The sequence below is a fragment of the Frateuria sp. Soil773 genome, from assembly GCF_001428405.1.
In the GTDB taxonomy this organism is placed as follows: domain Bacteria; phylum Pseudomonadota; class Gammaproteobacteria; order Xanthomonadales; family Rhodanobacteraceae; genus LMSL01.
In genome coordinates this window covers 1-57,671 of record NZ_LMSL01000039.1, presented here as the reverse complement: position 1 = coordinate 57,671, position 57,671 = coordinate 1, and the positions used below count along the sequence as shown (strand labels likewise).

At 68.9% G+C, this 57,671-nt stretch carries 44 protein-coding genes and 1 tRNA gene (1 of these 45 running past the window's edge); 34 read left to right on the top strand and 11 right to left on the bottom strand.

The window, feature by feature from the left end; translation table 11 throughout:
* Both ASG87_RS12205 and ASG87_RS12200 read left to right on the top strand, forming a co-directional pair.
* Window positions 1-839 carry the 3' portion of a phosphotransferase gene (locus ASG87_RS12205; protein WP_056005329.1) on the top strand. It extends 184 nt beyond the left edge of the window, so 839 of the gene's 1,023 nt are visible here — the last part of the coding sequence; the start codon falls outside the window, past its left edge; its stop codon occupies window positions 837-839.
* Window positions 832-2,160, top strand: coding sequence for an aminotransferase class III-fold pyridoxal phosphate-dependent enzyme (locus tag ASG87_RS12200; RefSeq protein ID WP_056005326.1), 1,329 nt, complete (start codon window positions 832-834; stop codon window positions 2,158-2,160). The genes ASG87_RS12205 and ASG87_RS12200 overlap by 8 nt, the downstream gene beginning before the upstream one ends.
* A gap of 211 nt (window positions 2,161-2,371) precedes the next feature.
* Here ASG87_RS12200 and ASG87_RS12195 read toward each other — a convergent pair whose 3' ends face one another.
* Window positions 2,372-3,091 (bottom strand): FadR/GntR family transcriptional regulator, encoded by a 720-nt coding sequence (locus ASG87_RS12195; RefSeq protein WP_056005323.1) that lies wholly within the window; start codon window positions 3,089-3,091, stop codon window positions 2,372-2,374.
* A gap of 635 nt (window positions 3,092-3,726) precedes the next feature.
* Here ASG87_RS12195 and ASG87_RS12190 point away from each other — a divergent pair.
* Complete coding sequence (locus tag ASG87_RS12190; RefSeq protein WP_056005320.1) at window positions 3,727-6,282, top strand: TonB-dependent receptor; 2,556 nt, start codon at window positions 3,727-3,729, stop codon at window positions 6,280-6,282.
* Window positions 6,283-6,392: 110 nt separating this feature from the next.
* The gene (locus tag ASG87_RS12185) at window positions 6,393-8,423 is read left to right on the top strand and encodes a trehalase family glycosidase (RefSeq protein ID WP_157511063.1); all 2,031 of its coding nucleotides are present in this window, start codon (window positions 6,393-6,395) and stop codon (window positions 8,421-8,423) included.
* A gap of 42 nt (window positions 8,424-8,465) precedes the next feature.
* On the opposite strand, the gene ASG87_RS12180 is transcribed toward ASG87_RS12185, so the two are convergent.
* From ASG87_RS12180 to ASG87_RS12160, 5 genes are all read right to left on the bottom strand, one after another.
* Window positions 8,466-8,873, bottom strand: a complete 408-nt coding sequence (locus ASG87_RS12180; protein ID WP_157511062.1) for an OsmC family protein — start codon at window positions 8,871-8,873, stop codon at window positions 8,466-8,468.
* A complete protein-coding gene (locus tag ASG87_RS12175) occupies window positions 8,870-9,826 on the bottom strand; it encodes a pirin family protein (RefSeq protein ID WP_082582934.1) in 957 nt (318 codons plus the stop codon). The genes ASG87_RS12180 and ASG87_RS12175 overlap by 4 nt, the downstream gene beginning before the upstream one ends.
* A gap of 4 nt (window positions 9,827-9,830) precedes the next feature.
* Window positions 9,831-10,301: an OsmC family protein gene (locus tag ASG87_RS12170; protein WP_056005314.1), complete on the bottom strand. Its 471-nt coding sequence runs from the start codon at window positions 10,299-10,301 to the stop codon at window positions 9,831-9,833.
* A 504-nt stretch (window positions 10,302-10,805) separates the two neighbouring features.
* The gene (locus ASG87_RS12165) at window positions 10,806-11,708 is read right to left on the bottom strand and encodes a CsgG/HfaB family protein (RefSeq protein ID WP_235499655.1); all 903 of its coding nucleotides are present in this window, start codon (window positions 11,706-11,708) and stop codon (window positions 10,806-10,808) included.
* A 755-nt stretch (window positions 11,709-12,463) separates the two neighbouring features.
* Complete coding sequence (locus tag ASG87_RS12160; protein WP_056005309.1) at window positions 12,464-14,470, bottom strand: TonB-dependent receptor; 2,007 nt, start codon at window positions 14,468-14,470, stop codon at window positions 12,464-12,466.
* A gap of 332 nt (window positions 14,471-14,802) precedes the next feature.
* On the opposite strand from ASG87_RS12160, the gene ASG87_RS12155 reads away from it, so the two are divergent.
* The 5 genes from ASG87_RS12155 (at window position 14,803) to ASG87_RS12145 (ending at window position 18,926) form a co-directional block, all read left to right on the top strand.
* Entirely contained in the window at window positions 14,803-15,228 is a 426-nt protein-coding gene (locus tag ASG87_RS12155) for a heavy metal-responsive transcriptional regulator (protein ID WP_056005306.1), read from the top strand.
* On the top strand, window positions 15,225-17,834 hold the full coding sequence (locus ASG87_RS12150) for a heavy metal translocating P-type ATPase (protein WP_056005303.1): 2,610 nt from the start codon (window positions 15,225-15,227) through the stop codon (window positions 17,832-17,834). The genes ASG87_RS12155 and ASG87_RS12150 overlap by 4 nt, the downstream gene beginning before the upstream one ends.
* A gap of 97 nt (window positions 17,835-17,931) precedes the next feature.
* The gene (locus tag ASG87_RS20180; RefSeq protein ID WP_157511060.1) at window positions 17,932-18,090 is read left to right on the top strand and encodes a hypothetical protein; all 159 of its coding nucleotides are present in this window, start codon (window positions 17,932-17,934) and stop codon (window positions 18,088-18,090) included.
* 62 nt (window positions 18,091-18,152) lie between these two features.
* Window positions 18,153-18,284, top strand: coding sequence for a hypothetical protein (locus tag ASG87_RS21210; protein WP_268761811.1), 132 nt, complete (start codon window positions 18,153-18,155; stop codon window positions 18,282-18,284).
* A 126-nt stretch (window positions 18,285-18,410) separates the two neighbouring features.
* Entirely contained in the window at window positions 18,411-18,926 is a 516-nt protein-coding gene (locus tag ASG87_RS12145) for a hypothetical protein (RefSeq protein WP_056005300.1), read from the top strand.
* A gap of 141 nt (window positions 18,927-19,067) precedes the next feature.
* Here the strand turns inward: ASG87_RS12145 and ASG87_RS12140 are convergent, their stop codons facing one another.
* On the bottom strand, window positions 19,068-22,982 hold the full coding sequence (locus tag ASG87_RS12140) for a hypothetical protein (RefSeq protein WP_056005297.1): 3,915 nt from the start codon (window positions 22,980-22,982) through the stop codon (window positions 19,068-19,070).
* 154 nt (window positions 22,983-23,136) lie between these two features.
* Between ASG87_RS12140 and ASG87_RS12135 the strand changes: the two genes are divergently transcribed.
* The 10 genes from ASG87_RS12135 to ASG87_RS12095 all read left to right on the top strand — a co-directional run bounded on the left by ASG87_RS12135 (window position 23,137) and on the right by ASG87_RS12095 (window position 32,270).
* Window positions 23,137-23,550, top strand: coding sequence for a ketosteroid isomerase-related protein (locus tag ASG87_RS12135; RefSeq protein ID WP_056005294.1), 414 nt, complete (start codon window positions 23,137-23,139; stop codon window positions 23,548-23,550).
* Window positions 23,551-23,552: 2 nt separating this feature from the next.
* Window positions 23,553-24,173 (top strand): GNAT family N-acetyltransferase, encoded by a 621-nt coding sequence (locus ASG87_RS12130; RefSeq protein WP_056005292.1) that lies wholly within the window; start codon window positions 23,553-23,555, stop codon window positions 24,171-24,173.
* 5 nt (window positions 24,174-24,178) lie between these two features.
* Window positions 24,179-25,459: a bifunctional tetrahydrofolate synthase/dihydrofolate synthase gene (gene folC / locus ASG87_RS12125; RefSeq protein WP_056005289.1), complete on the top strand. Its 1,281-nt coding sequence runs from the start codon at window positions 24,179-24,181 to the stop codon at window positions 25,457-25,459.
* Between the two features lie 89 nt (window positions 25,460-25,548).
* Complete coding sequence (locus ASG87_RS12120; RefSeq protein WP_056006446.1) at window positions 25,549-26,586, top strand: SPOR domain-containing protein; 1,038 nt, start codon at window positions 25,549-25,551, stop codon at window positions 26,584-26,586.
* A gap of 42 nt (window positions 26,587-26,628) precedes the next feature.
* A complete protein-coding gene (locus ASG87_RS12115; protein WP_056005286.1) occupies window positions 26,629-27,222 on the top strand; it encodes a CvpA family protein in 594 nt (197 codons plus the stop codon).
* Window positions 27,223-27,236: 14 nt separating this feature from the next.
* Entirely contained in the window at window positions 27,237-28,712 is a 1,476-nt protein-coding gene (gene purF, locus ASG87_RS12110) for an amidophosphoribosyltransferase (protein ID WP_056005283.1), read from the top strand.
* A gap of 124 nt (window positions 28,713-28,836) precedes the next feature.
* Complete coding sequence (locus ASG87_RS12105) at window positions 28,837-29,649, top strand: ferritin-like domain-containing protein (RefSeq protein WP_056005281.1); 813 nt, start codon at window positions 28,837-28,839, stop codon at window positions 29,647-29,649.
* A gap of 678 nt (window positions 29,650-30,327) precedes the next feature.
* Window positions 30,328-30,846, top strand: a complete 519-nt coding sequence (locus tag ASG87_RS20175; protein ID WP_200949085.1) for a hypothetical protein — start codon at window positions 30,328-30,330, stop codon at window positions 30,844-30,846.
* Window positions 30,830-31,258, top strand: a complete 429-nt coding sequence (locus tag ASG87_RS12100) for a hypothetical protein (protein WP_056005279.1) — start codon at window positions 30,830-30,832, stop codon at window positions 31,256-31,258. Before ASG87_RS20175 ends, ASG87_RS12100 begins: the two co-directional genes overlap by 17 nt.
* 4 nt (window positions 31,259-31,262) lie before the next feature.
* Window positions 31,263-32,270: a transglutaminase family protein gene (locus ASG87_RS12095; RefSeq protein WP_056005276.1), complete on the top strand. Its 1,008-nt coding sequence runs from the start codon at window positions 31,263-31,265 to the stop codon at window positions 32,268-32,270.
* Between the two features lie 280 nt (window positions 32,271-32,550).
* Here ASG87_RS12095 and ASG87_RS12090 read toward each other — a convergent pair.
* Window positions 32,551-32,627 (bottom strand) — tRNA-Pro (locus ASG87_RS12090).
* A 152-nt stretch (window positions 32,628-32,779) separates the two neighbouring features.
* Between ASG87_RS12090 and hisS the strand changes: the two genes are divergently transcribed.
* Both hisS and ASG87_RS12080 read left to right on the top strand, forming a co-directional pair.
* Complete coding sequence (gene hisS / locus ASG87_RS12085; RefSeq protein WP_056005273.1) at window positions 32,780-34,171, top strand: histidine--tRNA ligase; 1,392 nt, start codon at window positions 32,780-32,782, stop codon at window positions 34,169-34,171.
* A 134-nt stretch (window positions 34,172-34,305) separates the two neighbouring features.
* Complete coding sequence (locus ASG87_RS12080) at window positions 34,306-36,201, top strand: aromatic amino acid ammonia-lyase (protein ID WP_056005269.1); 1,896 nt, start codon at window positions 34,306-34,308, stop codon at window positions 36,199-36,201.
* A 42-nt stretch (window positions 36,202-36,243) separates the two neighbouring features.
* On the opposite strand, the gene icmH is transcribed toward ASG87_RS12080, so the two are convergent.
* From icmH to tssJ, 3 genes are all read right to left on the bottom strand, one after another.
* Window positions 36,244-36,993 carry a type IVB secretion system protein IcmH/DotU gene (icmH, locus tag ASG87_RS12075; RefSeq protein ID WP_235499637.1) on the bottom strand — a complete coding sequence of 250 codons (750 nt, stop codon included), beginning with the start codon at window positions 36,991-36,993 and terminating at the stop codon, window positions 36,244-36,246.
* A gap of 17 nt (window positions 36,994-37,010) precedes the next feature.
* A complete protein-coding gene (gene tssK, locus ASG87_RS12070; RefSeq protein ID WP_056005263.1) occupies window positions 37,011-38,357 on the bottom strand; it encodes a type VI secretion system baseplate subunit TssK in 1,347 nt (448 codons plus the stop codon).
* Window positions 38,358-38,476: 119 nt separating this feature from the next.
* Window positions 38,477-39,097: a type VI secretion system lipoprotein TssJ gene (gene tssJ, locus ASG87_RS12065; RefSeq protein WP_056005260.1), complete on the bottom strand. Its 621-nt coding sequence runs from the start codon at window positions 39,095-39,097 to the stop codon at window positions 38,477-38,479.
* Window positions 39,098-39,427: 330 nt separating this feature from the next.
* Between tssJ and ASG87_RS12060 the strand changes: the two genes are divergently transcribed.
* From ASG87_RS12060 to ASG87_RS20955, 13 genes are all read left to right on the top strand, one after another.
* Entirely contained in the window at window positions 39,428-40,048 is a 621-nt protein-coding gene (locus ASG87_RS12060; RefSeq protein WP_056005257.1) for a hypothetical protein, read from the top strand.
* A 35-nt stretch (window positions 40,049-40,083) separates the two neighbouring features.
* Complete coding sequence (gene tssB / locus ASG87_RS12055) at window positions 40,084-40,590, top strand: type VI secretion system contractile sheath small subunit (protein WP_056005254.1); 507 nt, start codon at window positions 40,084-40,086, stop codon at window positions 40,588-40,590.
* Entirely contained in the window at window positions 40,587-42,071 is a 1,485-nt protein-coding gene (gene tssC, locus ASG87_RS12050) for a type VI secretion system contractile sheath large subunit (protein WP_056005251.1), read from the top strand. Before tssB ends, tssC begins: the two co-directional genes overlap by 4 nt.
* A gap of 88 nt (window positions 42,072-42,159) precedes the next feature.
* Complete coding sequence (locus tag ASG87_RS12045) at window positions 42,160-42,663, top strand: type VI secretion system tube protein Hcp (RefSeq protein WP_056005249.1); 504 nt, start codon at window positions 42,160-42,162, stop codon at window positions 42,661-42,663.
* A 130-nt stretch (window positions 42,664-42,793) separates the two neighbouring features.
* Window positions 42,794-43,276: a type VI secretion system baseplate subunit TssE gene (tssE, locus tag ASG87_RS12040; RefSeq protein WP_056006443.1), complete on the top strand. Its 483-nt coding sequence runs from the start codon at window positions 42,794-42,796 to the stop codon at window positions 43,274-43,276.
* 83 nt (window positions 43,277-43,359) lie between these two features.
* Complete coding sequence (gene tssF / locus ASG87_RS12035) at window positions 43,360-45,195, top strand: type VI secretion system baseplate subunit TssF (RefSeq protein ID WP_056005246.1); 1,836 nt, start codon at window positions 43,360-43,362, stop codon at window positions 45,193-45,195.
* The gene (gene tssG, locus ASG87_RS12030; RefSeq protein WP_056005243.1) at window positions 45,159-46,232 is read left to right on the top strand and encodes a type VI secretion system baseplate subunit TssG; all 1,074 of its coding nucleotides are present in this window, start codon (window positions 45,159-45,161) and stop codon (window positions 46,230-46,232) included. The genes tssF and tssG overlap by 37 nt, the downstream gene beginning before the upstream one ends.
* Before the next feature lie 58 nt (window positions 46,233-46,290).
* Window positions 46,291-49,026 (top strand): type VI secretion system ATPase TssH, encoded by a 2,736-nt coding sequence (gene tssH / locus ASG87_RS12025; protein ID WP_056005240.1) that lies wholly within the window; start codon window positions 46,291-46,293, stop codon window positions 49,024-49,026.
* 22 nt (window positions 49,027-49,048) lie between these two features.
* Window positions 49,049-49,399, top strand: a complete 351-nt coding sequence (locus tag ASG87_RS12020) for a hypothetical protein (protein ID WP_056005237.1) — start codon at window positions 49,049-49,051, stop codon at window positions 49,397-49,399.
* Window positions 49,400-49,497: 98 nt separating this feature from the next.
* Window positions 49,498-52,230 carry a type VI secretion system Vgr family protein gene (locus tag ASG87_RS12015; protein WP_056005234.1) on the top strand — a complete coding sequence of 911 codons (2,733 nt, stop codon included), beginning with the start codon at window positions 49,498-49,500 and terminating at the stop codon, window positions 52,228-52,230.
* A gap of 7 nt (window positions 52,231-52,237) precedes the next feature.
* The gene (locus ASG87_RS12010; protein WP_056005231.1) at window positions 52,238-53,182 is read left to right on the top strand and encodes a DUF4123 domain-containing protein; all 945 of its coding nucleotides are present in this window, start codon (window positions 52,238-52,240) and stop codon (window positions 53,180-53,182) included.
* A gap of 14 nt (window positions 53,183-53,196) precedes the next feature.
* Window positions 53,197-56,562 (top strand): T6SS effector BTH_I2691 family protein, encoded by a 3,366-nt coding sequence (locus ASG87_RS12005; protein WP_157511058.1) that lies wholly within the window; start codon window positions 53,197-53,199, stop codon window positions 56,560-56,562.
* Between the two features lie 8 nt (window positions 56,563-56,570).
* Complete coding sequence (locus ASG87_RS20955) at window positions 56,571-57,500, top strand: DUF6708 domain-containing protein (RefSeq protein ID WP_235499636.1); 930 nt, start codon at window positions 56,571-56,573, stop codon at window positions 57,498-57,500.
* The last annotated feature ends 171 nt before the right edge of the window (window positions 57,501-57,671 follow it).

Below are 57,671 nucleotides of genomic sequence, written 5' to 3'. Positions count from 1 at the left end.
GGGCGATGATGGCGCTGGCGGCGCGCGAGCCGTCCCTCGGCTGCCCGCGGGTCCAGCCCGCGGCGGACGGCGGGCACCTGCTGACGGTGCCGGTCGCCGGCCGGGACCTGCTGGTGCGCATGCTCAGCTACGTGCCGGGCGCGACCTATGCGGCATCGGTCGGCGGCCTGGCGCCGGACCGGCGCGCGGCGCTGCACGCAAGCCTGGGGCGCGCGGTGGGCCGGCTGACCCGCGGGCTGGCCGGCTTCGAGCATCCCGCCGCCGGCCGCACGCACGACTGGAACCTGATGCGGCTGCCGGCCCTCGCGGACGAGGCCGGCCACGTCGCCGGGGCGGACGTGCGCGCCGTCGTGCAGGCCGAGGCCGATGCCTTCCGCGCCGCGTTGCCGCGCTGGCGCGAGGAACTGCCGGTGGCGGTGCTGCACAACGACGCCAACGACCTGAACGTGATCGTCGCGGACGACGGCGCCGGCGGAAAGCACGTCAGCGCGGTGATCGACTTCGGCGACATGTGCACCAGCTTCCGCCTGGCCGACCTGGCGATCGCCTGCACCTACGCCATGCAGCACGAGGCCGACCCGGTCGGCTGCGCGCAGCGCATCGTCGGCGGCTACCTCGCCGAGCAGCCGCTGCTGCGCCGCGAGCTGGAAAGCCTGCACGGGTTCATCCTGGCACGGCTGTGCCAGAGCGTCCTGATGGCGACGCGCAGCCAGCGCGAGCAGCCGGACAACCCCTTCGTGCTCGTGTCGCAGCAAGGCGTGCGCCGGCTGCTGCTCGGGCTGGCCGGCGTCGAGCGCGACGCCATCGTGCGCCCCTTCCTGGAATCGAGCCATGACTGAGACTCCCGTTCCCGCCCCGCGCATCGCGCCGGAACGCAGCAACGAGGACATCCTCGCGCTGCGCCGCGAGCACCTCAACCCGACGCTCAGCGTGGCCTACCGCGAGCCGCTGAAGATCGTGCGCGGCGAAGGCGTATGGCTGTACGACCAGCACGGGCAGGCCTACCTGGACATGGTCAACAACGTGTGCCACGTGGGCCACTGCCATCCCCGCGTGGTCGCGGCGGGGCAGGCGCAGATGGCGCGGCTCAACACCAACACCCGCTACCTGCACGATAACCTCGTCGAGTACGCGCTGCGGCTCACGGCAACCCTGCCGGCGCCGCTGTCGGTGGTGTTCCTCACCAATTCCGGCACCGAGGCGAACGACCTGGCGCTGCGCCTGGCGCGGGCGCACACGCGGGCGCAGGGTGCGCTGGTGGTGGACCATGCCTACCACGGCCACTCGCCCTCGATGATCGAGCTGAGCCCGTACAAGTTCGACGGCAAGGGCGGAGCGGGGCAGAGCGCGCACGTGGCCGTGCTGCCGATGCCCGACGTCTACCGCGGCCGCTACGGCGACACGCCGGATGCCGGCCGCCGCTACGGGCAACTGGCGGCGCCGGCGATCGGGGAACTGCGCGAGCGCGGCGTGGCGCCGGCGGTGTTCTACGGCGAGTCGCTGCTCGGCTGCGGCGGGCAGATCGTGCCGCCGGACGGCTACCTGGCCGAGGTCTACGCGGCGGTGCGCGCGGCGGGCGGCGTGTGCCTGGCCGACGAGGTGCAGGTGGGCTTCGGCCGCGCGGGCGACCACTTCTGGGCGTTCGAGCGGCAGGGCGTGGTGCCCGACATCGTCACGCTGGGCAAGCCGATCGGCAACGGCCACCCCGTCGGCGCGGTGGTCACCACCCAGGAAATCGCAGCCAGCTTCGTCACCGGCATGGAGTACTTCAACACCTTCGCCGGCAACCCGGTGTCCTGCGCCATCGCGCTGGCGGTGCTGGACACGATCGAGGAAGAAGGATTGCAGGCCAACGCGCTGCGCGTGGGCGATTTCCTGATGGACGGGCTGCGCGAGCTGCAAGGGCGCTTCGAGGCGATCGGCGACGTGCGCGGCTGCGGCCTGTTCATCGGCGCGGAGTTCGTGCGCGACCGCGCCGGACGGCAGCCCGACGCGGCGCGCGCGCGTGCGGTGGTGGAGGCGATGAAGGCGCGCCACGTACTGCTCTCCACCGACGGCCCCGACGACAACGTGCTCAAGATCAAGCCGCCGGTGGTGTTCAGCCAGGCCAACGCCGAGGAATTCCTGCACAAGCTGGAGGCGGCGCTGCGCGAGGCCTGATGCGGCGCCGCGCGCAGCCCCTCGCCGCCGCCCCGCCGTCGCCTCCGCCGTCATTCCAGCGAAAGCTGGAATCCAGTGCCTTAGGGGGCATGGACTTCCGCCTGCACAGACCTGCTCCGGAAAACGCCGCGCGAAACACCGAGAGAAAGCCGCATGACCGCCGTCACCGTACACCGCCGTACGCAGCGGAACGGAGCGACGTCAGACGCGCTCAGCGCGCCTTGCGTCCGTTCCTGCGCCGCCGCTTGGCGAGGTTGGCGCGCGAATCGTCGATCATCGCCTGCATCGCCCGGCGGGCCGCCTCGGGCTGGTTGCGGCGGATCGCGTCGAGCACCTTGCGATGGTGCGGCAGCGAATACTTGAAGTCGCCGGCCGTCTGCGCCGACAGCACGAAGAACATCCCCAGCACGCTCTCGATCACCGAGAACAGCGAGGCCATCAGCTCGTTGCCGGTGGCGCGCAGCACGGCGTTGTGGAAGCGCAGGTCGGCGGCGGCCCATGCCTTGGCGTCCGGCGCCAGTTCCATCTGGCGGTAGGCGCTGTCGATCTCGGCCAGTTGCCCGTCGCTGCGGCGTTGCGCGGCGGCGGCGGCCGCCGCCGGCTCGATGACCTCGCGCATCTCCACCAGCTTCTCGATGAAGTCGTCGGTGGGCATGGTGGCGCAGCGCCAGGACAGCACATCGGCGTCGAGCTGGTTCCACGCCTCGGTGGGACGGATCCGGGTGCCGGTCTTCGGGCGGGCCTCGATCAGGCCCTTGGCCGCCAGCACCTTCAGCGCCTCGCGCAGGGCGTTGCGGCTCACCTGCATGCTTTCGGCGAGGGTGTCCTCGCGCGGCAGCACGTCGCCTGGCTTCAGCTCGCCGCCCACGATCCTCGTGCCCAGTTCGCGGACTACCTGGCCGTGCAGACTGCGTGGATCCGTCGCTTTCATGCTGGATTCTTCTCTCGCGGGAGGTGGCATCCGCCACGGGGCGTGCGGCATGCCCCGGGCGCCGCCGGTGGTGGCGGACGCCTTCGCGTGCCGCGGTGCGGCGTCCTCCGGTAACTATACAGACAGCGGCCCGGTTTCAGTTCGCGTCTTCGCCGGGAGCGGGCGGGCGTGCCGCTATGGAGCCGTGCCTCGCGCCCCTGCCTGCCGCCTTCCTTGCCGCAGCGTCGGATGTCGTTCCGGCTCGCCGGATGGTGCATCCGGCCGCGGGGGTTGTCCGGCGTGCCTCGCGTTGCCGCGCCCCGATTCCCGCCCATGCGGGCTGCCTGCGTTCCATGCCGATGGCCGGCTCGCCGTCGCCATGGGCGGTGCGATGGCCGACCGCGCCATTGCCGATGCCCGGCCCGGGTCCGTTACTTTTGACGTATTGTACTATTGTAGTACAAATAGAAAAATCTGCGTTAGGATGCAGGGCATGCCCGGGGAAGCGCGGCATGCGACCAGGAGCGGCGCCGGCCGGACGCCGGACAGCGATGTCGGACAACCGAGGTTGGTCAATCCCGGGCAGCGCGCCGTCGCGCCTGCCCGAAGCCACGAAGAACGCAACCGTTCACACGTTCCGGGGAGGAACTCTCGAAATGAATGCTTGGAAGAAGCTCGACCGGCGGGCCCTGGCCACCGCCATCGGCGCCGTGCTGGTGGCCGGCGCGCTGCATGCCCAGGACGCGCCTTCGCAGGACCCCGCGCCGCCGCCCCAGACGAAGCCGGCGGCCGAACAGCGGCAGCATCCGTCGTCCGCGGAGAAGACCGCGCAGACCCTTGACCAGGTGGTGGTCACCGGCAACTCGGCGGCCGGCGGCATCCGCAAGATCGACGCCAGCTATTCGATCACCACGGCGACGCTGCAGCAGATCAAGGAACTGAACCCGGTCAGCGTGGCCGACCTGCTGAAGGTGTCGCCGGGCATCTACCCGGAATCCTCCGGCGGCCAGACCGGCGCCAACATCGAGGTGGCCGGCTTCCCGTCGGACAGCGGCGCCCCGTTCGTCACCATGCAGCTCAACGGCTCGCCGCTGTTCCCGAAATGGGACTACTTCACCGACGCGATGGTCCGCCTGGACGACACCATCGACCGCCTCGAAGCGGTGCAGGGCGGCACCTCGGTGCTGTACGGCAACGGCCAGCCGGGCCTGATCGCCAACTTCATCCTGCGCGAGGGCAGCAGCACGCCCACCGGCGACATCGGCGTCACCTACGGCTCGGAAGGCATGGTGCGCCTCGACGGCTTCTACGGCTTCCCCATCGGCGGCAAGGACAGCGGCTGGTACGGCAGCATCGGCGGCTTCTGGCGCAAGTCAGACGGCGTGCGCGACCCCGAGTTCGCGGCCGACAAGGGCGGCCAGCTCACCGCCACGCTGAGCCACGACCTCGACCATGGCTCGGTGATGTTCTACGCGCGCGCGCTGAAGGACAAGAACCAGTTCGTCACCGACACGCCGATCCTCAACCCCGGCCCCGGCAAGTTCTCCAAGTACCCGGGCTTCGACCCGCTGACCGGCACCTTCGGCAGCAACGCCAACCGCCGCCAGTTCTTCGAGCTGGCGCCGTGCTTCACCGCGGGCTGCTCGCCGGCCGGGCACCGCATCGACATGGCCAACGGCCAGGGCGGCGACGTGCACATGCTGGGCGGCAACCTGGACCTGGATTTCGACAGCGGCTGGTCGCTCTCCGACAAGCTGCTGTTCGTGGCCGGCAACATGGACACCACCGCCTTCTTCAGCACCGGCGACAACCCGACCACGCTGGGCAACTTCATCGACGACGCGGCCGATTCGTTCGGCCTGCCCGCGGGCATGACGGCCACGGCGACCTACCGCGACGGCCGCCCGGCGGACATGAACGAGAACGTCACCGTCCAGAACCCCGAATACATCCACAAGAAGATCCAGTCGATCAGCAACGAATTCCGCCTGAGCAAGGAGCTGTTCGAGGGCAACCGGCTCACCTTCGGCAACTACACGGCGGTGTACTCCGAGGAGCACTCGGAGGAGGCCGGCCTGAACATGCTGCTGCAGGCCCGCAACAATCCCGACCCGATCGTGGTGACCCTGTCCGACGGCACCCGCCGCTACGCCATCACCGACGGCCAGGGCCTGTACTGGAACAGCCAGCCGCAGTCGTGGATGGCGTTCAACGAGCACTGGCATGCGACCACCACCGCGTTCTACCTGGCCGACGAGTGGAACATCGGCAAGTGGCGCCTGGACGGCGGCGTGCGCGTGCACCACGACAAGATCGACGGCTGGCGCCAGAACACCGCCTCGGGCGACCTCGACGCCAATCCGGACACGGTCTACAACAACAACGCCAGGTACCTGATCGACAGCTACCGGCGCCCCTCCAGCTCGCGCACGGCGCCGTCCTGGACGATCGGCGCGAACTACACGATCAACGACAACATGAGCGCCTACGCGCGCGTCAACCGCGGCGTGTTCCTGCCCAGCTTCGACGACGTGGCGAGCCTGCCGGACGCGCCGATCGAGAAGATCAACAACATGGAGGTGGGCTTCAAGTACCAGGCGCCCTGGATCTTCGCCGACGTCAGCGCCTACCGCCGGCTGTTCCACGGCGTGCCGTACTCGATCAACCTGCCCACCGGCCGGGTCGACCTGGTCTACGGCTCGGTGACCAAGGGCCTCAACGCGGCGGTGACGGTCAAGCCGTTCGAGAACTTCTCGGTCGCGCTGAGCGGCAACTACATGGACGGCCACTACTCCGACTACGCCGACTGCGTACCCTACGTGGCCCAGGACGGCAGCGACCAGTGCACCAGCATCAACGGCATGACGCTGGACCGCCAGCCGAAGGTGCAGTACCGCCTCACGCCGGCCTACCTGATCCCCACCGGCTGGGGCAGCGTGAAGCTCTGGGTCACCTACGAGCACGTCGGCAACCGCTACGGCGACCAGATCGAGCAGCAGCCGCTGGGGCAATACCACGACATCAGCATCGGCGCGATCGCCAACGTCGGCAAGCACTGGGTGCTGACCCTGCGCGGCAGCAACATCACCAACGAGATCGGCATCACCGAGGGCAACGCGCGCCTGTTCGGCTTCGCCAGCAGCGGCGGGGTGATCCTCGCACGCTCGATCGAGGGGCGGGAGTACAACTTCCAGGCCAAGTACCAGTTCTGACCGGCCGCGTTGGTGGCGCTGCCGCCTTTCGCTAACCTGCATGGCGCCAGCCGTTCCGCCGGCCGGCGCCATGCGGCGGACGACGCGCCGCAAGCACACAGGAGCCCGATGTGATCCAGCTTTCCACGAAACGCCGAATCGCGGTGGCGCTTGTCGCCGCGCTGGCCCTGGCGGGCGGCGCGACGCCCGCCTACGCCGCGCCCGCGACCGGCGGCGACGTCCCGCGCCATCTCGACGTGCTGGACCTGCACGGCGCCGCGAAGGATGCGCGCGACCGCAGCTTCAACATCTTCTTCGACGCGGGCGCCTGGCACGGCTATAGCCTGCCGCCGGCCAGCGACGCGTCCACGGGCTTTGCCGGCCCGTTCGTGCACAGCCTCAAGGGCGGGCAATGGACCGGCGACCGCTTCGCCCGGCTCGCGCTGCGCGAGGCCGGCCGCGACCTGGCGCTGGCGCCGGACGCAAGCCATGCCGGCCCGGGCTACCTGGTGCGCAGCTATACGGCGCCGGGGCTGGCGGTGCGCCAGACGCTGTTCTTCCCGGACTCGTGGCGCGCGCTGGTGAAGATCGAACTCACCGCCACGGCCGGCCGCTCGCTGGAGCTGGCGGTCGAGGGCAGCGTGCTGCCCACGCAGGGCGCCCGGCTCGACGCCGCCGGCGGCACGGTGACGCAGCGCTTCGACGGCTCGGAGTCGCAATTGCTCACCACGCTGCTGGCGGGCGCGGACGCGGCGCGCGCCTCGCGTGCCGGCAGCGGCTATCGCATCGCGCTGGACCGGCCGCTGCGGCTCGAACCCGGCCGGACGGCCACGCTGTTCGTCGCGCAGGCGCTGCGCTACGACGCGCGCTCGGAGGTGCCGCCCGGGACCGATCCGGAGGCGGCCTGGAAGGCCAACCGCGCCCGCTGGGCCGGCTACCTGAAGTACGCCGACGCGCAGCATCTGGCCGGCGTGCCGGACGCAACGGCGCGGCACGTGGCGCTGAAGGCGGTCGAGACCTTGCTGGGCAACTGGCGTGCGGCGCGCGGCGACCTGCGCCACGACGGCGTGGTGCCGTCGTACTCCAATCCCGACTTCAACGGCTTCTGGGCGTGGGATTCGTGGAAGCACGCCGCCGCGCTGGCGCATTTCGCGCCGGACCTGGCGCGCGACCAGATGCGCACCATGTTCGACTACCAGGGCGCCGACGGCATGGTTCCCGACTGCGTCTTCCTGGACAAGGCGGACGACAACTGGCGCGACACCAAGCCGCCGCTGGCGACCTGGGCGACGCTGGAGATCTACCGTGCCACCGGCGACAAGGCCTTCCTCGCCGAGATGTACGACAAGCTGGTGCGCTATCACCGCTGGTGGTTCCAGGCGCGCGACCACGACGGCAACGGCCTGGCCGAGTTCGGCTCAACCGACGGCACCCGGATCGCCGCGGCCTGGGAAAGCGGCATGGACAACGCGGTCCGCTTCGACGCGGCGAAGATGCTGGAGAACGGCAAGGGCGCGTGGTCGCTGGACCAGGAATCGGTCGACCTCAACGCCTACCTGTACCGCGAGAAGGCCGACCTGGCCGAGATCGCCGGCGTGCTCGGCAAGGCGCAGGACCGGGCCATGTGGCGCAAGGAGGCCGACACGCTGGGGCGGGCGATCGGCGCGCGGATGTTCGACGCCGCGGCAGGCTATTTCTTCGATGCCCGGCTGGGCAGCCGCGAGCTGGTGCGCGTCTACGGGCCGGAAGGCTGGACGCCCCTGTGGGCCGGCCTGGCGGATGCCGCCCAGGCGCGCGGCGTGACGCGCGTGATGCTGGACCCCGACCGCTTCGCCACCACCATGCCGTTTCCCACGCTGGCCAGGAACGATCCCCGCTTCTCGCCGGTGAAGGGCTACTGGCGCGGCCCGGTGTGGATGGACCAGGCGTATTTCGGCGTGGCGGCGCTGCGCCGCTACGGCTACGCCAGGGAGGCCGACGCCATGGCCAGCCGGCTGGTGCTGAACGCGCAAGGATTGGCGGCGCAGGCGCCGATGTACGAGAACTACGATCCGCTGACCGGCCGCGGCTACCAGTCGCGCAACTTCAGTTGGTCCGCCGCCAGCTACCTGTTGCTGATGCAGCCGCAGGGCGCGGCGCGTTCGCCGCGGGCGGCGGAGTAGCCGATGCCCGGCCCGCGCCGGTCGTGCCGGCCGCGGCGCCGATCAGCCGGCGCCCGCGCGCCGCGTGGCGATGGTCATCCCGTTTTGCAGGGCCAGGGTGACCGGCGTCCGCGCCGCGATGTCGAGCAGGCGCGTCCATTGCTCGTCGTCCAGCACGGCTCCAGCACGCAGGGTGCGCTGGACGCGCGTGTTGCCGTCGATGTCGCGCTGGAGTTCAAGACCGACCGTCAGCTCGCCCAGTTCCCAGCGTTTTTTCTCGGCATACATCCGCAGTGTGATCGCGGTACAGGCACCCAGCCCGGCCAGGACATAGTCGAAAGGAGCGGGGCCGGCGTTCAGGCCGCCCTGCGCGAACGGTTCGTCGGCGACCAGCGCATGCGCGCCGGTGCGGATGTCGTGGCGGTAATGCGGGCCGGCGGAGCGGACCTCGGCGCGAGCGATGGTCTTCACCGGCGGGCTCCGCGCAGGTGCAGCCCGGCGACGTCCGGCGCCACCAGCCGCGGCGACGGGCTGCCATGGACTTCGCCGAAACGGCGGCGCTCGTTCCAGGCCAGCGTGGCTTCCTCCATCTCCTCCGGGCGGCGCGCCACGAAGTTCCACCACAGCAGGATCTCCTCGCCGAACGGCTCGCCGCCGACCAGCACCAGCCGGCAGGCCGCGTCGCATTCCACCTGCAGGTGCCGACGGCCGGTGCCGAGGTAGAGCAGGGTGTCCGGCGCCAGCGACTCGCCTTCCACGCGGGCCTCGCCGGCCAGCACGAGCACGGCATGCTCGAAGCCGGGTTCGAGCGGCAGGCGCGTACTGGCGCGGCCGGCGGCGGCCAGGTCGAGGCCGACCAGCGGCGAGAAGACCTCGGCCGGCGAACGCTGGCCGAAGGCCGTGCCGGCCAGCACGGTGACCCGGAAGCCGCCTTCGTGGATCACCGGCAGGTCCGGGTAGTGCTCGAACGACGGCTCGCGGTGGCGCTCCGCCTCGGGCAGTGCGATCCACAACTGCACCGCATGCAGGCGCCCGGCTTCGGGCGAGGCTTCGTCCTCGGCGTGGGCGATGCCGCGGCCGGCGGTCATCAGGTTGACCTGGCCGGGGCGGATCACCTGCTCGAAGCCGAGGCTGTCGCGGTGCATGATCTGGCCCTCGATCATCCAGGTGAAGGTCTGCAGGCCGATGTGCGGATGCGGCCCCACGCGCAGGCCCTGGCCGGCCGCATAGTCGATCGGGCCGGCGTGGTCCAGGAAGCACCACGCGCCGACCATGCGGCGCTGGCGGTTCGGCAGGGCGCGGTGGATCGGCAGCAGGCCGACCTCGGCGCCGCGCGTCTCGATGCGCTCCAATACGGGATGGCCGGGGCAGGGCTGGCCGTCGTGGGAATCCGACGGCGCGGACTGGGGTGCGGTGTTGGTCATGGGATCACCCTTGGTTGTGGATGCACGGGCGCTGGAAGCTTGCGTGGACGGACGCGGCCTGGGGATCGAGCAGGGCCGTGGCGATGTGGATCTCGCCGCTCAGCATCTTGTGGATCGGGCAGGCGTTGGCCACTGCCAGCAGGCGCTCGCGCTGCGCGGCGGTCAGCGTACCGTGCAACGCCACCTGCCGCTGGATGTCGTTGTGGCCGTCGGCCGGCGCGCCGTCCGGGTTGAGGCGCAGGGCCACCTGCACATCCTCCAGTGGCCAGCCCTTGCGCTGGGCGTACATCTTCAGCGTGATCGCGGTGCAGGCACCGAGGCTGGAGAGCAGCAGCCCGGTGGGCGTGGGGCCGGCATCCGCGCCCTGGAGTCCGCGCGGCTCGTCGCCGAGCCAGTGGTGGCCGCGGCCATCGGCGAGGGCGGTGGTGTACGGCGTGGCGCCGGTCGCGGCGATGACGGTGCTGTCGGAGGCCATGGGCGGTTCATGCACAGGGAGGTGCCGCCGAAGATAGCGGCCGGCGGCGTGCAGCGGAAATGAAGCGCCCACGGCGGAGCCTATGCAGGCATTGCCGCACGCTGGGGCGGCCGCTCGCAATCGTGGCCCCGACGATTGCCGGGCACAGGAAGCGGGCACGCGGCGGCTCGTGCCGGGCGCCGGGCCGGTCCTCACGAAGCGGTGTTTCGACGGGATCGCCGGGATGCCATGGACGGGCGAAATGCGGCCGTCGCTCGCGTGGCCTGCGGCGGGATGGGGATGGCGGGCGCGTCGACGGCATGCGGTTCCGGGTCGTCCCGGCGACCGGAAGAGAGGGCATGCCTGCGAAATCCGCGATCCGGCCGGCGTCGACGCCTTCGGCCGGATCACGGTCCTTCCTGATCGGGCCCGCCGCCACGGCCGGCCGTGGCGGGTCCAGGCCCCGGGCGGGTCTTGCCGTGGGGCGCGGGCGGGCGTCCTGCTACCCGGGGCGGCGCGCGCCGCCTACTTGGACAGTTCCAGCAGGGCCGAGGAGACCCAGCCCTTGTTGCCAAGCTCGTCTTCCACTTCCCACATCACGCCCTTCTTGTTGCCGGTGGGGTAGAGCATCATGCCCGGATCGAGCGTGCGCACGGCCGCGCCGCCGGTGGCGGTCGCCAGGAGGCGGCCCGGCTTGAGCATGGTCACCGCCTGCTGCGCGTTCGACTGGGCGGCGTTGGACGACAGCGAGCCCAGTTGCCCGACCAGCTTGTTGTAGGCCTGCAGGTAGGCCATGGTGATCACCTGGCCGATCTCGGTGTTGGCGTAGCCGCCCACGCCCGCGCCGCCGAAGCCGCTGGAGCCCCACAGCGCACCGCTGCCGGCGAAGCTGATGTCGTTCTTCTTGGCGCTGCCGTCGGCCATGGCGACCTGCTCGGACGAACGCACGTCGGTCAGGGTGAGGACCACGTCGGCGGTCTTGCTGGAGAAGCCGACGTTGCCCGCGAGGCGGCCGATCTTGCTGCTGCCCAGCAGGCCGCCGAGCACGCTGCCTACCGAGCCGCCGTTGGCGTCGCGGTTGCTGGAAACCAGGTCGGGCACCAGCACGTAGTCGGCGGCCTTGATCTGCCCCTTGCCGAGGTTGGAGCGGGCGCGCAGTTCGCCGCTCGACGCCAGGCTGCGCTCGCGCATCGCCATGTCCATGCCGGCGCTGCGGTCGACCAGCGTGAAGCAGCCGGACTTGGCCACGAACACCTTGATCAGCTTGGTGGGCGAGGGGAGCTGGCGCTCGCTCCACCAGTCCACGCCGCGCTCCGGCTCTTCGACGGCCAGCGTGCCGATCCTGGTGGCGCAGGTGGGAATCTGCGTCATCTGTTCGGCGCGCTGGTCCTGCGCACTCGAGGCGTGCGCAGAGAGCGAAACCGCCATCGTCAACGCCAGACTCCATGCGCTGCCCTTCATGGCAACCTTCTTGCGAGGATCCATCTGTTCCTTCCTGTGTGATTTGCGAGCGACTCGCTTGCCGGCCGGACGGCAGGCCCCCTGGAAATCGGGAAGCGTTCCCGATTCGGCGGCATCCTCGCAAGAGAGTGACGAAAGTGTCAATTGCAGGCCCGATGCGGGATCGAGCGGGTTTCGCGCAAGGATTTTTGTCCGCCTCGGCCACGCATCCAGGGCAGATGGCAGCGCATGGCCGGCGTGCCGTTGCGAGTCGAAGACGGCGCGGAGATTTCCCGGTTCCGGAAGCGGCCACGACGAAGCCGGCGGTATTGCGCGACGCCGTCGGCAGAGGGCATGCGCATGACGGAGAGCATCCGTGACTGACCGGCTGCGCTGGAACCTGTGGGCGCAATCCGTGCGTGCGGGCACGTGTTGGTTGCCGGGTCGCGCGCCACCATGTGACGGCGAGGGCGCGCAGTTCCGGCGCTTTCATTCGGGACCACGATCGCTGCCTTGCGCGAATCCTCACGCCGGCGCATCCCCTGAGGGTGGGATGCCGGGAGCGGGCGGTGCGGCCATCGGCGGCGATGCCTGGGGATACCGGCGGCTGCTCCGCACAGGGCGCCGTGGCGACGGGACCGCCGTTTTCTCTCGGTTTCGCCGGGAGGGCGGCGATCGATTGCAGCGACGGGCAACGAGGCGCCGGGCACGCGCCGGCCGGCGCGTGCCCGGGCCGGCCGGCGTCAGAAATACGCGCGCAGGCCCACCGAGATGTTCCGGCCGGGCAAGGGTGCGACATCCTTGAACAGGGATGTCGCCGGCCGGGCCGTCTGGTTGGTCAGGTTGTTGCCGTCGAGGAAAGCCTCCCACTGGCTGCGGGCATCGTCGTGGAAGGTCCACGCGAAGTGCGCGTTGACCAGCGTATAGCCGGCCGTATCGGTTTCGAACTCGGCCGTCTTGTCCTGCTTGAAGTAGCGCACGGCGCCGAGGCTCGCCCGCAGGTCGCCGGCGCTCCAGTTGACTTGCGCGCCAAGGCGTCCGGCCGGGATGCGCGGCACGTTGCCGCCGCCGTCGGCAAGCGTGGCGCGGACGGTATCGCCGAATACGCGCAGGTCCCAGTTGCCGTGGGTGTCCTTGGCGAGGTGGAAGGTGGCCTCCGCCTCGGCGCCGCGGAACTTGGCGTCGTTCTGCGACCAGATGCGCACGGGCAGGTCGTCGTCGATCTCGCCGGTGTCGGCGAGGTAGATGAAATTCCTGTAGCGGTTGTAGTAGACGGCGACCTTGCCTTCGACGGCATCGCCATGGAAGTGCAGGCCCAGCTCGGCCTGGTTGGAGGCTTCCTTGTCGAGGTTGGCGTTGCCGACCTCGAAGGTGGCGGACGCCTCGTGCGGGCCGTTGGCGAAGAGTTCCTCTTCGGCCGGCGCGCGTTCGGCATGGTCGAGGTTGAGGCTGACATGCCAGTGTTCGGCGAACCGCCAGGCGGCGCCCGCGGAAAAGCTGTTGGGCGAGAAGTCGCGCTTGTTGCCGTTCTCCGGCTCGCTGCTCTGCTTGTCGCGGCGGGCGCCAAGCTCGATCTTGACCGGGCCGAAATCGCGCTGCTCGGTCAGGAACACGCCGACGTTCTTGGTGGTCGTCGCGGGCACGAAGGTCTCCTCGCCCACCGCGGAGAACTTCCTGTGCTCGGTCTGCACGCCGATGGCGCCTTCCCAGCCGGCAACGGGTCGGTGCGAGACGATCAGGCGGCCCTGGTTGCCGTCGGTGCTGAAGGTGGTTCCAGGCTCCGCGCCTTCGTACTCGACGTGCTGGTAGGCGTTGTGGCCGAGGTTGAACTCGATCTTCGAGACGCCGGAGAACGGATCGACCAGGCCGCCTTTGAGGTTGTAGTTGGTCTGCGCCATCTTGATGGTGACCGGGTCTTCGCCCTCGGCCGGATCGCCCGGTTCGGCGGGGCTGCCGTAGTTGTCCATGAAGCGCGCGACCGACATGCCCAGGTAGCCCCAACTGCCGAGCAGCGAGGCGCCGACGGCGCCGGCGGTGGTCTTGACCTGGCTGTTGGCGAGCGTGCCGCCGGGAATGTCGTAGCTGCCGTTGTCGCGATGCATGCCGTCGACGTGGAGCGCGAAAGCGTCGTTGCCGCCGTCGACGCGGAACATGCCGGTCTTGCCTTCGGAGACGCTGTCGTAGCGCGCCTCGGCGCGGCCCGCGAAGCCGTTGTCCGGCGCCTTCTCGGGGATGCGCCCGTCGACGACGTTCACCACGCCGCCGATGGCGCCGGAACCGTAGAGCAGGGTGGAGGGGCCTTTCAGCACCTCGATCTGGTCGGCAAGGAACGGTTCCAGGGTTACCGCGTGGTCCTGGCTCACGTTGGAGACGTCCTGCGAGGCGAGGCCGTTCTCCAGTACCGAAACGCGCGGGCCGTCGAGGCCGCGGATCACCGGGCGGCCGACCGCGGTGCCCAGCGCCGTGGTCTGCACGCCGGGGATGTTCGATACGGTTTCGCCAAGGGAGACGCCCTTGGCGTCGTCCAGTTGCGCGCCGGCCAGCACGGCTACCGGGTGCACGATCCGGTCGACGCTCTGGCCCAGCGGCACGGCGGTGACGACGACGCGATCGAGATCCTGCACGGCCTTGTTCTTCGCCGTCGTGTCGGGCGCCGCGGCATCGTCGGATGAGGGCGGGGCCGCAGCCAGGCTGGGCAGGGTGGTTCCGAGAAGGGAGGCCATGGCGATGGCGAGAAGGGTGTTGCGCATTGGATGGGGTCCCCAGAAGGCCGCGGGATTGCAGCAAGTTCTTTCGATGTAATGTTATATCGTAACAATAAATGGCCGAGCCTGTGCAATTAGTCATGCCCGCCCGCCGGCAGGTCCTTCGGAGAGCAGGTGCCGGCGCACGCGCCGTGGATGACGTTGCATTGAGCGGAATGGCGTAGAAAATTGCGGAACGACACCGGCAGATCTTTCGGGTGCGCGCTTCACGGGGGGACTGGTTCGAGGACGAAGGTGACGGACGGGCACGGCTGCTCCCTTGGAGAAATTGGGAGTGCTTGACTCTGGACCTTGATCAAAGGTCTAGACTTTGGGGCATGAACACACAAAACGCTTCGCTCACCATCGGTGCCGTCGCCAAGCGCGTCGGCGTGGCTATCGACACGATCCGCTATTACGAGCGCGAGGGGCTGCTGCCCGAGCCGCTGCGGCGGGCCTCGGGCTACCGCAGCTACGGCGAGGGCACGGTGGCGCAATTGCGCTTCATCCGGCGCGCCAAGGACCTGGGTTTCACGCTGGAGGAGATCCGCGACCTGCTGGCGCTGTCGGCCGACCGGCGGCGCGGGGTGAAGGCGGTGAAGCAGCGGGCCGAGCAGCGTCTTGAGGCGATCGAGGTGCGGATCGCCGAACTGCAGCGCGTGCGCGACGGGCTGGCCCAGTTGATCGCCTCGTGTCCCGGGCACGGCGCTCCCGAGCAATGCCCGATCCTGCGCGCGCTGACCGACGAGGAGGCGCAGCCATGAGCGCACAGGGCGCATGCTGCGCCGCCAGCGGCAGGCCGGGAGACGGCATGGCGGTCGATCCGGTCTGCGGCATGGCGGTGGATCCCGCCAAGGGCGCGCACCGGTCGGAGCATGCGGGGCAGGTGTTCCATTTCTGCTGTGGCGGCTGCAAATCCAGGTTCGATGCCGCGCCGGACGACTATCCGGCTTCCGGCCGCCGGCAGGACGAGGCCGGCGGCTGCCGTTCGGCGCCTGCGGCGCGCGCGCACGACGGAGCGCACGCGCATGCGGACCACGGTCATGCCCACGGACACCACGGCCACGACCATGGACGCCACGGCCATGCCGGCAAGGCGAAGGACCCGGTCTGCGGCATGGACGTCGATCCGCTCACCGCGAAGCACCATGCCGAGTACGACGGCGTGGCCTACCACTTCTGTTCGGCCGGCTGCCGCGGGAAGTTCGTGGCCGCGCCGGAGCGCTATCTCGGCGAACGCCCGGTCGAGGCGGCGATCCCCGGCACGATCTATACCTGCCCGATGCATCCGGAGGTACGGCAGGAAGGCCCCGGCGACTGCCCGAAGTGCGGCATGGCGCTGGAGCCGATGATGCCAAGCGCCGACGAGGACGACGGCGGCGAGCTGCGCGCGATGACGCGACGCTTCCGGTTGCTTGCCGCGATGACCCTGCCGGTGTTCGTGCTGGCGATGGGGCCGCACCTGTTCGGCTGGCACTGGCCGATGCCGTGGGACCGCATTTCCGGCTGGGTCGAGGCGTTGCTGTCCAGCGCGGTGGTGCTGTGGGGCGGCGCGCCGTTCTTCGCGCGCGGCTGGCGTTCGCTGAAACCCTGGCAGCCGAACATGTACACGCTGATCGCGCTGGGCACCGGCGTCGCCTGGGCCTACAGCGTGGCGGCCTTCCTGCTGCCCGGCATCTTCCCGGCCGGCCTGCGCGACGCGCATGGGCGCGTGGGGGTGTATTTCGAATCGGCGGCGGTGATCGTCACCCTGGTCACGCTGGGCGATTTCCTGGAGCTGCGTGCACGCCGCCGTACCGGCGCGGCGCTGAAGGCGCTGCTGGGGCTGGCGCCGAAGATCGCGCACCGGCTGGCCGCCGACGGCGGCGAGGCCGACGTGCCGCTGGACGAGGTCCGCCCCGGCGACGTGCTGCGCGTGCGCCCCGGCGAGAAGGTGCCGGTGGACGGCGCGGTATTGTCCGGCGAAAGCCACGTCGACGAATCGATGCTCACCGGCGAGCCGATGCCGGTGCCCAAGGCCGAGGGCGATCCGCTCACCGGCGGCACGCTGAACCTGGACGGCGCGCTGAGCATGCGCGCGGAAAGGATCGGCGCGGACACCCTGCTGTCGCAGATCGTCGCCCTGGTGGCGCGGGCGCAGCGCAGCCGGGCGCCGCTGCAGCGCGTGGCCGACCGCGTGGCGGCCTGGTTCGTGCCGGCGGTGGTGGCCTGCGCCGTCCTCGCGTTCGCCGGCTGGGCCTGGTTCGGGCCGGACCCGAGGCTGACGCATGCGCTGATCGCGGCGGTGTCGGTGCTGATCATCGCCTGTCCCTGCGCGCTGGGGCTGGCCACGCCGATCTCGATCATGGTGGCCAGCGGGCGCGGCGCGCGGCACGGCCTGCTGTTCAAGGATGCCGGGGCGATCGAGGCGCTGCGCGGGATCGACACGCTGGTGCTGGACAAGACCGGCACCCTGACCGAAGGCCGGCCGGCGCTGACGGAGCTGCTGCCGCTCGGCGACGTGCCGCGCGAGCGCCTGCTGCGCCTGGCCGCCGCGCTGGAACGGCCCAGCGAGCACCCGCTGGCGCGGGCGATCGTGCAGGCCGCCGGGGAGCGGCTGCCGGCGGTGGACGATTTCCGCAGCCTGACCGGCCGCGGCGTATCGGGCCGCGTCGAGGGCAGCGTGGTCGCGCTCGGCAACGAGCGGCTGTTGCGGGAACTTGGCATCGCGCCGGGCGAGGACGCGGCGGCGAAGGCCGGGCAATTGCGCCAGGACGGTGCCACCGTGATGCACCTGGCGGTGGACGGCGTGCTGGCCGGCCTGGTCGCGGTCGCCGACCGGGTCAAGCCGGATACGCCGGAGGCGCTCGCGGCGCTGCACCGCGAGGGGCTGCGCATCGTCATGCTCACCGGCGACAACGCCGTCACCGCCAGGGCGGTGGCGCGCGAGCTGGGCATCGACGAAGTGCACGCCGACGTGTCGCCGGCCGACAAGGCGGCGGTGGTGAAACGGCTCAAGGCCGAGGGGCGGCGGGTGGCGATGGCCGGCGACGGCATCAACGATGCACCGGCGCTGGCCGCGGCCGACGTGGGCATCGCGATGGGCCACGGCACCGACGTGGCGATGGAGAGCGCGCAACTGACCCTGGTGAAGGGCGAGCTGACCGCGCTGGTGCGCGCCCGCGCGCTGTCGCGGGCCACCGTGCGCAACATCCACCAGAACCTGTTCTTCGCATTCGCCTACAACGCGGTCGGCGTGCCGCTGGCGGCCGGCGTGCTGTACCCGCTGCTCGGCATCACGCTGTCGCCGATGGTGGCCGCGCTGGCGATGAGCCTGTCGTCGGTGTCGGTGGTGAGCAACGCGCTCAGGCTGCGCCGCGTGCCGCTGTGACGGCTGTCATCCGCGATCGCTGACGCCTGCTCCTGCCGCGCGCAAGGCGTTTTCCCGACGATACCTCCCGCACCGATGCGGTGCGGGAGGATTTCGCATGAACAGCGACAGCGCCGCCGGCAACATCCTGGAACGCCATCCGCTGCCTGGCCGGCTCGCCGCACTGCCGACCGGTCCTGCCATGCGGAAATTGTGCCGGGATTTGTTCGTCATGGCTCCGGCGCCGCATTTCAGCGGCCTCCACCCGTTCGGCTGAGCCCATGCCGCCACGCTGCGGCGTGGCGGTGCATCCGTAAAACCTGCACACCGGAGAACGCCATGAACTACCTGACCGTCGACAAGCACCCGCTCGACAAGTACCTGCCGCTGCTGCTGGCGGCCTTCGCCACCGCATCGACGCTGTTCGGCCTGGGCTGGGTGCTGGACGCCAGCCTCCACCTGCCGTTCTGAAGAAGAGGGTGTGCCGCGCGCGGCGTTCGCACGCATTTCACCGCGGCGTCTCAACATGCGCGGTCCGCCCCGGGCAGGTGCGCAAGGCTGGCTATACTGCACCTTTGGATACTGTGCGGAGGCAACGTGACCAGGCAGCTCGTGATCGTTCTCGACAACCCGCCGCTGGAACACGATCGCTGGGCCGACGAGGTGTTCGCCCAGGCCCGGTTCGCACCGATCAGCAACGCCGAGGTCGCGGCGCGGATGGGCCAGGATGCGGCCACGCGCGAAGTCCTGCTGCAGCACGCCGACGACCCGATGGCCGATGCCGAGGTGCTGGCGCCGTACTACCGCCGCGCCTTCGAGCAGCTCTACGGCGACGTGCAGCGCGCGGGTGTGTTCGGCACCGCGTGGCTGGTCTACGCAGGCGAAGTCGACGCCTGCGTGATCGACTGGTCCGAGGTCGAGCGGCTGGCCGGCGCGCCCGGCGTGCCGGCGGACGACGGCGAGCAGTTCCGCCGGCGCAGCAAGGATTTCGTGCACGAGCGTACGCGCAAGTACCTCAAGCCGGGCCGGCTGCTCGAACTGGAGCCGGGCCTGTCGCACGAGGAAAAGGTGAGCCGGACGTTGGCTTTCCTCAAGCAGTTGGGGTTGTGCTGACCCGGGGTGCCCGGATCGCCCGCCCGGGCGGTCCGCCCGGATAGCCGCATGCCTTCGCCGCCACTGCGGAAGCGGGGCGCCGAAGGCGAGCGGCGCGGGCCCGGAAGGCCCCGGGCCGGCGAGGCCCGGAACCGGTAGCGTTCACGCCATGCCGGTGAACTGCTGGCCGAAGTCCTGCATGTCGCCGACGAAGCCGGCCACGTCGTTCACCGCCTGCGCCACGCCGAGCACGGTGCGCAGCGGGCCGGTGAAGGCGCTCACGCCCGGGATCAGGCCGGCGCCGTTGATCACCAGGTTGGCGGTGTCCAGCGCGATGCTGAGGCCGTCCTTGTGGTCGCTGATGTCGCCGATGAGGTCCTTGCCGGCACCCACCACGCCCACCAGCGGGCCGATGAACGGGATCGACTTGAAGCCGGCGCCGGCGACCGCGGTGGCGATCTTCTCTTCCAGCTTGGTCTTGACCTTGTCCGGCATGCACTCGACGAACTGCTTGAACAGCCCGCCCACGGCTTCCAGCCCCTCCTTGCCGAACGGCAGGTCGACGCCCGCCACGCTGAAGTGATCGCCCGCGCCGAGCAGGGTGGTGAACGACTTGCCCAGTTCGCTGATCGCGCCGCTCACGTCGCCGCCGGCGAGTTTCTCCACCGCGGCGAAGATGTGCGGCAGCGAGCCGGACTTGACGATCGCCGCATTGAGATCCGGATTGCTGAAGAACTTGCCGACCGTGCCGGGCAGGTGCTTCAGCGTGTCGAGGAAGCCGACCGCCAGGTCGGGCGCTTCCTTGGTGATCGTCTCGCCAACGTTCGCCAGCGCCTTGACGAAGGCCACCGGGTCGCCCTTGCCGAACGCGTCGAAGGCCTGGCCCAGCGCATCGGCCACCTGCGGGTTGGACAGGGCCTCCAGGCTGCCCTTGAGCAGTTCCTTCAGCTCCGGCTTGATCTTGAACTTGTCGGCGATCGCGTCGATCAGCTTGTTGCGCGTGCCGTCGGGGAGGTCCTTGATGGCGGCGCCGAGGCTCTTGATCGCGTCGCCGATGTTGCCGACCTTGATCGCGTCGGCCAGGTCGACGCAATCGGCCATCGCCGGGCCGAGCTGGGCGATGTCGTCGGCGCTGACGATGCCCAGCGGCTTCAGCCGCGCCATCAGGTCCGGATCCTTGGCCAGTACCCGGCCGACCTGGGCCATCACGGTGGCGTTGTTGCCGATGCCGCGCAGGCCATCGCTCACCTTGCCTTCGAGCAACTGGCCCAGCGAGCCGCGCAGCGACGGGTCGCCGATCAGCGTCTTCACCAGGTCGTGGTCGGTGAGGATCGAGCGCAGCAGGCGGGTCTTGGGGTTGTCCGCGTCGAGCTTGCCGGCGGCGGCGTTGATCGCCTTGGTGACCAGTTCGGGCGCGGCGTCCACCGCCTGGCCCAGTTCCTTGAGCGCGTCGAGCCAGTGCGTCTGGCTGGCGTCGGCGACCGCGGCGATGACGTGCGGCAGGGCGGCGCCGGCGTCCTTGAGGTCGTCGGTGGTGAGGCCGAGCGAGCCGAGCTTGTCCTTCACCCCCTGGGGCATCTGGTCGACCAGCTTGTTGCCGACCTTCTTGAGCAGATCCGGCGCGGCGGCGCCCGCGGCGCCGAAGGCCTTGATCGCGTCGTCCCACTTGCCGTTGGAGAGCGCGACGGCGGCGTCGAACAGGTGCGGCGAGGCGTCGCCGGCCTGCCTGAACTCCTCCGGGGTGAGGCCGATCCTGTCGAGCAGCTTGCCGACCTGCGGGTCCTGGCTGACCACGTCGAGCACCGAGCCGCGGATCGCGTCGTTGTGCAGCAGCTTGCCGACGCCTTCGACGGTCTTGCCGTCGAGCAACTGGCCGATCGCGTCGTGCAGGTCGGCGTTGGTCGCCAGTTCCTTCACCACGGCGTCGTCGCCGAGCAGCTTCTTCACCAGGCCGAAGTTTTCCGGCAACTGCGCGCCGAGCTTCTTGATCGCGGCCTGGGCCAGCGTCGGTGCGGCCTCGCCGGCGTCGAGCAGGGCATTGATGGCGCCTTTCCAGTCCTTGTTCGCGATGGCCTGCGCGGCCTCGACGAAGTGCGGCAGCGCGGCGGCGCCTTCCTTGAGCTGGTCGCGGGTGATGCCGAGGCTTTGCAGCTTTTCCTGCGTACTTGCGGGAAGCTTGTCGTAGATCTTGCCGCCGACCTTGGCGAGCAGGTCCGGTGCGGCCTTGCCTACCTCGCCGAAGGCCTTCAGCGCGGCGTCCACGTCGGGCGGGTTGGCCGACAGTGCGATCGCCGCGTCGAGCAGGTGCGGCGTGGCGGCGCCTGCCTGCCTGAACTCTTCCGGGGTGAGGCCGGCCTTGTCCAGCGCCTTGGCGACGGCAGGGTCCTTGCCGACCACGTCCAGCACGGCGTCGCGCACGGTGTCGTTGTGCAGCAGCTTGCTCGCGCCTTCCAGCGTCTTGCCGTCGAGCAACTGGTCGATCGCGTCGTGCAGGTCGGTATTGCCGGCCAGCTCCTTGCTCACCGTGTCGTCGGCGAGCAACTGCTTGACCAGGTCGCACTTGCCCGGCGGGATCTGCGCGCCGAGCTTCTGCAGCGCCGCCTGGGTGAGCTTCGGCGCGGCTTCGCCGGCCTTAAACAGGGCATCGATGGCGCCTTTCCAGTCCTTGTTCGCGATGGCCTGCGCGGCCTCGACGAAATGCGGCAGCGCGGCGGCGCCCTCCTTGAGCTGGTCGCGGGTGATGCCGAGGCCTTGCAGCTTTTCCTGCGTGCCCGCGGGCAGCTTGTCGTAGATCTTGCCGCCGACCTTGGCGAGCAGGTCCGGCGCGGCCTTGCCGACCTCGCCGAAGGCCTTCAGCGCGGCGTTCACGTCGGGCGGGTTGGCGGACATCGCGGTGGCGGCATCCAGCAGGTGGGGAATGGCGTCGCCGGCCTGCTTCAGGTCGTTGGCATCGAGGCCGATGCTGTCGATCTTCCCCTTGAAAGCGGGATTCTTCATCGCGGCGTCGATCACCGCGTCGCGCAGGTCCTTGTTGCCGCCCAGCGCGCCGAGGCCGGCGCCGACATCGCCGTTGATGAAGTCCTTCAGCGCATCCGGACTGGACTTGGCCAGTTGTTCGGCGACCTTGTCGTCGCCCAGGACGCTCTTGACCGGCTCCGGCAGATGCTCCGCCGCGGCCTTGAGGCCCTTGGCGACCAGTTCCGGCGCCTGCTTGCCGGCATCGGCCAGCGCCAGCGCGGCCCCGGGCCAGTCGCTCTTGCCGGCGAGGGTGGCAGCGTTCAGCAGGGACGGCGCGGCGTCGGCGGCCTGCTTGAGGTCGGCGGCGCCGAGGCCGAGCTTGTCGAGGTTGCCCTTGATGCCGGGGTCTTTCACCGCGGCGTCGATCAGCGCGTCGCGCAGCGGCTTGTTGTCGCCCAGGCCCTTGAGGGCGCCGGCCAGGTCGCCTTTCACCAGCTTGTCGATCGTGCCGGGGGCGGCGTCGATCAACTGCTTGGCGACGTTTTCGTCGGTGAGGATGGTCTTGGCCGGGCCGCTCAACCCTTCGGCGACATGGGTGAAGGCCTTAGTCGCCAGCGGGCTGCCGGCCTTGGCCGCGGCCTGGAGGTCCTGCAACGCCTTGCCGGTATCGTTGTCCGCCAGCGCCTGCGCGGCTTCGACCAGTTTCGGCGTGGCCGCTTCCGAAGCGTTGCTGATGTCCTCGGGCGTGAGGCCGAGCTTGTCCAGCCCGCTCTTGAGCTTGGGGTTGCCTGCAAGGTGGGCCACCTTGTAGTCGGCCTGCAGCTTGGCGCTGCCGTAGGTGCTGACGGCGTGCTCGATGTCGTCCTGGCCGAACACCGGCTCCAGTTGCACCAGTTGCGGCGCTTCCAGCTTCTTCGCCAGGTCGTTCGCCAGCCGCTGGCGGTCGGCCAGCGGCATCTGCCGCACCTCGCCCTTCAGCGCCTGCTGCTGTTGCGGGGTCATCTGCCCGACCATGGCGCGTGCCTGCGCGGGCGGCGCCTCGCGCAAGGTGGTGGTGGTCGGCGCCGGCGGCTTGGGCGGCTCGGGGCGGAAACCATAGTCGGGGATCATCGGGCGCATGAGGGGACTCGGCATCGGACGGAGCAATGATTCCGGATAGTCTCCGGGCGCGGCGGGGGCGCCAACTGGGGGCGACCCTAGGTTGGCCCGGCCGGGCGCGGCTGCTGTTGCAGCGCGGCAATGCTTTAAGCTGCGCGCCTGGCACCACCGCGGAATGGCACGCATGCACGAAACACAGGCCCTGATCGAGCGCTACTACGCCGCCTTCAACCGCGGCGACTGGGGCGCGATGCTCGACTGCCTCGCCGCGGACGTCGCGCACGACGTCAACCAGGGCGGCCGCGAAACCGGGCGCGCGGCGTTCGGCGCCTTCCTTGCGCGCATGCAGGCCAGCTATCGCGAGCAGTTGCGCGACGTCGTGGTGATGGTCGGCGCCGACGGTCGCCGCGCCGCCGCCGAATACGTGGTGCACGGCGAATACCTGGCCGACGACGAAGGACTGCCGCCGGCGCGGGGGCAGCGCTACGTGCTGCCCGGCGGCGCATTCTTCGAGCTGCGCGACGGGCTCATCGCGCGGGTCAGCAACTACTACAACCTCAACGACTGGATCGCCCAGGTCGGCGGCTAGCCATGGCGGTACGCATCGAGACATGCACCGGCGCGCAGGTCGCCGCGCACCTGGACGACCTGGCGCGGCTGCGCATCGCGGTGTTCCGCGACTATCCCTACCTGTACGACGGCGACGCGGCGTACGAGCGCGACTACCTGGCGACCTACGCGCGCTCGCCCGGCAGCGTGTTCGTGCTGGCGCGGGACGGCGACACGGTGGTGGGCGCGGCCACCGGGATACCGCTGGCAGAGGAGGGCGAGGCGTTCCGCCGGCCGTTCCTCGCCCGGGGCTGCCTGCTTGCCGAGGTGTATTACTTCGGCGAATCGGTGCTGCTGCCGGCCTACCGGGGACAGGGCATCGGGCACCGCTTCTTCGACGGGCGCGAGGCGCAGGCGCGCCGGCTCGGCTGCCGCCTGGCCGCGTTCTGCGCGGTGGAGCGCGCCGACGACGATCCGCGCCGGCCGGCGGACTACCGGCCCCACGATGCGTTCTGGCGCAAGCGCGGCTACCGGCGGCAGGAGGCCATGTTCTGCACGCTGGACTGGAAGGAGCGCGGCGACGATGCCGCCTCCGGCCATCGCCTGCGCTTCTGGCTGCGCCGGCTCGACGGCCGCGGCGACGCCGTTTCCACATCGAGGTGAACCCAGTGACGCGCAATCTCGCCGAATGGCTGGCCTACCAGGAACGCGTCAACGTGCGCAGCATCGAGCTGGGGCTCAACCGCGTCGGCGAGGTCTGGCGCCGCATGGGCGCGCCGGCGCCGGCGCGCCGGACGATCGCCGTGGGCGGCACCAACGGCAAGGGCTCCACCGCCGGCATGCTGGAGGCGACGCTGCGCGCGGCCGGCCTGCGCGTGGGCTGCTACACCTCGCCGCACCTCTTGCGCTACAACGAGCGCATCCGCATCGACGGCGTCGACGCGGGCGATGCCGAGCTGGTCGGCGCGTTCGAGCGCATCGAGGCCGCGCGCGGTTCGATCCCGCTGACCTATTTCGAGTTCGGCACGCTGGCCGCGCTCGACCTGTTCGCCCGCGCCGGCCTCGACGCGGCTGTGCTGGAAGTGGGGCTGGGCGGGCGGCTGGACGCGGTGAACCTCGTCGATGCCGACGTGGCGGTGGTCACCACGGTGGACCTGGACCATATGGACTGGCTGGGCCCCGACCGCGACAGCATCGGCCGCGAGAAGGCCGGCATCGCGCGGCGCGGCCGGCCGGCGATCGTCGGCGAGCCCGATCCGCCGCAGGGGCTGCTCGACGCCCTGGCCGGCAGCGGGGCGCTGGTCGAGCGGGCCGGCCGCGATTTCCATGCCGGACGGCAGGCGCGCGGCTGGCGCTGGAGCCACCGCGACGGCACGGCGCTGGAGCTGCCCGACCCGGCGCTGCGCGCGCCGGTGCAGTACGCGAACGCCGCCGCGGCGCTCGCCGCGCTGCATGCGCTGGACCGGCTGGACGGGCACGTCGGCACGGCGAGCCTGCTCGCGTCGGCGGCCGCCGGCCTGCGCGCGGTGCGCGTGCCGGCACGCCTGCAGGTGCTGGACGGTACGCCGCCGCTGATCGTCGACGTCGGCCACAACCCGCAGGCGGCGCGCGCCCTGGCCGAATGGCTGGACGCGCAGCCGGGCGGCCCGGTCCATGCGGTCTACGGCGCCCTGTCCGACAAGGACGTGGCCGGCGTGATCGGCGCGCTGGGCCACCGCATCGCGCACTGGCACCTGGCCGGCCTCGCGCAGGACACGCCGCGCGGGATGGATGCCGGCGCGCTGGCGCAGGTCCTGCGCGAGGCGTTGCCGCAGGCCGGTTTCGACGTGCACCCCGATGTGGCCCATGCGCTGGCCGCGGCGCGTGCGGCGGCCGGGGGCGATGCGCGCATCCTCGCCTTCGGCTCGTTTTTCGTGGCCGCCGCCGTACTCGCGGCATACGCCCGATGAACCGTTCGCCGCGGCGGGGCCATGGGCTCCGCTGCGGGCAGGTATAATCCCGCCGTTACGCGTCGCGCCCGTCGCTTTTGGAGCCCGTCTTGAAAACACGCCTGCTGGGAGCTGCCGTTCTTGTTGCCTTGGCGGTCCTGTTCGTACCGATGTTCTTCTCCAGCAGCCCGCCGGCCGCCGGCGGCGACCAGACGGTCAGCCTGGAGATCCCGCCGGCGCCCGACCGCGACCTGCAGACCAAGACGATGAGCCTGACGCCGGAAGGCGCCAGCCCCTCCGCCACCGCGCCGGCCATTCCCGCGAACACGACCAGCGTGAGCGTGCCGGCAGCGAATCCCGCCGCGTCCAGCGACCAGTTGGCCACGGTGAACATCGGCTCGCGCCGCCCGCGCGACGTGGAGACCGATCCGGCCGCGGGCCGCGCGCCGGAGCCGACCACGGTGGCCCGGCCGTCGGCCAGCCAGCCGCTGATTCCTGCCCAGGCGCCGGCAACGGCCGCCGCGACCAAGCCGGCGGCGAGCGCGCCGGCTTCGCGTCCGCCCGCCGCGTCGGCGCCGGCCGATCCGGGCACGGCCGCGCGCGGCTCCTATTCGCTCAACCTCAGCGCCTACGCTTCCGGCGCCAGCGCGCAAAGCCTGATGCAGCGCGTGCGCGCGCTCGGCTACCCGGTGTCGAGCCGGCCGATCAGCCAGGCCGGCAAGTCGCTGACCCTGGTCAGCGCGGGTCCGTTCGAGACCCGCGCCGCGGCCGAGGCGGCGCGCCTGAGGATCACCCAGACGATTCCCGGCGCGCCGGCGCGGCTGGAAAGCGGCGCCAGCACGGTCAAGGGCGATGCGCCGGCCAGGCCCGCGGCCAGTGCCGCGGCGGCGACGGGCAAGCCGGCCGCGCGCGCCGGCGGCTACGCCGTGCAGGTGGCGGCGGTGGGCAGCCAGGCCGATGCGAACGCGCTGCGCGACAAACTGCGCGCCAGCGGCTTCGACGGCTTCGTCGATTCGGTCAATGCCGGCGGGCGCCAGCTGTGGCGCGTGCGCGCCGGCCCGCAGACGCAGCGCGCGGACGCCGAGCGGGTGCGCGACCAGATCAAGGCGAAGCTCGGCATCGCCGGCAACGTGGTGGGCGTGCCCTGAGACCATGAACAGGCTCCCCGAGCCTGACAGGCCTGCGAACGGATGAACTGGACCGACTACATCATCATCGGCGTGCTGGGGCTGTCGGTCTTGATCGGGCTGTGGCGCGGCCTCATCTCCGAGGTGCTGGCCCTGGCGGTATGGGTGGCCGCGTTCTGGGTGGCGTGGACGTTCGGGCCGGCGGTAGCGGGCTATTTCGAACACAGCATCACGCTGCCTTCGGCGCGGATCATCGTCGGCTACGGCCTGTGCTTCCTGGTGGTGGTGATCGGCGGGGCACTGCTGCGCTTCGTGGTCGGCAAGCTGGTGGAAGGCACCGGGCTGTCCGGCACGGACCGCTTGCTGGGCATGCTGTTCGGCTTCGCGCGCGGCGTCCTGCTGGTGACCCTGATGGTGTTCCTACTCGGCTTCACCGCGTTCACCCGCGACCCGTGGTGGCAGGAGTCGAAGCTGCTGCCGCAGTTCAAGGGCGTGGCAGCGTGGCTGGGCGAGCACGTGCCGGACAGCGTGCGCCGCTACCTGCGCACGCCGGAGGCGCTGGAACGCCTTCCCACCTTGCCGGGCGCCGCACCTGCGCCCGCCCACAGCACTTTCGCGGCGCCCGCGCCGGCAACCACCGCGGCAACGACTTTCTAAAGCAGGCAATCATCATGTGCGGAATCATCGGCATCGTCGGTACCACCGAAGTGGCATCGGCCCTTTATGACGGCTTGACCGTGCTGCAGCACCGCGGCCAGGACGCCGCCGGCATCGTCACCGTCGACGGCGCCCACCTGCGCCTGCACAAGGGCAACGGCCTGGTGCGCGACGTGTTCGGCCAGTCCTCGATGAGCCGCCTGCGCGGGCGCATCGGCATCGGCCACTGCCGCTATCCCACGGCCGGCTCGGAGGGCGCCGAGGAAGCGCAGCCGTTCTACGTGAACTCGCCCTACGGCATCGCCTTCGCGCACAACGGCAACATGGTCAACACCGAGACCCTGCGCCGGGAGATGTACGAGGACGACCGCCGCCACATCAACACCGACTCGGATTCCGAGGTGCTGCTCAACGTGCTCGCGCACGAGCTGCAGATCCAGGGCCGCATGGCGCTGACGCCGGACCACATCTTCAAGGCCGTGGCCGGCGTGCACGCGCGCGCGCGCGGCGGCTACGCCTGCCTCGCGCTGATCCAGGGCTTCGGCCTGCTCGCGTTCCGCGACCCCAACGGCATCCGTCCGCTGGTGCTGGGCGAGCGGGTGACCGCCGAGGGGCGCGAGTACGCGGTGGCCTCGGAGTCGGTGGCGTTCGACGTGCTGGGCTTCAAGCGCGTGCGCGACGTGGCCCCGGGCGAGGCGGTGTTCATCACCGACGATGGCCAGTTGCACGCGCGCCATTGCGCCGAAGGCGCGGTGCACGCGCCGTGCATCTTCGAGTACGTCTACCTGGCGCGCCCCGATTCGATGATCGAGAACGTGTCGGTGTACAAGGCGCGCCTGCGCATGGGCCAGAAGCTGGCCGAGAAGATCCTGCGCGAGCGGCCGGACCACGGCATCGACGCGGTGATCCCGATCCCCGACACCGCCCGCACCGCCGCCAGCGCGCTGGCCGAGGCGCTGGGCGTGCCGTTCCGCGAGGGCTTCGTGAAGAACCGCTACGTCGGCCGCACCTTCATCATGCCGGGGCAGGGCGACCGGGTGAAATCGGTGCGCCGCAAGCTCAACGCGATCGACCTGGAGTTCCGCAAGAAGAACGTGCTGCTGGTGGACGACTCGATCGTGCGCGGCACCACCTCGAAGCAGATCATCCAGATGGCCCGCGACGCCGGCGCGAAGAACGTGTTCTTCGCCTCCGCCGCGCCGCCGGTGCGCTATCCGAACGTGTACGGCATCGACATGCCGTCGGCCGGCGAGCTGGTCGCCGCCGGCAAGACCGAGCAGGAAGTGCAGCAGATGCTCGGTGCCGACTGGCTGATCTACCAGGACCTGCCCGACCTGATCCGCGCCGTGCAGGACGGCAACGACGACCTGAAGCAGTTCGACACTTCGTGCTTTTCCGGCGAATACGTCACCGGCCTCGACCAGCGCTACCTGGAGCAGATCGAACTCTTGCGCTCGGACGACGCCAAGGCCGCGCGCCGCAGCGCGTGACGGGCGTCGCGCCCCGCGTGCGGGGAAGGCGGGGCGGGTTCCCGTCGCCGGCGGGCTTCGTGCCCGGCCGGCGCAGGCTTTTTCCAGTCGGCGATGCGGGGAGGCGCCCTTGCCGTTCGCATCCATGACCGACCTGCACGCTGCCGCCAAGCGTTGCCTCGACGCCAGCGACCCGGCGGAAAAGCTGCGGCTCACCCAGGCCGCCTGGCAGGCGCTGCTGGCCGGCGAACTGCGGCCCGGGCCGGATTCGCCGGCGCCGCTGCCGATCGGCGAGCCGGGGCGCCCGGAACGGCCGCGGCTGGTGTCCGCGCGGCAGGTGCCGCAGCGCGGCCTGGGCAGCGACGAGGGCCGCGCCGCGCTGGTGCATGCGGTGGCGCACATCGAGTTCAACGCGATCAACCTGGCCTGGGACGCGGTGTACCGCTTCCGCGGCAAGCCGCAGGCGTACTACCTCGACTGGGCCCGTTGCGCCAATGACGAGGCGCGGCATTTCGCCCTGCTGTCCGCGCGGCTCGCCGAGCTGGGCCATGCCTACGGCGATTTCGACGCGCACAACGGCCTGTGGGAAATGGCTGCGAAGACCGCGCACGACGACACGGCGCGCATGGCGCTGGTGCCGCGCGTGCTGGAGGCGCGCGGGCTGGACGTGACGCCGGGGATGATCGAGCGCCTGCGCAGCGTGGGCGACCACCGCACGGTGGCCGTCCTCGAGGTGATCCTGCGCGAGGAGGTCGCTCACGTCGCCGCCGGCACCCGCTGGTACCGCCACTGCTGCGAGCGCGACGGCCTCGATCCGATCGACACGTTCTTCGATCTGTTGCGCGACTACATGGGCGCCGGCCTGCGCGGCCCGTTCAACCGCCCGGCGCGGATCGAGGCAGGCTTTGTCGAGCGCGAGCTCGACCGGCTCGCGGCGCTGGCGCAGCCAGTTTCGTAGAAGCCGGCCTGCGCACGGTTTCCGCCGGGCACAAAAAAGCCGGCGCTGGGCCGGCTTTTTCATCGAATTTTGGTCGGGGAGACAGGATTCGAACCTGCGACTTCTACGTCCCGAACGTCAAAAACAACATAGCTGCCATGCACTTGGGAAGGCTCAGGGGAACCGCGCAGCGCAGCCGCGTGGGGAGCAGGCCGCACAGGCGGCCGAATCCCCGCAGGCCCGCACACGGGCGCCGTTACCGGCGAGCGTCGCGTAGCGGCGGGAGGCGGTGTATCGGCGCAGGGGCGCTGCGCGTAGCGCGGTGCCCCTGTCTGCGGTACCGAGAATCGGTGATTCGGATACCGGCTTAACTCCCGTCCTCGACCATGTCGACATTAGGGCGCACAGGAAGATGGAAGCCCTTCATTGCGCACCTTTTTGTCGGGTGTAAACTCATTTAACGGGGACCAGGAGGAAGTGCCATGGGGAAGGGAGCATGGGCCGGCCTTTGCATCGCGGCGGCCATGAGCGTCAGCACATTTTTTAACGCCAGATCCGAAAGCGCCGAAACCCGGCGATGTCTTCGGGTTTAATCGATACGCTTACGCCAACAACAACCCCGTTACGAACCTTGATCCGGATGGGCGGGATTGCACGACTTCCAGCCGGGTGACCACCTGCTTCACAGCCGTTTATCGGGTGTCCTTTGCCGCCCAACCTGGGTTCAAGGATTTCACCACCAGCTCGCCGAACTACCACTTTTACAGTGTTCCGGTTGCCACACCGGGCATGACGTTGGCCCAGGATCAGAACTTCCTGGTGCGGAGTCCAACGCCCGGCCTGTCGAACGGAGCCTCGCCGCAAGGCACACCCAACGACGCCACGCCCGTCATCGGGAACATGATTCCGAAGTCCATAAGCCCGGTCATGTCGTTTCAGCTCACTAATCAGGTGGATGGCAAGCCGGTGGTGGTGAACGTCACCGAGCCCGGCCATCCGCTGCAGTCCGGCATCGTGGTGCGTGAAGCCACGCAAGCCAGTGATGGCAGCACCTCTATTCAGAGTTGGGGAGAGGGCACCGCCTCCCTGCAAAACCCTGGCTCGTTGTTCGGCAAGGAGATTGACAACGTCTGGCAACACGAAGGCCCGCCATCGGCGCCCAATCCCACCGGTTGCAGCAGCGCTGCAGGACCGATGAACAATGTCTGCAGCCACTAAGCCCTCCGTGCGCCTCTGGGTGGGGTTCCTGCTGGCTCCCCTGATCCCCGGGTTGCTGTTCTTGCTGCTCTCGCTGCTCAGCAATCCCGGCGAAGGCTTGTGGGCGCTGAAACTCTCCGCCATGGTCGGCTACCCGGCCATGCTAGTGCTGGGTGTACCGGCGCACCTGTTGCTGACCAAGCGCCGATGGACCAGCGGATGGAGCTACACGCTGGCCGGGATCGCGATTGGCGCGATTGTGGCGGCCGTCCTGTTCGGCAGCGTGGCGCTTCACAATGTCAGCTTCATCCCCGATCCCAATAAGTCCTTGGGACCTTCGGCTATTATTTTCGTCGTCGCAGCCCTGCTGGGCGCATTGGCCGCCTGGGTCTTCTGGCTGATCGCACGTCCCAACCGTGAACCCAGCGCGTAGCGTCATGCGCTGGGGCTGGGTGGTTGTGTTCCTGGCGATCAGCCCGTGGACTTGGGCCCAGCAGCCCCCGGGTGCCATTGAGGTACCCAACGATCCGATTGTGCGGATCATCGAGCAGTTGGCTGACCCGGCAGATGGCCGCATCGATTATGCGAAGGTGCAGACCGCCATAGAGCGCGCGGCCAATCCGAAGTTCGACGCCAAGGCTTTCAACGCAGATCTCGATCACTGGGCCAATCTGGTCAAGGCCCGGGTGCCGAAGGGTGCGCCGCCCACGGAAGTGATGACCGCGCTGGGGCAAGTGATCTACACGCCCGGTCCCTGGAACGACAACCACCCGTTTTCTTACGACCTAGACGATCCGATGGGGTCGATCTATCAGAACAAGCTGGTGTCCACTTACCTGCGCACGCGCAAGGGCAACTGTGTGTCGATGCCCACGTTGCTCATCATCCTGGGACAAAAGCTTGGCCTGACCATGACGCTGAGCGAGGCCCCCCAGCATGAATTCGCACGGCTGCAGGACGTCAACGGGCGGTGGTTCAACATCGAAGCTACGTCGCCCGGTTCGCCGCCCGATTCAAAATACATCGACGAAATGCACATCACGCCGCAGCAGATTCAGAGCGGGATCTACATGCGGACGACCACCCCACGAGAGACGGTGGCCGCGATGCTCGAACCACTGGAAGCTGTCTACGTCCACACCCGGTCACCCGGGGCGTTGCTCGGTCTGGCTGTACTGGTGGAGAGGATGGATCTAAGAAATGCAGACGGCTATGTGAATGAGGCCAACGCCTTTTTCCTTACGCTAGCCCACCGCTATCTCGTGCACCACCTCACGCCCGAAGTCTTGCCGCCGGCACAGCGCGCCGATTTCAACGCGCTCTATGACGCCAGCACGCGGATCATGAACCGCGTGGAGGCGATGGGCTGGGCCCCGTCGACGAAAACAGGCGACAAGGAGTATCTGGAGCGCGTGCAGCGCTACAAGGCCGCGCACGGTGGTTGACCCTTCAAGAATGAGGCGGCCGCGGCCGAATCCCGCAGGCCCGCACACGGGCGTCGACGTATCGGCGCAGGATCACCGCGCGTAGCGCGATGCTCTGTCTGCGGTGAAGGATGCTGAAATCTTGGGTCGCTGCGCGCCCGGCCAAATTTCGGCCGAACATGCAGACACGCCACAGATACGCCCGAGATATGCCCCGGCCAATTTCCGGCCAAAAGGCGCGAAAAAGGCCCGCTTTTGAAGGCGGGCCTTTCATCGCCAAGCGTTGTAACTGCTTGAATCTTGGTCGGGGAGACAGGATTCGAACCTGCGACTTCTACGTCCCGAACGTAGCGCTCTACCAGGCTGAGCTACACCCCGTGGGAGCCGCGTATCTTAATGGCGACCCTCGGCCTTGGCAACAGGTTCGAAGCGTTTTCGATCGACCGCCCGCGCCGGGGCGGGCGGCACCCATCTGCTAACCTATGCGGCTGCCGTCGAACGGCCTTCTCCACCCGTTAGCAGAGGATTCCATGGCGCTTACCCCGGCCCGCACCATGCCCGGCGTGCTCGAGCTGTTGCCGCTCGACCAGATCGCGTTCCAGCGCATGCTCGACGTGATCCGCCGCAACTATGAGCGCTTCGGCTTCCTGCCGGTCGAGACGCCGGTGATCGAGTATTCCGACGTGCTGCTGACCAAGACCGGCGGCGAGACCGAGCGCCAGGTGTATTTCGTGCAGTCCACCGGTGCTCTCAACGCCGCGGGCAAGGAAGATGCCGGCGTGCCCGAGCTGGCGCTGCGCTTCGACCTCACCGTGCCGCTGGCGCGCTACGTGGCCGAGCACGAGCACGACCTGAGCTTCCCGTTCCGGCGCTACCAGATGCAGCGCGTGTACCGCGGCGAGCGCGCCCAGCGTGGCCGCTTCCGCGAGTTCTACCAGTGCGACATCGATGTGATCGGCAAGGACGCCCTGTCGGTGCGCTACGACGCCGAGATCCCGGCGGTGATCTACAGCGTGTTCCGCGAGCTGGACATCGGCGCCTTCACCATCCAGCTCAACAACCGCAAGCTGATGCGCGGCTACTTCGAAAGCTTAGGGATAGTCGACGGCGAGCAGCAGATGCTGGTGCTGCGCGAAGTGGACAAGCTGGACAAGCGCGGCGCCGACTACGTGCGCGACACCCTCACCGGCGACGCCTTCGGGCTTAGCGCCGAGGTGGCGCAGAAGATCCTGGCCTTCGTGCAGGTGCGTTCCCGCTCGCTGGCGGACGCGTTCGCCCAGCTCGACGCGCTGGGGCCGGGGCCGGAAGCGCTGGAGCAGGGCCGCGCCGAGCTGAAGGAGGTGCTCGGCCTGATCCACGCGTTCGGCGTGCCCGAGAGCCACTACGCGCTGAACCTGTCGATCGCGCGCGGCCTGGACTACTACACCGGCACGGTCTACGAGACCACGCTCAACGATCACCCGCAGATCGGCTCGATCTGCTCCGGCGGCCGCTACGAGAACCTCGCCAGCCAGTACACCAAGTCGAAGCTGCCCGGCGTGGGCATCTCGATCGGCCTCACGCGGCTGTACTGGCAGTTGCGCGACGCCGGCCTGGTCGGGACGGCGCAGAGCACGGTCGACGTGCTGGTGACCCAGATGGACGCGGCGCAGTTGCCGGCCTATCTGGCGCTGGCGAGCGAGCTGCGCGGCGCCGGCATCGCCACCGAGGTGGTGCTGGAGGGCGGCAAGCTCGGCAAGCAGTTCAAGTACGCCGACCGCGCCGGCATCCGCTTCGTGGTCGTGCTCGGCGAGGACGAACTGGCCAAGGGCGTGGTGACGGTGAAGGACCTGCGCCGCGAGGACCAGTTCGAGGTCGCGCGCAGCGAACTGATCAAGACCCTGCGGGTGGAGCTGGAGCAGGCCGCCGCCATGGGCAGGTGATGCTTCTCCTCTCCGGCCGGCCGCAGGCCGCCGCCGGGGAGGGAATGGGGCGACGGCCAGGATTCCGGCCGCCGCCGGCACGATCATTCCGCGCGGCCGGATCCGCCGTCGCCGCGCAATCCAACGAGGCTTCCGTGAACAATTCCGATCCCATCGTGCTCAACGGCACCAGCCTGACCCGCGCCCAACTCGTCGCCGTCGCGCGCCACGGCGCGCAGGTGACGCTGGATGCGGGCCAACTGGAGCATGTCCGGCGCGCCGCCGATTTCCTCGCCGACAAGGTGAGCTGCGGCGAGCCCACCTATGGCGTCACCACCGGCTTCGGCAGCAACGCCGACAAGCTGCTGGGCGCGCACCGGGTGCGCGACGAGCTGCCGGGCAGCCGCGTGCAGGCGCCGGAAGGCACGCTCATGGAGGAACTGCAGCACAACCTGATCACCACCCATGCCGTGTGCGTGGGCAAGCCGTTCGGCGCGGACGTGGTGCGCGCGATGCTGCTGATCCGCGTCAACACGCTGATGCGCGGCCACTCGGGCATCCGCGTGGCGACGCTGGAGGCGCTCACCGCGATGCTCAACCGCGGCGTGGTGCCGGTGGTGCCGGAGAAGGGATCGGTCGGCGCGAGCGGTGATCTCGCACCGCTGTCGCACCTGGCGATCGTGCTGCTCGGCGGCGGCGAGGCGTTCTACCAGGGCGAGCGCCTTGCCGGCGCCGAGGCGCTGCGCCGGGCCGGCCTGCAGCCGGTGCGGCTGTCGTTCAAGGAGGGCCTGGCGCTCAACAACGGCACGGCACAGATGCTGGCCACCGCCGCGCTTGCGCTGGACTCGCTGGAATACCTGCTGGGCGCGGCCGACCTCGCGGCGGCGATGACGCTGGACGCCTTCGCCGGGCGCAGCGGCGCGCTGCGCCCGGAAGTGCACGCGCTGCGCCCGCATCCGGGCCAGGTCGACGGCGCCGCCCACGTGCGCAGCCTGCTGGACGGCTCCACCCTGGTGGACATTCCCTACCACCTGGTGCCGCGCTTCAAGCCGTGGAGCGCCGAGGCCTGGGACACGCCGGAAGACCAGGCGCTCAGCTTCGACATCGGCTGGGACTGGGTGCCGGCGAACCAGCGGCACGGCCGCGAGGCGTTCTACAGCCGCTTCCTGCCGTTCAAGGGCGGCAAGAAGCACCAGCCGCAGGACGCCTACTGCCTGCGCTGCATGCCGCAGGTGCACGGCGCGGTGCGCGACGCCTGGGCGCAGGCCTGCCGCGTGATCGACATCGAGCTGAACTCGGTCACCGACAACCCGCTGATCTTCCCCGACGCGGAGAACCCGCAGTTCATCGAGGACCAGGTGATCTCCGCTGGCCATTTCCACGGCATGCCGCTGGCGCTGGCGATGAGCTACGTGAAGGCCGCGATCCCGGTGCTGGCGTCGATCTCCGAGCGGCGCCTCAACAAGCTGGTCGACCCGGCCACCAACGACGGCCTGCCGGCCTTCCTCACCGGCAACGAGGACGGCACCGATTCCGGCTTCATGATCGTGCAGTACACCGCCGCGGCGCTGGTCAACGACCTCGCCACCCGCGCGCACCCGGCCAGCGTGTACTCGGTGCCGACCAGCGCGAACGCCGAGGACCACGTCTCGATGGGTGCCAACGAGGCGCGCCACGTGCTGGAGATGATGGAAGACCTCGGTCACGTGATCGCGCTGGAGCTGTATACCGCGGCGCAGGCGCTGGACTATCGCCGGGAAATGCTCAATGCCGCGCGCCGCCTCGCCGCCCGCGGGGACTGGCAACGGCTTGCGGCGAAGGTGGCCAACGCGCCGCGCGAAGACCATCCGCATTACGCGCAGTTCGTCGAGGAAGTGCAGCGCCTGATGGCTGCGCTGGCCGAAGGCGAGGATTTCCATCCGGGCGCGTCGGTGCGGGCGGCGCATGCGGCGCTGCGCGAGCACATCGCGTTCATGCACCGCGACCGCGCCATGGACGGCGACGTGCGCACCGCGTGCGGGCTGCTGCAGCGGCGCGTGCTGTCGGTGTGAGGTTGCGCCGTCCCCGCCGCGGCAGGCGGGGACGGCAGCGGATCAGGGCAGGGTGATGGTGAGGCTCGCGGTGCGTGCGGGCAACTGCACCAGATCGTGGTATTGCGCCAGTTTCTGCCCGGTTTCCCGGTCGAGCATGCCGTTCATCGCGGCGTAGCCGCCGAGGCCGACTGCGGCCAGCACGGCGGCCGGCGCCCACAGCGGCACCTGGCGGCGCAGCGCGTGGCTGATCCGGTCCGGCGGCGCCCAGTGCGGGGCGAAGCTGGCGCGGTGCCCCTTCAGGAAGACGATCTCGTCGCCGAGCCGGGCGGTCAGGTAGCCGAGCTTCTCGGTGCCTTCGATGCGGTACTTGCCCTCGAAGCCGATCAGCAGGCAGAAGTAGCACACCTCCAGCGACTGCAGGCGTGCCGCGCCCTGCGCGCGCAGTTGTTCGAGGCGGGTGAAGAAGTTCTCGCCGGCGAGATGGTCGCCGAACAGCGAAAGCTGCAGCGGGTTGCGCTCCCAGCTTTCGCGGAAGCTGCAGCCGGGCGTGGCGAGGATGGCCTCGTCGATCGAGGCGCAGAACGCGTACTTGGCCGCATAGACGTCCTCCGACGGGATGCCCAGCCGCATCGCGTTGCGTTCCGTCGAGGCGAGGAACTGCCGCACGGCGTCGGCGAACGGCTGCTCCGCGGCGGGCATCTGGCCGCGCTTGACCAGCAGCAGCATGTAGAAGCCGTCCGACATCAGGTCGAGCAGGCTGCGCGGCGCGTCGGCCGGCTCGTCGCCGGCGGCGCCGGTGTTTTCGACCATGGCTTTCTGCGACTTGATCATGCGGTGAGCGCCATCAGTTCGAGCTTGAGTTCGGGAATGCCGGCCGGCACGTAGATCATCAGGGACTGCGCCTTGAGCATGCGCTCGTACAGCGGGCCGCGCGGCTCGATCGCGAAGTACAGGTTGCCCGGGCGAACCGGGATCGCCGCCGGCACCTGCGCGGCATGGGTGAGCTTGACCCCGGGCAGGGCGGAGAGCACCGCTTTCTCGACGTCGTCCGGCGCGCCGAGCTTGAAGCGCACCGGCACGATGCTGGCAAGCTCGGTGCCCGGCATGTCCGCGCTGACGCCGAGGAACAGCGTGGATTTCTCGTCGATGCGCTGCGAATCGAGGCGGCCGAGGTGGTACGACGGCCGCACCTCGCTCAGCGCGATGCCGAAGTAGCGCGCCGAGATCACCGTGTCGGTCAGCTCGCGGATGATCTGGAACAGCCGCGCGAACGCCGGGCCGGGATCGGCATGGGTGTACGCCGGCAGGTCGGCCAGCGTGTAGGCCTTGGAGAAGGTCAGCAGCGCACCGGCCACCCGCAGCAGTTCCTGGTGCAGGCGTTCCGGGTGCAGGCCCGGATGGTGGTAGAGGTGCGACAGGCTGGCGAACGCGCTGCTGGCGGTGTGCAGCAGCCAGAACGAGGCGATGTCGCCGGAGCGGAATTCGATGATGTGTTGCGACGGCTCGCGGTGCAGGCCGTACAGCGCGTTGACCTTGGCCTGCAGCGCGTCGAGCAGGCGGCGCAGTTGCAGGAACAGCGCGGGCGCGGCGCGCAGGCTGACCGCGGGCGGCACATAGTGCGGATCGAGCTCGAAGGTGCCGGTGCCGTTGCGGCGGATCCGCGCCAGCGGCAGCGAGACGTAGGCGTCGCGCGACTGCTCTTCGGTCAGCAGGCGCACGGATTTCTTCAGGTAGGCCAGTTCGGCCTCGGCGGCGTCGGTGAACAGGTCGGGCGTCTGCGTGTTGACCTGGGCGAAGCGCGTGGCGGCGCCGGCGTCGGCGCCGTCCCCGCAGTTGCCGCCGTATTCCTTGAGCAGGGGCAGGGCGAGGTGGATGGTGAGTTCCTGCGTGCCGGCGGGCAGGCCTTCCAGCGAGAGCGGGGCGGGCAGGTCGTCGGACTCGGGCGCCGAGTAGATTTCCCCGTCGGGGAAGATCGCCGACGCCTGCAGCAGGCGCACCGTGCCCATCGCCAGGCTCTGGCCGTCCAGCCGCACCTGGCGCACGCCCCAGCCGTAGGGGTGCAGCGACTGGCTGATCTCGCGCAGGCGCGACTCGTGGTATGCGTCCTGTCGCTGGAAGTGCTGGGGACGCAGGAACAGGCCTTCGCCCCAGAAGACCTTCGCCGTATGACTCATGGAGCCTCGCTTCAATCCGTTGAGTGCCCTGGCGCGAACGGCTGCAAGTTCCCGTTCCGTGGGCAGGTTCTGGTCGGCAAGCTTACCGCGTGATTCGGTCGGAGGCGATGATGCCCGTCTCAGTGCGCCATGTCGGGGCAGCGCGCCGAGGCCAGCGAGCCGGGGTCGTCCGCAAGGTCGGTCACCAGCTTGCCGGCAGTGGAAGACAGCGCGCACGCATGCGCGCCCAGCGTGATGCCGGCCGGCATCGATGCCTTCACGTCATAGGCATAGCGCCAGCGCTGCGCGGCCGGCGCCCGGAACAGCGCCACGACGCCCAGGTAGGGCGCGTCGTTGGGCAATGCCTCGACGATGTCGTAGTGCTGCGAGGGCAGCACCAGCATCTCGTGCGAGTCGACCAGGTCCTGGCCCAGCGCGGCGCGTTCCTTGTCGGTGTCCAGGAAGCTGTCGAAGGGGGTCTGCTCGAAGCGCTGCAGCGAGCGCAACTGATAGACCTTCACCACCAGCGCCAGCGGCTTCTTGCCGCTCCCGGCATTGAGGTTGCCGCCGGCGAAGACGTGCAGGGGCAACCGGGTCTTGGCGGGCGCCTCGGCCGGCGCCTCCTGCTTGCCCAGGCCGATCGCCGACATGGCCTTGTCCATCGTCTTGCCGGCGCTGGCGCAGCCGGCGAGCAGCGTCGCCAGCATGAGCGGAAGCAGGGTGGTGGCTCGCAGGGTTGGAATGGCCGTCCGTTGCGTCATGTCGTTCGAGTGCTCTTCCTGAGTTGGGCGAATTCGCCGATCTGCGTAGGAAACCCGTGCGCGTCGGAGTCGGAACTTTACCGCAGGGCCCGTCGAAACCGCAGCCTGCGACGGCGGAAAGCCCGGTTGCGCGCGGTGTGGATGCCTCATGGGCGACCCGTTTCCGATTTTGTGACGCAGGTCCGCGTGAAGAAAGCGTGCAGTACGTCGGCGTATGCCTCGGGTTGCAAGTTTCACGACTCTACTATAGAAAGTGGCGCAGAACCGGGCACTTGAGCGGATGTGCTGCGAAGGCTCGCCGGTTCAGGGAACGAGATAGGGAGATGTCTCTTGAAGTCGCAGGCACTACTGCTGGGCATGCTGCTCAGCGCATTCGTGGTTTCGGGATGCTCGCGCAACACCAAGCGCGACCAACCTCCGGCGCTCACCTACGATCAACTCATGCAGCAGGCGGACACCAACCTGCGCACGCAGAACGTTGACGGTGCGCGCCTGTTCTACACCAAGGCAGCCGCGGCCGACCCGACGCGCAAGGAACCCTGGTTCCGGCTCGCCCAACTCGATTTCAACCAGCAGAACTACGGCGGCGCCATCCTCTCCGCGCAGGAAGTGCTGCAGCGCGACGCCGCCGACGTCGATGCGGAAAGCATCCTGACCGTCGCCGGCCTGCGCGTAGCGGTGGACGCGCTGGGCCGCCTGCACGACGAGGACAACCTGCAGGGACCGGCGCACCAGGAAGCGGAGAAGCTCGCCGAGAAGCTGCGCGAGACCCTGGGCGAGGAAGTGCTCGTCCCCAAAAAGGCCGTGCGCACGCCGCCGAAGCGCCGGATCGCGCGGGCACCCGTCACGCCGGCGGCGGCTCCCGCGGCCGGCGCCGACAAGCCTGCCTCGGAAGCGGCACCCGCCGCGCCGGTCAGCAACGATCCTTTCTCGGGCCTGCCCGGCCGTTGATCCCCTAACACCAGCTATCGTCGGAGACGCAACCCATGGCCAAGAAGGAAAGCGTGCAGAAGCGCCTGCAGAAAGTGCGCCCGCCGCGCGTTCAGCTCACCTACGAAGTGGAAAAGGGTGACGCCATCGAACAGAAGGAGTTGCCATTCGTGGTCGGCGTCCTGGGCGATTTCTCCGGCCAGCCCGAGACGCCGCTGCCGCGCCTGCGCGACCGCAAGTTCGTCAACGTCGACCTGGACAACTTCGACGACGTGATGGAGGGCATGAGCCCGCGCGCGTCCTACCGCGTCCGCAACACCATCGGCGGCAGCGGCGAATACGGCGTCGAGCTGAAGTTCAAGTCGATCGAGGACTTCCGCCCCGAGGCGGTCGTGCAGCAGGTAGAGCCGCTGCGCAAGCTGCTGGAGGCGCGCAGCAAGCTGGCCGACCTGCGCAACAAGCTGGCCGGCAACGAGAAGCTGGAGGACATCCTCAACGACGTCCTCAACAACACCGAAATGCTGAAGAAGATCGGCGAAGAATCCGGACAGGAGCAGGTATGAACACCGAGGCCAGCAGCGCCCGCGCCGCCGAATCCGGGCTGGTCGAGACCGGTCTGCTCGACAACATCATCGAGCAGAGCAAGGTCGCCAAGTCCAATACCGAGCACCAGCGCGCCAAGGACATCATCGCCGAGCTCGCCCGCGAGGTGCTGCAGGGTACGGTGGTGGTCTCGGACAACCTCAACCGCACGCTCGACGCGCGCGTGGCCGAGCTGGACCACATGATTTCCGAGCAGCTCAGCGCGGTGATGCACGCACCCGAGTTCCAGCAGCTCGAGTCGAGCTGGCGCGGGCTCCATTACCTGTGCCAGCAGACCTCGACCGGTACGATGATGAAGATCAAGGTCCTCAATGCGTCGAAGAAGGACCTGAACCGCGACTTCCGCTCGGCGCTGGACTTCGACCAGAGCACCCTGTTCAAGAAGGTGTACGAGGAAGAGTTCGGCACCTTCGGCGGCGCCCCGTTCGGCGCCCTGCTGGGCGACTATGCGATCGGCCGCCAGGCCGAGGATCTCTACTTCGTCGAGCAGATGTCGCACGTGGCGGCCGCGGCGCATGCGCCGTTCATCTCGGCCGCGTCTCCCGAACTACTGGGCCTGGAGACCTTCGCCGACCTGGGCAAGCCGCGCGACCTGGCCAAGGTGTTCGATACCGTCGAATACGCCAAGTGGAAGTCGCTGCGCGATTCCGAGGACGGCCGCTACGTCGGCATGACCCTGCCGCGCTTCCTGGGGCGCCTGCCGTACAACCCCAAGGACGGCACCACGGTCGAAGGTTTCAACTACGTCGAGGACGTGGACGGCACCGACCACAGCAAGTACCTGTGGTGCAACACGGCCTACGCCTTCGGCGCGCGCCTGACGCATGCCTTCGAGGACTTCGGCTGGTGCGCGGCGATCCGCGGTGTCGAAGGCGGCGGCCTGGTCGAGGACCTGCCCACCCACACCTTCAAGACCGACGACGGCGAGGTGGCGCTGAAGTGCCCCACCGAGATCGCCATCACCGACCGTCGCGAGAAGGAGCTCAGCGACCTGGGCTTCATCCCGCTGGTGCATTGCAAGAACACCGACTACGCCGCGTTCTTCGGCGCCCAGTCGATCCAGAAGGCCAAGAAGTACAACACCGATTCTGCCAACGCGAACGCAATGTTGTCCGCCCAACTTCAGTACATTTTCGCCGTGTCCCGGGTGGCGCACTACCTCAAGGCGATGATGCGCGACAAGATCGGCAGCTTCGCTTCGAGCAGCAGCGTCGAGTCCTTCCTCAACAGTTGGATCACCCAGTACGTATTGCTCGACGACAACGCCACGCAGGAGGCCAAGGCGCAGTATCCGCTGCGCGAAGCCTCCATCCAGGTGACGGACGTGCCGGGACGCCCCGGGGCCTTCCGCGCGGTGGCGTTCCTGCGGCCGCACTACCAGCTCGACGAACTTTCGGTGTCGTTGCGGCTTGTAGCCGAGTTGCCGGCGTCGGCGAAGTAGTCGATCAATCCGCTGGCGGCCCCGCCGCCACCGGTTGCTCGCGGCGGTGCTATGCACTCTTGTTGTTCCCACCATCAAGGATGAAGACATGAAAGACATCTACATCAAATTCGGCAAGCCCGACATCAAGGGTGAGTCCCTCGACAAGGATCACAAGGATTGGATCGAAATCAGCTCGTGGAGCCACCTGATCCGGCAGCCGCGTTCGGCGACCGCCTCCACGGCCGGCGGCCATACGGCCGAGCGTTGCGAACACGGTGAAATGGTGTTCGAGAAGGACATCGACGTGGTCAGCCCGCAGTTGTTCCAGGCGTGCTCGGGCGGCACCACGTTCAGCGACGTCACCATCGAGTTCATGCGTGCCGACGGCGACGGCAAGCGCGTGAAGTACCTCGAGATCCAGCTGCAGAACGCGATCATCGCCAGTGTCGCGCCGAGCGTGGTGGGCGAGGGCCTGCCGACCGAGACCTTCACGCTGAAGTACGCCGCCGTGCAGTGGCGCTACACCCAGCAGAAGATCGGCGGCGGCCAGGGCGGCAGCTCGCAGGGCGCCTGGAGCCTGACCAAGAACGACAAGACCTTCTCGGTCTGACCGTTACGGCATGGTCGAGCCGCCGCGATCCCTATCGCGGCGGCTTCGTGCCGGTCGATCGGATGCATTGCTTGATGCCGTGCCGGAGCTTCCCGGCATGCGCGTAACCGGGCCGTGATTGGGAATGGTCATGAAGGGATTCGAGCCCGGGCTGCTTGAGAAACTGTTCGACGATGCCCCCCGCGACCCGGGGCAGGGCATGTTCAAGCGGCTTTCGCTGGAGGAGTTCAAGGAATCGGTGGCGCGCGACGTCGAGGCCCTGCTCAACAGCCGTTTCGTGATGGACGAAGAGGCCTTGCGCGATTATCCGCATTGCCAGCGTTCGCTGGCCACGTACGGGCTCAGCGATTTTTCCGGCCGGAGCCTGGCCAGTTCGCCCGACCGCGCCTTCATCTGCCGCTCGCTGGAACTGGCCATCGCCCGGCACGAGCCGCGCCTGACCCAGGTGCGCGTCTCGCTCGATCCGGAACAGCGCTCCACCGGCGCGTTGCGCTTCTCGATCAGCGCGATGCTGGTGGTCCATCCTTCGCGCGAACCGGTGAGCTTCGATGCGCTGTTGCAGCCGACCACGCTGCAGTATTCGGTGAGCCGGGCGCGGCGGGTCGCGGCATGATCGCCGGCGCTTTCCCCGCCAGGAGGACGTCCGCATCGCGCGGGCGGAATGCGGCGGCCCCGGCGCTCCCGGGGCGATAGGCCATGGAAGACCTGCTCCCCTATTACGAACGCGAACTGGCCTTCCTGCGCCGGTATTCGCGCGATTTCGCGGACAAGTACCCCAAGATCGCCGGGCGCCTGCTGCTGACCGGCGACGTCAGCGAGGACCCGCACGTCGAACGGCTGATCGAATCGTTCGCGCTGATGGGCGCCCGCATCTCCAAGAAGATCGAGGACGACTACCCGGAGTTCACCGAGGCGCTGCTGGAGGTGCTCTATCCGCACTACCTGCGGCCCTTTCCGTCGTGCTCGATCGCCCGCTTCGACGCGGGCAGCGCGGCCTCGCAACTGTCGGCGCCGGTGGTGGTGAAGCGCGGCACCGAGCTGCTGTCGCGGCCGGTCCGCGGCGTGCCGTGCCGGTTCCGCACCACCTACGACGTCGTCCTGTCGCCGCTGCAACTGACGTCGGCGCGGTTCAACTCGATCGTCCAGGCGCCGCGGTCGGTGCGCCTGCCGCCGCAGGCCGGCGCGCAGATCTCGATCGGGTTCAACCTGGCGTCCACGCACGAGTCGGTCGCGGCGTTCGAACTGGAGACGCTGCGCCTGTTCACCGACGGCGAGCCGTCGTTCTGCGCCGCCTTGCGCGACGTGCTCGCCATGCACGTGCTCAAGGCCTACGTCGAGCCCGCCGGGCGCGACCAGTGGCTGCCATTGGATGCCAATCCGCTGGCACCGGCCGGCTTCGGCGAAGACGAGTCGCTGATCGACTATCCGGCCCGCTCGCACCCGGCCTACCGCCTGCTCACCGAGTTCTTCGCGTTCCCGGAGAAGTTCGGCTTCTTCGACCTGGACCTGCGGCGCATCGGCGCGCTGGGCGGTCGCCAGTTCACCGTGCACCTCGTGCTCAAGGACGTCGCCGCCGATTCGGCCCATGCGCGGCTGCTCGAGGGCCTGTCCGCTGCGAACCTGCCCACCGGCTGCACGCCGATCGTCAACCTGTTCGCCCAGCATGGCGAGCCCATCCGCGTGTCGCACGCGGCCGTTTCCTATCCGGTGGTCGCCGATTCCCGCCGCGCCTTCGCCTACGAAGTGCACGCGATCGAATCGGTGGCGCGCGTGCAGCAGACCGCGCAGGGCGAGACGATCACGGAATTCCGCCCGTTCTATTCGCTGCGGCATGGCGAGAGCCAGGAACGCCACGAACACTACTGGGTGGCACGGCGCGACGAACTGGTCGCCAGGCAGAGCCCGGGCTACGAGTTGGAGCTGAGCATCGTGGACGCCCAGTTCGACCCGGTGACGCCGCGCACCGACGTGCTAAGCATCGACCTCGTCTGCAGCAACCGCGACCTGCCCGAGCAGCTCGCCTACGGCGTGCCCGGCGGCGACCTGGTGCTGGAGGGAGGCGGCGTGGCGCGCAGCATCGCGATGCTGCGCAAGCCCACGCCGTCGGTGCGCTTCGAGCGCGGCCGCGGCGCCCAGTGGCGGCTCATCTCGCACCTGTCGCTGAACCACCTGTCGCTGGTCGAGGGTGGCATCGCCCCCCTGCGCGAGATGCTCAAGCTGTACGACCTGCAGCGTTCCGCGATCTCGTCGCGGCAGATCGAGGGCATGCTCGACCTCGTCCAGCGCAGCGTGACGGCGTGGCTGCCCGGCAAGCACTTCGCCAGCGTCGCGCGCGGAACAGAAGTGCGCCTCACCGTCGACGAGGAAAGCTTCGTCGGCACCGGCATCAGCATCTTCGCGCACGTGATGGATGCCTTCTTCGGCCTGTATGTGAACGCCAACAGCTTCACCCAGCTCGTCCTGCTCTCCCACCGCAGCGGAGAGGAACTGATCCGATGTCCAGCACGCAACGGCGACTCGATCCTGGCGTAGCGCAGCGGCTGCAGGAATCGCCGCATCGCTTCCAGTTCTTCCAGGCCGTCAGGGTGCTGGAGCACGTCTTTGCGCGCCAGGGCGTGCGCGTGGCCGACGTGGTGCCGCGCCACCTGAGCTTCCGCAACACCTTGTCGCTGGCGTTCCCGGCGAGCGAGATCGAGCAGTTGCGGGTCCACGCCGGGCAGGGCGAAGCGGGCGAGGGCGCCGATGCGGAGCCCGGCGCCTGGCGCTCGGTGGAGATCACCCCTTCCTTCATCGGCATGCTGGGCGTGGCCGGGGCGCTGCCGCTGGGCTACAGCGAGCGCATCGGCGAGCGCGAGGTGTTCCATCGGGACCGCGCGGCGCGCGCCTTCATGGACATCTTCAGCAACCGCGCGGTGGCATTGTTCTACGCCGCGTGGAAGAAATACCGGCTGGCCCTGCAGTACGAACTGGACCGCAAGGAGCGCTTCCTGCCGCTGACCCTGTCGCTGGCGGGACTGGGCCTGCGTTCCATGCGCTCGCGCCTGTCCGAGGGAAACGGCGCGGTGCTCGACCAGGCGCTGGCGTTCTATTGCGCCGGCGTGCGCCAGCGGCCGCTGTCCGCGGCCTTCCTGCAGCGCATCCTGGCCGAATACTTCGACGCGCCCGTGCGGATCGAGCAGTTTGCCGGCGCCTGGTACGCGGTGCCCCCGCAGCAGTTGAGCCGGCTGGGCGGCAGCAATGCGGTGCTGGGCAGGACCGCGCTGGCCGGCGAGCGCGTATGGCAGCGCGACCTGCGCCTGCGCCTGCACGTCGGGCCATTGCCCAGGGCGCAGTTCGAGGATTTCCTGCCCGGCGGCAGCGCGGCGGCCGCGTTGGCCAAGTGGCTGACCCTGCTCGGCGGCGGCGCGCTGGAGTACGAGATCGTGCCGATCCTGCGCGCGCGCGACGTATGCGGCGCCGTGCTGTCCGAGGCGTCGGCCGGCCGGCTCGGCTGGGACGCCTTCGTGTGCACGCGGCCGGCCACGGCCGACCGCGCCGACGCGAGCTATGCGGTGAAGACATTGCAATGAACCGGGCGCGACGGCGCCCACCGACACACCGAACCGGCGAGGACGGTTAAGGAAGACCATGAGCAATTCGTTGAAGACACTGATCTCCAAGCTCGACGACACCTGCCGCCGCGCCGCCGAGCGGGCGGCGAGCCTGTGCATGGCGCGCGGCCACTACGAGGTGGACCTGGAGCACCTGTTCCTGGCCCTGCTGGAGCAGTCGCAGAGCGATTTCGTGGTGATCGCGCGCCGCAGCGGCATCAGCCTGGAGAAGTTGCAGACCGACCTGGAGCAGGAAATCGGCCGCTTCCGCAACGGCAACACGCGCACGCCGGTGTTTTCCGCCCACCTGCCGACCCTGCTCGAACACGCCTGGCTGATCGCCTCGCTGGATTCGCACACCACGCGCATCCGCAGCGGCCACCTGCTCACTGCATTGCTTACCCATCCCGAGCTGTCGCAACTGGCCTATCGCGGCTCGGCGCTGTTCGCCCGGTTCAGGCAGGACGAGTTGAAGCACGACCTGGCTCGGCTGACCGAGGGTTCGGCGGAGGCGGGCGAAAGCGTGCGTTTCGCCGACGCGCCTGCCGTCGCGGAGCGGCCGGAGGAAGGCGCGGCCGAGTCCCAGGCCGGCCTGGGCAAGACGCCCGCGCTGGACCAGTTCACCAGCAACCTCACCCAGCGCGCCCGCGACGGCAAGCTCGATCCGGTGATCGGCCGCGATACCGAGATCCGCCAGGCCATCGACATCCTGATGCGCCGCCGCCAGAACAACCCGATCCTCACCGGCGAGGCCGGCGTCGGCAAGACCGCCGTGGTCGAAGGGCTCGCGCTGAAGATCGCCGAGGGCGACGTGCCGCCGCCGTTGCAGGGCGTCGAGCTGCATACGCTGGACATGGGCTTGCTGCAGGCCGGCGCCAGCGTGAAGGGCGAGTTCGAGAACCGCCTGAAGAACGTGATCGACGAGGTCAAGAAGAGTCCCAAGCCGATCATCCTGTTCATCGACGAGGCGCACACGATGATCGGCGCAGGCGGCTCGGCCGGCCAGAACGACGCCGCCAACCTGCTCAAGCCGGCGCTCGCGCGCGGCGAGCTGCGCACCATCGCGGCGACCACCTGGGGCGAATACAAGAAGTACTTCGAGAAGGACGCGGCGCTCGCGCGGCGCTTCCAGGTGGTGAAGGTGGAGGAGCCCGGCGAGTCGCTCGCCGCCGCCATGCTGCGCGGCATGGTGCCGTTGATGGAGAAGCACTTCAACGTGCGCGTGCTCGACGAGGCGGTGACCGAGGCGGTGCGCCTGTCGCACCGCTACATCAGCGGGCGCCAACTGCCGGACAAGGGCGTCAGCGTGCTCGACACGGCCTGCGCGCGCGTGGCGCTGGGCCAGACCGCCACGCCGGCGCCGATCGACGACGCGCGCAAGCAACTGGACCGGCTGGGGGCGGAGATCGCCGCGCTGGAACGCGAGGAGGCCGCGGGACACGCGCACGACGCGCGGCTCGATGCGCTGCGCGCGGAGCGCGGCGCGGTCGAGGCTTCGCTCAAGGCCGACGAGCAGCGCTGGGAGGCCGAGCGCGCCGCGGTCGAGAAGATCAAGGCACTGCGCGCCAGGCTCGAAGCTTCGGTCGCGCAAGCCGCCGAGGGCAAGCCCGCCGAGCCGGAGGCTGCTGCGGCCAAGCCGGCAAAGCCCGCCAAGGGCAAGGCCAAACCGGCTGCGACCAGCCCCGAGAAGCGGCAACTGCAGCAGCTCTACGACGAGCTTGCCGCGTTGCAGGGCGATGCGCCGCTGATCCCCATCCAGGTCGACGGCATCGTCGTCGCCGGGATCGTCGCGGCGTGGACCGGCATCCCGCTGGGCAAGATGGTCAAGGACGAGATCCGCACGGTGCGCAACCTGCGCCCGGCGCTGGAGCAGCGCGTGATCGGCCAGGACCACGCGCTGGAGGCGATCGCCCAGCGCGTGCGCACCGCCCGCGCCAACCTGGAGGACCCGAACAAGCCCAAGGGCGTGTTCCTGTTCGTCGGCCCGTCCGGCGTCGGCAAGACCGAGACGGCGCTGGCGCTGGCGGACATCCTCTACGGCGGCGAGCGCAAGCTGATCACCATCAACATGAGCGAGTACCAGGAGGCGCACACCGTGTCCGGACTGAAAGGCTCGCCGCCGGGCTACGTCGGCTACGGCGAGGGCGGCGTGCTCACCGAGGCGGTGCGCCGCAGCCCGTACTCGGTGGTGCTGCTGGACGAGGTGGAGAAGGCGCATCCGGACGTGCTGGAGCTGTTCTTCCAGGTCTTCGACAAGGGCGTGATGGACGACGCCGAGGGCCGCGAGATCGATTTCCGCAACACGCTCATCATCCTCACCAGCAACGTCGGCTCGCAGACGATCATGCAGGCCTGCCTCAACAAGCCGGCGGAGGAACTGCCCGACGCCGAGGCCCTGTCCGAGCAGCTTCGCCCGGCGCTGTACAAGGCCTTCAAGCCGGCCTTCCTGGGCCGCATGAAGGTGATTCCGTACTACCCGATGAGCGACGACGTGCTCGAACGCATCATCCGGCTCAAGCTCGATCGCATCGGGCAGCGCGTCAAGGCCAACCACCAGGCCGAATTCGCCTACGACGGCGCCCTGGTGGAGGCGGTGCTGGCCCGCTGCACCGAGGTCGATTCGGGCGCGCGCAACGTCGACCACATCCTCAACGGCAGCCTGTTGCCCGAGGTGGCCGACAGCGTGCTCGCGCGCATGGCGGAAGGCGGCGCGATCGAGAAGATCAAGGTAGGCGCCGGCAAGGACGGCGCCTTCAAGTACAAGATCACCTGATCCCACCCCAAGGAGAAACCGCATGAACAGCAATGCCAGGGAAGCAGTCCTCAAGCGTGCGGCGCCGGGCTGGTACGGCCAGTTCCAGCCGCAGCTCGTCGCCGAGCGCGGCTGGGCCAAGCTGAGCCCGGACGTCGTCGTCGGCCTGCTCGAAGGGGCCTCGCACAACGCCCACCACCGCGCGCGCCTGCTGCTCGGCGAGATGCAGTCGCAGAGCTGGCGCATCCTCGCGACCGTGCACTCCGGCGGCAAGGGCGACGAGGCGAGGGCGGCGGACACCGTGCCGCGCATCACCCTGCAGGTGGGCAACCGCAAATACCACCTGCGCTGCAAGGCCGCGCCGCAGCTCCACGTGGTCGCCATCACCGCCTGAGCGCGCGCGTCGCGACCCTGCCCCGGGCAGGGCCGCGACGGCGCCGCGTGACCCGCCCCTCCATTCTCTTCTCTGCGTCGTACCACCGGATCGGATCCATGGCAGTGATAACGGACATCCTGCAATCCTTGTTGGGCAGCGGCCTGCGGCAGGCCGACCGCCTGCTGCGCCTGCATACCGCGCTGGGGGCCGATGTCCTCGTCGCGGAAGCGTTCGAGGGCTGGGAGGCGCTCGACGGCGGCGGCTTCCTCTTCGAACTGAGCGCGCTGTCGAGCGACGCCTTCCTGCCGCTGGCCAAGCTGGTCGGCACGCCGGTGCTGCTGGAACTGCTCACCGCCGATTCGCGGCACGACCTGCGTCCGTTCCACGGCCACGTCACCGCGGCCGAGCGCGTCGGCAGCAACGGCGGGCTGGCGCGCTACCGGCTGGTCGTCGAGCCGTGGCTCGCGCTGTTGCGCGAACGCCAGGACAGCTACGCCTTCCACGACCTGACCGTGGTGGAGATCGTCGAGCAGGTCTTCGGCCACTATGCGCAGGGACAGGTCGTGCCCGCCTGGCGCTGGGACCTGGCCGACCGCGGCATCTACCTCAAGCGCAGCCTCACCACGCAGTACCAGGAGAGCGACTTCGACTTCGTGTCGCGCCTGCTGGCGGAGGAGGGCATCTTCTACCGCTTCGAGCACAAGGGCGATACGTCGTCGGCCGGCCTGGGCTCGCATACCCTGGTGCTGGCCGACAGCAACGAAAGCTTCCTGCCGCAGCAGGCGCGGGTGATCCGCTTCCAGCGTGCCGACGCCACCGAGGGCGAGGACAGCATCCAGCAATGGCATGCGGTCAGGCGCTGGCAGACCGGCAGCGTCGCGCGCGCGAGCTGGGACTACCGCACCCTGTCGATGCGCCCGGGCAACGCCCAGGCCGACGGCCCGGCGGTGGATGCCGAGGACGACGACACCGCCGGGCCGTATGCCTGGCCCACCCGCGCCGTGGGCGAGCGGCGCAGCCGGCAGCACCTGGATGCGCTGCACGTCTGCTCGCTGCAGGGCGAGGGCGAAGGCACCGACCGGCGGCTCGCGCCGGGCCTGCGCTTCGCGCTCAGCGGCCATGCCGGCGTGGCGGAGGGGGAAGCGTTCGCCTGCCTGCGCGTGCAGCACCACGCGCGCAACAACGTCGGCGCCGACGTGCACGGCGCCGTCGAGCAACTGCTGGGCAGCGCCTTCGACGCCTTCGCCGCGGCGCCGCCGGACAAGCCGGGAGACCGCGACGAGGCGCTCTACCGCAACCGCTTCCTGGCCCTGCCGATCGCCCAGACCTACCGGCCGCAGACCGACGACGGCCATGGCCGACGGTTGCATCCGCGGCCCACCGCCTCGGGCGCGCAGACCGCGATCGTGGTCGGCAACGGCGACCCGATCCACACCGACCGCGACCATCGCATCAAGGTGCAGTTCCACTGGCAGCGCGGCGGCAATGCCGCCAGCCGCCAGGAGCACCCGCGCGGCGAGGCCAACGCGCCGGCCGATACCACCGCCGGCACCTGGGTGCGCGTGGCCACGCCGCTGGCCGGCAGCAACTGGGGCAGCGCCTTCGTGCCGCGGGTGGGGCAGGAGGTGTGGGTCGAGTTCCTGGAAGGCGACATCGACCGCCCGGTGGTCGTCGGCGCCGTCTACAACGGCCAGGGCAACGCCGATGCGCCGCACAACGCGCAGGCCGGCGGGCCGTCAGGCAGCACCGGCAATGCCGCGGCCTGGTTCGCCGGCAACGGGCACGCCGCCGTACTCAGCGGAATCAAGACGCAGGATCTGTCGCAGAGCCAGTCCGGCAGCGGCGGCTATCGCCAGTTGCAGTTCGACGACAGCAAGGGCCAGTCGCGCGCGCAGCTCTACACCACCGACCGCGAGAGCGCGCTGAACCTGGGTCACCTGAAGCAGGCGACCGACAACCAGCGCCAGGCCGACCGCGGTTTCGGCGTGGAGCTCACCACCCAGGCGATGGGAGCGCTGCGCGGCGGTCGCGGCCTGCTGTTGAGCACGGCCGATGGCGCGAACCAGATGGATGCAAGCGCGCCGGCAAGCGATCTCGCGCAAAGCCAGCAACTGGTCCAGGGGCTGGCCGACGTCGCCCAGAAGCAGCAGGCCGGGCTCGACCAGGAGCCGGCGCCCGACAAGCTGCCGGCAACCGACGCGCTCGCCCGGCTGCAGGATGCGCTCGCCGCCACCCATGGCGGCCAGCCCGCCGGGCAGGGCGTGGGCGGCGGCGAGGGCGAGGCCGTCGGCTGGAGCGACCCGGCCCTGGTGCTGCACGGCAAGGACGGGCTGGCCAGCGTGACCCCGCAGCATCACGTATGGGTGGCCGGCACCACCGCCACGCTGAGCGCCGGCCAGGACCTCAACCTCACCACCCAGGGCAAGGCCAGCGTGGTCGCCGCCAACGGCATCGCCCTCTACGCCCAGGGCAGCGAGCCGCCGGGCAGCCGCCCCGTCAAGAACACCGGCATCGCCCTGCACGCCGCCAGCGGCACGGTCAGCGTCCAGGCGCAGAAGGACAAGGCCGGCTTCGCCGCCGAACAGGCCGTCACCCTTGCCAGCACCCAGGCCCATGCCCTGGTACAGGCCAGCAAGCACGTGCTGCTCACCGCCAAGGGCGCCTATATCCGGCTCCAGGGCGGCGACATCGAGATCGGCGCACCGGGCAAGGTGGAGTTCAAGGCGGCGAGGAAGGAGCTGACCGGGCCGCAGTCGGCGAGCGCGCAGGCGAGCGTGCCGGGCAGTGCGCTGAAGGCGTGCCCCAAGAAGATGGCCGCAGGCGCGGCGCGCGGCGCATCGGCGATCTAGGGCGCGCATGGCCTTTTCGCTCGAAAACACGGCGAGCCTGCTGAGCGGGCATCTGCAGGAAGACGAACGGCTGCGTGCCTACATCCTGATCGATCCGATCCTGCGCGAGCCGCTCGATGCGTCGTTGCTGGAAGCGGAGCGGTGCGAGGTCACCCCGGTGCCCTTGAACCATCCGGGCCTGGACGAGGGGCAGCGCCCCTGCCTGGTTCATTGGCGGCCGCAGGCCGTGCACGTCCTGGCCGACAGCCTGCGCGTCGCGCACGACGAGCAAGCGGATGCGGAACTGGAAGCGTCTGAGGGCTTCGCGTTGGGAGGCTGGCTGCTTTCGTCGGAGGACGCCGCCGTCGTGGCCAGCCATCTGGCGCGGGTCATGCGGCTGCCCCGACCGGGCCATCGGCGGCGTTATTTCAGGTGGGCGGACCGCCGAGTCATGGAATGGATGTGGGGCGGACTGTCCGGCGAGCAGCGCGCCCGGCTGCTGGGTCCCATTGAGCAATGGTGGTCGCTGGACCGGCGCGGGACGCTGGTCTGTCACGCAGCCGGGCAGATAACGGAACAGCCGGCACAGGCGCTGACCCTGGGGCAAGCGCAGTGGGAGCGGGCCGACCAAGGCGAGCTCGTGCAGGCCCTTGTCCGGGGCTGGATGAGCTTCGAGCCGGAGCTGCCCGAGGACTACCTGCAGAGGGCCGGCGATGCGGTATTCCAGGCATTGAGGCTCGGCCTGTCGGACGCGAAGGATGTCGTCCTGTTGGGCGCGTACACGCTGCAGATCCACCCCTGGCTGTGCGCGCATCCGAAAGTCGCGGGGCTGGTCGCCACCGCCGCGAGGGAGCGCGCCGATCTCAGCGGGCTGCTCGATACGGTGACCGATCCCGAGTGGGATGCGATACGGTCGGAATTGCAGGCAACAGGCCTGCGGAACGCCGGCGGCCTGGACGCCGCGGTGAGCTGAAGACGGAGAAGACCATGGCAGACGGAACGGCAGGAAAGTACGCCAGCAACGCGAACCGGGCGGCATCGGGTGCCCCGCAATGCGCGGCCGGTGGATGCGATGCGTGCATCAAGGCAGGGTTGCCGGTGCTCCTGGTGAGGCCGGGCCTGGCCGAAGCCTCCTTCGCGGCGCGCCACCACGCCGCCACCGCACCCCTGCTGCCCGGCGTGGCGGATCCCGGGCTCAGCCACTCGGGCTACATCATGCGCACCCTGCGGAAAGGGTACGTGTATGCGTACTACGAAACGCCGCATACGCCGCAGATCAAGTCGCAGAGCGGCTGGCAGGTGTTCGAGGTGGACGACGGCGGCTACCTGACCCCGAAGTCGCTCGCCACGGCGCCGACCCTGGAAACGAAAGGGTTCAGTTGCAAGCGCACCGACGGCTACGCGGCGGCCATGCTGTTCGTCATACCCGACGCCAAGCACACCGGGCGCGTGTGGGTGGGTTTCAGCGACCACCCCTGGAGCAAGAAGGTCCGCGACGGCTATGCCGCGAGCGAGTCGTTGCGCAACCAGCGCATGGCATGCATCAACGCTCCCGACGGTTCGTGCCAGCGCTCCCTGCCGTTGACGGTGGAAAAACTGCACGCGGCCGTTGCCGACTACGTGCCGGACGTTCCCGCGTCCGCTTTCGCGGGCAACCCGTTCCAGCGTCGCGTGGCGAACGAGGACCATGGCCTGCTTTCGCAGGGCATGAGCCTGATCGCCAGGCTGCTTCCCTTGGCATCGGTGCGCAAGGAATCGGCGCAGGACGTATGGCAGCAGGCCAAGGCCATCGCCGACCGGTCTGGCGGGGCCGTCGATGTCGGAAAGGCCAGGATCGTCAGCGTGCCCGACGCGGTGGGCGTCACCCACGAGGCTGCGCAGCTGCGCATCACGTTGTGCAACGACGCCGCCAACTGGCTGGCCCGGCAGACCGACGGCTACTGGCGCCTGCAGACCGCGCTGACCATCGACGGCCTGCTCAAGCTCATGGACGCGCGCGGCCAGCAGAGCAAGTCGAACGTCTCCGGCAGCAAATACGCCGGGCTGCAGGGCAAGCTGGTCAGCACCAAGGAATTCGAGGCCATGAAGAAAAGCGGCCAGTTGCCCGCCGAGGCGGAGCTGGCCGACCACTACACGCCTTCCCCCTACGGCGCCGTCAAGAGCTACGGCGTCGGCACCATCGACATTCCCAGCGCGGCGCGCATCGACAGGCAGACCGGCGACCTCAAGTCCGAGATATTGGACAACCTGGCCAGGAACGGCCCCGGCGGCATGGGCTACAAGGAGTTCCTCAACGCCTTCAACAACAAGGCCAAGGCCGACCAGGAACGGCTCGCCAAGGTCGAGAAGGACTACCAGGCCTGGCTGCCAAGCGATGCCCGCAAGCTGGTCACCGAGCACGATTTCGACGAGACCACCCCGCAGGACGGCGTGCACTACGCCGGCGTGGTGTCCATGGTCACCTTCGGCGGGCCGTTGACCGAATCGAGCCTGGAGTGGTTCAAGGATTTCCTCCAGGACGATCCGGGCAAGAAGGACAACCTCATCGTGCGGGCGCTGCTCGGCAACCAGCAGAGCTTCTTCGCCTGGTTCAAGGAGCTGGACCAGAAGTCCAAGACCACGGACGAGTTCAAGAGCCTGTTCGACGTCATCGGCGAGATCGAGGAGGCGCAGAGGCATGCCGGCACGCAGACCACCGCCCCGCAGCGCGCGCTGTACCGCAGCGTGCCGGCGCTGAGGAGCCTGGCGGCGGCTTATGCCAACCCGCTGGTGGCGGCCGCGGGAGCCACCTCGATGGCCCTGAACAAGGCAGGCCAGCTCGCGCCGGCGCTGATCTCGAAACTCGCTCCGCTGGCGCAGTCGCTCGCGCTGAAAAGCGCGAACATCGCCGGGCTGGCCCTGCTGAAGGCCAGGCTGCCTTTCCAGATGGCCAATCGCGTATGGCGCACGCAGATGGGCGCGGTGCAGCAGGCGGCCCAGACGATGACCCGCCAGCTCGAAGGCAAGCAGGTGAAGAGCCTGGTGGTCGGCGGCGCCATGGCGCTGGACATGGCCGGTGCCCCCAAGCTGGCCGATGCGCTGGTCGACGTCTACCTGTGGACCAAGGAACTGCCCGACAAGGTGGGCAGCGCCGCCGCCAAGGCCGAGTCGCTGCCCGGCCAGGCGGCCGATGCCGTCGGCGATGCCGCCAGGAGGGCGGCGGCAGCGGTCACCACCTATGCGGTGCGGCCCGCCGAGGTCAATCTGAGCCGCGCATGGGCCGGCGCGGTGCGGCTGCTGGACGAAAAAGGCATTACCGCACTCGCCAAGACCAGCACGCAACTGCTGGCCAGCGGCACCGCCACCATGACGCTGGCCTCGGGCTGGCTGCAATGCCTGGTCATCGCCAAGTCGTGGAAGGACCTCGAGGGCGCGGTAACCGGCGAGGAACGCCAGAAAGCCGCCTTCAGCCTGCTTTCGGCGGGGTTGGGCGTGGCAGCGGCGGCGATGGAGCTGGGGAAGCTGGCGGCGGAAAAGGCAGGTCAAGAGGCGCTGGTTAAACGGCTGGCTTGGCGGATTGGGTTGGCGGCTGGATTAGCATCAGCAATCGATGCTACACAAGCTCTTATTAATGCCAGTTCGAGGTCTTCAAAAGGTGATTCTGACGCTAAGTATGCTTATATCGCGCAGGCGGTTTTCTTTTTTGGTGCGGCAGGGGCCTCAATTGCAGCCGGCGCGGTTGGCGCGGAAGTGATTGTCACTGCTGGGTGGGGGCTTTCTTGGACCGGATGGGGGCTTTTATTGGTGGCGCTGGGTATGGTTGCAGGCTTTATAGCGATTTTGTTGGAAGACACTCCGGTTGAAGAGTGGAGTAAGCGCTGTATCTGGAGCGATAAGGCCTCGGATAAGTGGGGTAGCCTAAAGCGCGAGCAGGAAGAGTTGAACAAGATACTGATCGGTGTACGGGTGGATTTCAGCTTCAGTGGATTAATGAGTTGGAAGAATCTGGCGATTTCCGCGGCGATTAGTGAAGGTATGAGTAATGCAGAATTTGTGTCAGAAGCACAGTTGCGAGTGAGCGTGCCCGAAGCGCTGCTTGGCAGCATACGCTTGGACACGGACATTCATCCGCACGGCAACGCCGAGCAACGCAAGAGTTGGAAGGTGATTCCCGGTGTACGTGGCCAAGAGGACACTATGGTGGGTGGCCCATCCTTCAGCTATAAGAAGGAACAAAGCAATGAGGACGGTCGCAGTGTGGTTCTAGAAACGGTGCGGATTGCGACAGGCGCGGTTTCGTCTATTACAGCTACGGTGAAGATTTGGGATGCGCCGGTGGACGGTGACCTGATCGTCGACGAAGCCCTGCAGTGAGGTGACACGTGTCCGAGAAAGGCAAGGCAGAGCGAGAGGTATTGGTGCCGGTATGGGATAAGCCGGAACCGTATTTTGAGTACACGGAGATTCAAAAGAAGAGGATTGTCTATATCAAGAACAATCCGTGGCGAGTTATTTCGGATAATAAGAGGCTGGCGACGCATAGACAGGCGAGCACTTGTGAATCGCTTTTGAATGTTTATCCTGAAGGGATAGAGATTGGTTCGGTGGCTGGGACTGGAGAGATTTTTGCCTTAGGTGTATTTGGCACTTTTATAGGATTTGGTGCGTCCATTGCTTTGCTTCTTTTTGAATTTTCAACTTTTCTTGGAAGAATGGAAAAGATAGATTATATATTTGCTCCAGTATTATTGTTTGTGTCGATTATTTTTTTCTTGTTTGGGATTATGTGTTTAAAAATGGCATTCTTTATGCCAAGAGATTTTCCAACTCTGTTTAATCGAAAAACTCGACAAGTCAGCTTTCGCCAAGTTGTGCCGATTCCCTTCTGGAAGTTCTGGAGGAAGGGGGGCGCAAGCCCAGTGCAGACGGTGCCCTGGGAGGCGACGAAAGTGCGCAGCTACAAGTTCATAGAGGCGCCGGGTGGCCGTGTATTCCGCGACATGTACTTGTTGCGTTTGCTGTGGGAAGACCCCGCGCAGCCACACAAGCTCAAGTACTGGATGAACATCGGCTACAAGGGCTGGTGGGAGGACGAGCGGCTGTTCCGGTTGTGGGAACACATCCGTCGCTACATGGAAGAAGACGGTCCACCGATCCAGCCAGGCGAGACGCTGCGCACGACGAGGTACGGCAAGCTGCCCAAATTTCCGGCCGAGGTCATCGCCGCGGCAGGCGGACCTGCCTTCAGTGTCGAGGCGGTGGCTGCCTTGGCGACTCCTGGGGCTGCTTCATTTGAGGATGTCGGTCGTTGATTGCAGGCGGTAGCTATCAGCTGCACGGTCGTGCGGTGCGTTGCCGCCGATGCGGCCTGGTGCGCCGGCTTCGCATCATGGAAGCGAGGGAGAAGCGGCAAGGTGGATGCGTAGCCTTCCCCTCACGCGACGTCATTTGAAAGGAGAACATCTGGCAGTCTTGGCTGACGG

Excerpts from the sequence above, each read along its gene's own strand:
- ASG87_RS12195 (WP_056005323.1), bottom strand. The coding sequence starts at position 3,091 with ATGAAAGCGACGGATCCACGCAGTCTGCACGGCCAGGTAGTCCGCGAA.
- ASG87_RS12045 (WP_056005249.1), top strand. The coding sequence starts at position 42,160 with ATGAAAGACATCTACATCAAATTCGGCAAGCCCGACATCAAGGGTGAG.
- ASG87_RS12010 (WP_056005231.1), top strand. The coding sequence starts at position 52,238 with ATGGCCTTTTCGCTCGAAAACACGGCGAGCCTGCTGAGCGGGCATCTG.
- icmH (WP_235499637.1), bottom strand. The coding sequence starts at position 36,993 with ATGGTCGAAAACACCGGCGCCGCCGGCGACGAGCCGGCCGACGCGCCG.
- ASG87_RS12115 (WP_056005286.1), top strand. The coding sequence starts at position 26,629 with ATGAACTGGACCGACTACATCATCATCGGCGTGCTGGGGCTGTCGGTC.
- ASG87_RS12105 (WP_056005281.1), top strand. The coding sequence starts at position 28,837 with ATGACCGACCTGCACGCTGCCGCCAAGCGTTGCCTCGACGCCAGCGAC.
- tssG (WP_056005243.1), top strand. The coding sequence starts at position 45,159 with ATGTCCAGCACGCAACGGCGACTCGATCCTGGCGTAGCGCAGCGGCTG.
- ASG87_RS12190 (WP_056005320.1), top strand. The coding sequence starts at position 3,727 with ATGAATGCTTGGAAGAAGCTCGACCGGCGGGCCCTGGCCACCGCCATC.
- ASG87_RS12135 (WP_056005294.1), top strand. The coding sequence starts at position 23,137 with ATGGCACGCATGCACGAAACACAGGCCCTGATCGAGCGCTACTACGCC.
- ASG87_RS12160 (WP_056005309.1), bottom strand. The coding sequence starts at position 14,470 with ATGCGCAACACCCTTCTCGCCATCGCCATGGCCTCCCTTCTCGGAACC.
- ASG87_RS12140 (WP_056005297.1), bottom strand. The coding sequence starts at position 22,982 with ATGCGCCCGATGATCCCCGACTATGGTTTCCGCCCCGAGCCGCCCAAG.
- ASG87_RS12005 (WP_157511058.1), top strand. The coding sequence starts at position 53,197 with ATGGCAGACGGAACGGCAGGAAAGTACGCCAGCAACGCGAACCGGGCG.
- tssH (WP_056005240.1), top strand. The coding sequence starts at position 46,291 with ATGAGCAATTCGTTGAAGACACTGATCTCCAAGCTCGACGACACCTGC.
- tssK (WP_056005263.1), bottom strand. The coding sequence starts at position 38,357 with ATGAGTCATACGGCGAAGGTCTTCTGGGGCGAAGGCCTGTTCCTGCGT.
- ASG87_RS12155 (WP_056005306.1), top strand. The coding sequence starts at position 14,803 with ATGAACACACAAAACGCTTCGCTCACCATCGGTGCCGTCGCCAAGCGC.
- ASG87_RS12015 (WP_056005234.1), top strand. The coding sequence starts at position 49,498 with ATGGCAGTGATAACGGACATCCTGCAATCCTTGTTGGGCAGCGGCCTG.
- hisS (WP_056005273.1), top strand. The coding sequence starts at position 32,780 with ATGGCGCTTACCCCGGCCCGCACCATGCCCGGCGTGCTCGAGCTGTTG.
- ASG87_RS12130 (WP_056005292.1), top strand. The coding sequence starts at position 23,553 with ATGGCGGTACGCATCGAGACATGCACCGGCGCGCAGGTCGCCGCGCAC.
- ASG87_RS12100 (WP_056005279.1), top strand. The coding sequence starts at position 30,830 with ATGTCTGCAGCCACTAAGCCCTCCGTGCGCCTCTGGGTGGGGTTCCTG.
- purF (WP_056005283.1), top strand. The coding sequence starts at position 27,237 with ATGTGCGGAATCATCGGCATCGTCGGTACCACCGAAGTGGCATCGGCC.
- tssJ (WP_056005260.1), bottom strand. The coding sequence starts at position 39,097 with ATGACGCAACGGACGGCCATTCCAACCCTGCGAGCCACCACCCTGCTT.
- ASG87_RS12200 (WP_056005326.1), top strand. The coding sequence starts at position 832 with ATGACTGAGACTCCCGTTCCCGCCCCGCGCATCGCGCCGGAACGCAGC.
- ASG87_RS12165 (WP_235499655.1), bottom strand. The coding sequence starts at position 11,708 with ATGGCGGTTTCGCTCTCTGCGCACGCCTCGAGTGCGCAGGACCAGCGC.
- ASG87_RS12095 (WP_056005276.1), top strand. The coding sequence starts at position 31,263 with ATGCGCTGGGGCTGGGTGGTTGTGTTCCTGGCGATCAGCCCGTGGACT.
- ASG87_RS12175 (WP_082582934.1), bottom strand. The coding sequence starts at position 9,826 with ATGACCAACACCGCACCCCAGTCCGCGCCGTCGGATTCCCACGACGGC.
- tssE (WP_056006443.1), top strand. The coding sequence starts at position 42,794 with ATGAAGGGATTCGAGCCCGGGCTGCTTGAGAAACTGTTCGACGATGCC.
- ASG87_RS12150 (WP_056005303.1), top strand. The coding sequence starts at position 15,225 with ATGAGCGCACAGGGCGCATGCTGCGCCGCCAGCGGCAGGCCGGGAGAC.
- tssC (WP_056005251.1), top strand. The coding sequence starts at position 40,587 with ATGAACACCGAGGCCAGCAGCGCCCGCGCCGCCGAATCCGGGCTGGTC.
- ASG87_RS12020 (WP_056005237.1), top strand. The coding sequence starts at position 49,049 with ATGAACAGCAATGCCAGGGAAGCAGTCCTCAAGCGTGCGGCGCCGGGC.
- tssF (WP_056005246.1), top strand. The coding sequence starts at position 43,360 with ATGGAAGACCTGCTCCCCTATTACGAACGCGAACTGGCCTTCCTGCGC.
- ASG87_RS21210 (WP_268761811.1), top strand. The coding sequence starts at position 18,153 with ATGAACTACCTGACCGTCGACAAGCACCCGCTCGACAAGTACCTGCCG.
- ASG87_RS12170 (WP_056005314.1), bottom strand. The coding sequence starts at position 10,301 with ATGGCCTCCGACAGCACCGTCATCGCCGCGACCGGCGCCACGCCGTAC.
- tssB (WP_056005254.1), top strand. The coding sequence starts at position 40,084 with ATGGCCAAGAAGGAAAGCGTGCAGAAGCGCCTGCAGAAAGTGCGCCCG.
- ASG87_RS20180 (WP_157511060.1), top strand. The coding sequence starts at position 17,932 with ATGAACAGCGACAGCGCCGCCGGCAACATCCTGGAACGCCATCCGCTG.